Annotated in this window: 54 protein-coding genes (2 of these 54 running past the window's edge); 16 read left to right on the plus strand and 38 right to left on the minus strand. The window is 65.8% G+C overall.

What is annotated here, in order from left to right:
- The 11 genes from A9976_RS13845 to A9976_RS13895 form a co-directional block, all read right to left on the minus strand.
- Positions 1-403: the 5' end (the start) of a glycosyltransferase family 1 protein gene (locus A9976_RS13845; RefSeq protein ID WP_183019479.1), read on the minus strand. 773 nt of this gene lie to the left of the window's left edge; the window shows 403 of its 1176 coding nt (coding positions 1-403); its start codon is at positions 401-403; the stop codon falls past the left edge of the window.
- An 87-nt stretch (positions 404-490) separates the two neighbouring features.
- Positions 491-1747: a glycosyltransferase gene (locus A9976_RS13850; protein WP_183019480.1), complete on the minus strand. Its 1257-nt coding sequence runs from the start codon at positions 1745-1747 to the stop codon at positions 491-493.
- Positions 1744-2793, minus strand: a complete 1050-nt coding sequence (gene wecB, locus A9976_RS13855; RefSeq protein ID WP_310889393.1) for a non-hydrolyzing UDP-N-acetylglucosamine 2-epimerase — start codon at positions 2791-2793, stop codon at positions 1744-1746. The genes A9976_RS13850 and wecB overlap by 4 nt, the downstream gene beginning before the upstream one ends.
- Complete coding sequence (locus tag A9976_RS13860; protein ID WP_183019482.1) at positions 2762-3694, minus strand: methyltransferase domain-containing protein; 933 nt, start codon at positions 3692-3694, stop codon at positions 2762-2764. Before A9976_RS13860 ends, wecB begins: the two co-directional genes overlap by 32 nt.
- A 38-nt stretch (positions 3695-3732) precedes the next feature.
- Positions 3733-4818 carry a hypothetical protein gene (locus tag A9976_RS13865; RefSeq protein WP_183019483.1) on the minus strand — a complete coding sequence of 362 codons (1086 nt, stop codon included), beginning with the start codon at positions 4816-4818 and terminating at the stop codon, positions 3733-3735.
- The gene (locus A9976_RS13870; RefSeq protein ID WP_183019484.1) at positions 4805-7540 is read right to left on the minus strand and encodes a glycosyltransferase; all 2736 of its coding nucleotides are present in this window, start codon (positions 7538-7540) and stop codon (positions 4805-4807) included. Before A9976_RS13870 ends, A9976_RS13865 begins: the two co-directional genes overlap by 14 nt.
- A complete protein-coding gene (locus A9976_RS13875) occupies positions 7461-8387 on the minus strand; it encodes a class I SAM-dependent methyltransferase (RefSeq protein WP_183019485.1) in 927 nt (308 codons plus the stop codon). Before A9976_RS13875 ends, A9976_RS13870 begins: the two co-directional genes overlap by 80 nt.
- Positions 8371-9642, minus strand: a complete 1272-nt coding sequence (locus A9976_RS31740; protein WP_310889394.1) for an ABC transporter ATP-binding protein — start codon at positions 9640-9642, stop codon at positions 8371-8373. Before A9976_RS31740 ends, A9976_RS13875 begins: the two co-directional genes overlap by 17 nt.
- A 128-nt stretch (positions 9643-9770) precedes the next feature.
- Positions 9771-10598 (minus strand): ABC transporter permease, encoded by an 828-nt coding sequence (locus tag A9976_RS13885; protein ID WP_183019486.1) that lies wholly within the window; start codon positions 10596-10598, stop codon positions 9771-9773.
- 55 nt (positions 10599-10653) lie between these two features.
- Complete coding sequence (locus tag A9976_RS13890; protein WP_183019487.1) at positions 10654-12099, minus strand: mannose-1-phosphate guanylyltransferase/mannose-6-phosphate isomerase; 1446 nt, start codon at positions 12097-12099, stop codon at positions 10654-10656.
- Complete coding sequence (locus A9976_RS13895) at positions 12096-12461, minus strand: DUF2304 domain-containing protein (RefSeq protein WP_183019488.1); 366 nt, start codon at positions 12459-12461, stop codon at positions 12096-12098. Before A9976_RS13895 ends, A9976_RS13890 begins: the two co-directional genes overlap by 4 nt.
- A gap of 295 nt (positions 12462-12756) precedes the next feature.
- On the opposite strand from A9976_RS13895, the gene A9976_RS13900 reads away from it, so the two are divergent.
- The 5 genes from A9976_RS13900 to A9976_RS13920 all read left to right on the plus strand — a co-directional run bounded on the left by A9976_RS13900 (position 12757) and on the right by A9976_RS13920 (position 18306).
- Positions 12757-13581 carry a cysteine hydrolase gene (locus tag A9976_RS13900; protein WP_183019489.1) on the plus strand — a complete coding sequence of 275 codons (825 nt, stop codon included), beginning with the start codon at positions 12757-12759 and terminating at the stop codon, positions 13579-13581.
- Between the two features lie 56 nt (positions 13582-13637).
- Positions 13638-14837 carry a nicotinate phosphoribosyltransferase gene (gene pncB, locus A9976_RS13905; RefSeq protein ID WP_183019490.1) on the plus strand — a complete coding sequence of 400 codons (1200 nt, stop codon included), beginning with the start codon at positions 13638-13640 and terminating at the stop codon, positions 14835-14837.
- 39 nt (positions 14838-14876) lie between these two features.
- Complete coding sequence (locus A9976_RS13910) at positions 14877-16577, plus strand: NAD+ synthase (RefSeq protein ID WP_183019491.1); 1701 nt, start codon at positions 14877-14879, stop codon at positions 16575-16577.
- 46 nt (positions 16578-16623) lie between these two features.
- Complete coding sequence (locus A9976_RS13915) at positions 16624-17742, plus strand: bifunctional nicotinamide-nucleotide adenylyltransferase/Nudix hydroxylase (protein WP_183019492.1); 1119 nt, start codon at positions 16624-16626, stop codon at positions 17740-17742.
- Positions 17743-17814: 72 nt separating this feature from the next.
- On the plus strand, positions 17815-18306 hold the full coding sequence (locus A9976_RS13920; RefSeq protein WP_183019493.1) for a GNAT family N-acetyltransferase: 492 nt from the start codon (positions 17815-17817) through the stop codon (positions 18304-18306).
- A gap of 20 nt (positions 18307-18326) precedes the next feature.
- Here A9976_RS13920 and A9976_RS13925 read toward each other — a convergent pair whose 3' ends face one another.
- From A9976_RS13925 to A9976_RS13955, 7 genes are all read right to left on the minus strand, one after another.
- Positions 18327-19265, minus strand: a complete 939-nt coding sequence (locus tag A9976_RS13925) for a CysB family HTH-type transcriptional regulator (protein WP_013800726.1) — start codon at positions 19263-19265, stop codon at positions 18327-18329.
- Between the two features lie 88 nt (positions 19266-19353).
- A complete protein-coding gene (locus tag A9976_RS13930) occupies positions 19354-19842 on the minus strand; it encodes a VOC family protein (RefSeq protein ID WP_012207409.1) in 489 nt (162 codons plus the stop codon).
- Positions 19843-19953: 111 nt separating this feature from the next.
- Positions 19954-20619, minus strand: a complete 666-nt coding sequence (locus A9976_RS13935) for a methionine ABC transporter permease (protein WP_013800725.1) — start codon at positions 20617-20619, stop codon at positions 19954-19956.
- Positions 20597-21745 carry a methionine ABC transporter ATP-binding protein gene (locus A9976_RS13940; RefSeq protein WP_183019494.1) on the minus strand — a complete coding sequence of 383 codons (1149 nt, stop codon included), beginning with the start codon at positions 21743-21745 and terminating at the stop codon, positions 20597-20599. The genes A9976_RS13935 and A9976_RS13940 overlap by 23 nt, the downstream gene beginning before the upstream one ends.
- 13 nt (positions 21746-21758) lie before the next feature.
- A complete protein-coding gene (locus A9976_RS13945; RefSeq protein ID WP_183019495.1) occupies positions 21759-22571 on the minus strand; it encodes a MetQ/NlpA family ABC transporter substrate-binding protein in 813 nt (270 codons plus the stop codon).
- A gap of 47 nt (positions 22572-22618) precedes the next feature.
- The gene (locus tag A9976_RS13950) at positions 22619-23722 is read right to left on the minus strand and encodes an isopenicillin N synthase family oxygenase (RefSeq protein ID WP_183019496.1); all 1104 of its coding nucleotides are present in this window, start codon (positions 23720-23722) and stop codon (positions 22619-22621) included.
- Between the two features lie 36 nt (positions 23723-23758).
- A complete protein-coding gene (locus A9976_RS13955) occupies positions 23759-25162 on the minus strand; it encodes an O-acetylhomoserine aminocarboxypropyltransferase/cysteine synthase family protein (protein WP_183019497.1) in 1404 nt (467 codons plus the stop codon).
- A gap of 218 nt (positions 25163-25380) precedes the next feature.
- On the opposite strand from A9976_RS13955, the gene A9976_RS13960 reads away from it, so the two are divergent.
- From A9976_RS13960 to A9976_RS13975, 4 genes are read left to right on the plus strand one after another with little or no spacing between them, the layout of a single operon-like run.
- Positions 25381-26487: an ABC transporter substrate-binding protein gene (locus tag A9976_RS13960; RefSeq protein WP_183019498.1), complete on the plus strand. Its 1107-nt coding sequence runs from the start codon at positions 25381-25383 to the stop codon at positions 26485-26487.
- Positions 26484-27539, plus strand: a complete 1056-nt coding sequence (locus A9976_RS13965) for an ABC transporter permease (RefSeq protein WP_183019499.1) — start codon at positions 26484-26486, stop codon at positions 27537-27539. The genes A9976_RS13960 and A9976_RS13965 overlap by 4 nt, the downstream gene beginning before the upstream one ends.
- Entirely contained in the window at positions 27533-28354 is an 822-nt protein-coding gene (locus A9976_RS13970; protein ID WP_183019500.1) for an ABC transporter ATP-binding protein, read from the plus strand. Before A9976_RS13965 ends, A9976_RS13970 begins: the two co-directional genes overlap by 7 nt.
- Positions 28355-28366: 12 nt before the next feature.
- On the plus strand, positions 28367-29602 hold the full coding sequence (locus A9976_RS13975; protein ID WP_183019501.1) for a cytochrome c: 1236 nt from the start codon (positions 28367-28369) through the stop codon (positions 29600-29602).
- Between the two features lie 4 nt (positions 29603-29606).
- Here the strand turns inward: A9976_RS13975 and A9976_RS13980 are convergent, their stop codons facing one another.
- From A9976_RS13980 to A9976_RS14020, 9 genes are all read right to left on the minus strand, one after another.
- Positions 29607-31328: an ABC transporter ATP-binding protein gene (locus tag A9976_RS13980; protein WP_183019502.1), complete on the minus strand. Its 1722-nt coding sequence runs from the start codon at positions 31326-31328 to the stop codon at positions 29607-29609.
- Complete coding sequence (locus tag A9976_RS13985) at positions 31325-33067, minus strand: ABC transporter ATP-binding protein (protein WP_183019503.1); 1743 nt, start codon at positions 33065-33067, stop codon at positions 31325-31327. Before A9976_RS13985 ends, A9976_RS13980 begins: the two co-directional genes overlap by 4 nt.
- Entirely contained in the window at positions 33064-33891 is an 828-nt protein-coding gene (locus tag A9976_RS13990; RefSeq protein WP_183019504.1) for an ABC transporter ATP-binding protein, read from the minus strand. Before A9976_RS13990 ends, A9976_RS13985 begins: the two co-directional genes overlap by 4 nt.
- Positions 33892-33893: 2 nt before the next feature.
- Positions 33894-34985, minus strand: a complete 1092-nt coding sequence (locus tag A9976_RS13995) for an iron ABC transporter permease (RefSeq protein WP_081816194.1) — start codon at positions 34983-34985, stop codon at positions 33894-33896.
- Positions 34982-36124, minus strand: a complete 1143-nt coding sequence (locus A9976_RS14000) for an ABC transporter substrate-binding protein (protein ID WP_183019505.1) — start codon at positions 36122-36124, stop codon at positions 34982-34984. The genes A9976_RS13995 and A9976_RS14000 overlap by 4 nt, the downstream gene beginning before the upstream one ends.
- A 151-nt stretch (positions 36125-36275) precedes the next feature.
- Complete coding sequence (locus tag A9976_RS14005) at positions 36276-38477, minus strand: TonB-dependent siderophore receptor (protein WP_183019506.1); 2202 nt, start codon at positions 38475-38477, stop codon at positions 36276-36278.
- Positions 38478-38596: 119 nt separating this feature from the next.
- Complete coding sequence (locus A9976_RS31745; protein ID WP_183019507.1) at positions 38597-39445, minus strand: AraC family transcriptional regulator; 849 nt, start codon at positions 39443-39445, stop codon at positions 38597-38599.
- A 69-nt stretch (positions 39446-39514) separates the two neighbouring features.
- Positions 39515-39799 (minus strand): type II toxin-antitoxin system RelE/ParE family toxin, encoded by a 285-nt coding sequence (locus A9976_RS14015; RefSeq protein ID WP_183019508.1) that lies wholly within the window; start codon positions 39797-39799, stop codon positions 39515-39517.
- On the minus strand, positions 39796-40077 hold the full coding sequence (locus A9976_RS14020) for a CopG family ribbon-helix-helix protein (RefSeq protein ID WP_183019509.1): 282 nt from the start codon (positions 40075-40077) through the stop codon (positions 39796-39798). The genes A9976_RS14015 and A9976_RS14020 overlap by 4 nt, the downstream gene beginning before the upstream one ends.
- 252 nt (positions 40078-40329) lie before the next feature.
- Here A9976_RS14020 and A9976_RS14025 point away from each other — a divergent pair, with 252 nt between their 5' ends.
- Both A9976_RS14025 and A9976_RS14030 read left to right on the plus strand, forming a co-directional pair.
- Complete coding sequence (locus tag A9976_RS14025; protein WP_183019510.1) at positions 40330-40803, plus strand: (2Fe-2S)-binding protein; 474 nt, start codon at positions 40330-40332, stop codon at positions 40801-40803.
- Positions 40804-40817: 14 nt separating this feature from the next.
- Positions 40818-43085 carry a xanthine dehydrogenase family protein molybdopterin-binding subunit gene (locus A9976_RS14030; protein ID WP_183019511.1) on the plus strand — a complete coding sequence of 756 codons (2268 nt, stop codon included), beginning with the start codon at positions 40818-40820 and terminating at the stop codon, positions 43083-43085.
- 6 nt (positions 43086-43091) lie between these two features.
- On the opposite strand, the gene A9976_RS14035 is transcribed toward A9976_RS14030, so the two are convergent.
- The 6 genes from A9976_RS14035 to A9976_RS14060 all read right to left on the minus strand — a co-directional run bounded on the left by A9976_RS14035 (position 43092) and on the right by A9976_RS14060 (position 48062).
- Positions 43092-44066 carry a LysR family transcriptional regulator gene (locus tag A9976_RS14035; protein WP_183019512.1) on the minus strand — a complete coding sequence of 325 codons (975 nt, stop codon included), beginning with the start codon at positions 44064-44066 and terminating at the stop codon, positions 43092-43094.
- A gap of 83 nt (positions 44067-44149) precedes the next feature.
- The gene (locus A9976_RS14040; RefSeq protein ID WP_183019513.1) at positions 44150-45040 is read right to left on the minus strand and encodes a DMT family transporter; all 891 of its coding nucleotides are present in this window, start codon (positions 45038-45040) and stop codon (positions 44150-44152) included.
- A complete protein-coding gene (locus A9976_RS14045; protein ID WP_183019514.1) occupies positions 45037-46044 on the minus strand; it encodes a LysR family transcriptional regulator in 1008 nt (335 codons plus the stop codon). Before A9976_RS14045 ends, A9976_RS14040 begins: the two co-directional genes overlap by 4 nt.
- Complete coding sequence (locus tag A9976_RS14050; RefSeq protein WP_183019515.1) at positions 46041-47021, minus strand: quinone oxidoreductase; 981 nt, start codon at positions 47019-47021, stop codon at positions 46041-46043. Before A9976_RS14050 ends, A9976_RS14045 begins: the two co-directional genes overlap by 4 nt.
- 98 nt (positions 47022-47119) lie before the next feature.
- On the minus strand, positions 47120-47665 hold the full coding sequence (locus A9976_RS14055; protein ID WP_259649204.1) for a hypothetical protein: 546 nt from the start codon (positions 47663-47665) through the stop codon (positions 47120-47122).
- 1 nt (position 47666) lies between these two features.
- Positions 47667-48062 carry a RidA family protein gene (locus A9976_RS14060; protein ID WP_016445482.1) on the minus strand — a complete coding sequence of 132 codons (396 nt, stop codon included), beginning with the start codon at positions 48060-48062 and terminating at the stop codon, positions 47667-47669.
- Positions 48063-48218: 156 nt separating this feature from the next.
- On the opposite strand from A9976_RS14060, the gene A9976_RS14065 reads away from it, so the two are divergent.
- Entirely contained in the window at positions 48219-49109 is an 891-nt protein-coding gene (locus A9976_RS14065; RefSeq protein ID WP_183019517.1) for a LysR substrate-binding domain-containing protein, read from the plus strand.
- 127 nt (positions 49110-49236) lie between these two features.
- Here the strand turns inward: A9976_RS14065 and A9976_RS14070 are convergent, their stop codons facing one another.
- A complete protein-coding gene (locus A9976_RS14070; protein ID WP_183019518.1) occupies positions 49237-50208 on the minus strand; it encodes a glyoxylate/hydroxypyruvate reductase A in 972 nt (323 codons plus the stop codon).
- Positions 50205-50618, minus strand: a complete 414-nt coding sequence (locus tag A9976_RS14075) for a VOC family protein (RefSeq protein ID WP_012207434.1) — start codon at positions 50616-50618, stop codon at positions 50205-50207. The genes A9976_RS14070 and A9976_RS14075 overlap by 4 nt, the downstream gene beginning before the upstream one ends.
- A 131-nt stretch (positions 50619-50749) precedes the next feature.
- Between A9976_RS14075 and A9976_RS14080 the strand changes: the two genes are divergently transcribed.
- Positions 50750-51604, plus strand: coding sequence for a LysR substrate-binding domain-containing protein (locus tag A9976_RS14080; RefSeq protein ID WP_183019519.1), 855 nt, complete (start codon positions 50750-50752; stop codon positions 51602-51604).
- A gap of 16 nt (positions 51605-51620) precedes the next feature.
- Here the strand turns inward: A9976_RS14080 and A9976_RS14085 are convergent, their stop codons facing one another.
- Positions 51621-51899, minus strand: a complete 279-nt coding sequence (locus A9976_RS14085; protein WP_409049544.1) for a hypothetical protein — start codon at positions 51897-51899, stop codon at positions 51621-51623.
- A gap of 185 nt (positions 51900-52084) precedes the next feature.
- Between A9976_RS14085 and A9976_RS31890 the strand changes: the two genes are divergently transcribed.
- Positions 52085-52300: an RtcB family protein gene (locus tag A9976_RS31890; protein ID WP_232245720.1), complete on the plus strand. Its 216-nt coding sequence runs from the start codon at positions 52085-52087 to the stop codon at positions 52298-52300.
- 15 nt (positions 52301-52315) lie between these two features.
- On the opposite strand, the gene A9976_RS14095 is transcribed toward A9976_RS31890, so the two are convergent.
- Positions 52316-54277, minus strand: a complete 1962-nt coding sequence (locus A9976_RS14095; RefSeq protein WP_183019520.1) for a sigma-54-dependent Fis family transcriptional regulator — start codon at positions 54275-54277, stop codon at positions 52316-52318.
- Positions 54278-54599: 322 nt separating this feature from the next.
- On the opposite strand from A9976_RS14095, the gene A9976_RS14100 reads away from it, so the two are divergent.
- Positions 54600-56123 carry an aldehyde dehydrogenase family protein gene (locus A9976_RS14100; RefSeq protein WP_183019521.1) on the plus strand — a complete coding sequence of 508 codons (1524 nt, stop codon included), beginning with the start codon at positions 54600-54602 and terminating at the stop codon, positions 56121-56123.
- Positions 56124-56190: 67 nt separating this feature from the next.
- Positions 56191-56565 carry a DUF779 domain-containing protein gene (locus tag A9976_RS14105; RefSeq protein WP_183019522.1) on the plus strand — a complete coding sequence of 125 codons (375 nt, stop codon included), beginning with the start codon at positions 56191-56193 and terminating at the stop codon, positions 56563-56565.
- Positions 56566-56583: 18 nt separating this feature from the next.
- Here the strand turns inward: A9976_RS14105 and A9976_RS14110 are convergent, their stop codons facing one another.
- Positions 56584-56849, minus strand: the 3' end of a protein-coding gene (locus A9976_RS14110) for a peroxiredoxin (protein WP_183019523.1). Its footprint extends 322 nt past the window's final position; only the last 266 of its 588 coding nucleotides appear in the window; its start codon lies beyond the right edge, outside the window; its stop codon occupies positions 56584-56586.

Raw genomic sequence — 56849 nt, forward strand, 5'->3', positions numbered from 1 at the left:
ACTGTGGGCATATGATGTGAGAAAGATCATGAACGGTACTCACCGTCCTTCCCTTGAAGGGAGGAACGATATAGTTGGGAGAATGATAAACAGATTTTTCGTTACCACGCAGTCGCCATTCAAAAACCGCAGGTGCCAATCTCTCATAGACACGCACGGCTATCCGGCTTCCTGCAAGCCTGTCGCGCAAAGCCGCCTTCTTCCTGTTGAGAGAGATGGACACATGGTCCGATGTCTCCATCGCTCCCAAGGGGTCACTGACCCAACGCCCAGAGGAAAAATAGCGCAACCTCTCGATATCCTCATGGCATCTCACCCGCCTTGCCAGCTCGTAGGTATACCGACCGATACCAGTCAACGGAGGGCGGAGGGCATCAGCCGCAAATATAACGTCGAGCTTCATGCACATATCCCATTGAGCAAAGCCGCTGCTCCTGGGAGATAAACAGCGGCATCATCGGGCCCCATTTCCATGGCATCCAGCATCTTTCTACAAAATTTTCTGCAACAGTCTTTTGCATTCAACAGCCCGATGACTCCAGGAATGGTCCTTAATGAGAGACTCCTTTCTACACTCCATCAGCTTTCCCGGGTCATTCATCCATTGCAGGCACATATGGCGCAGCACCCTTTCTATTTCCTGATGGCTGTTCTTCACAACAATCCCCGCACCCGTGCTCTCGATCAATTCCGCACCGGGATCGGAACCTTCTCCAGTCTGGATATGCAGTATTGGTCTTTTTGAACCAAGATACTCATAGACCTTCCCTGGGATCTGATAACTCTGCACATTACCAATATTCACAAGCACATCTGCCTGTCGCTGCAATTCAAGGCATTCAAAATGACTTCTTTGGCCCAGGAATTTCACACCGTCCACACCATGAAACAGGTCTTCAAATGCAGAATTATTGCCAGCAACAATAAAAGATATATCCAGATCCTTCATCAGTGAAAGCGCCTTTGCCAGCTCGACCGGGTTTCTGAAATCTCTGTAAAAATTACCCGTGAACACAAGAAGGAACCGGCGACCACCTGGACGCTCAATGACATCCGTCTGCCCGGATGGAAAACCCTGCGGTAGCACGGATATTTTTTCCCCAATGCCCTCACCATGTCTCTGCTTCAGCAGATTCGAAACGCTGTCGGCTGTTACCCAAATGGAAGTGGCGCAAGAGACCACTTTTCTCTCGGCCATCGAGTCCACTGCACGCCTCCAGCGCGGCGAATAGGGAGTCAGCAGGGGATCACCCAAGTCCACGACCCAAGGAATATTGAAGCGACGAGCATGAGATCCGACAAATATATCAACTGCCGGTTCATGGGAGCTTATCACCACATCAAAATTTTCCGTCCTTAGCAAATTCCTCATTTTTCGAAGGGCGAACGGATACCACTCAGATCTGACATCAGGGTACAGGACGGCATCCAGAACCGATCGCACCAACCGATAGGCACGAAAAGCCCATGAAGTATGAGATGATTTTATCCCAGTGACATCTTCAGGCCTTCCAGGCTTTTTCCTCGCAAGCCTTTGACTCAACCCAATGAATGGCCCAGGCCAAACGCGATGAATGGTTATCCGCCCATCAAGATCCATTGGAAATGCATGCTCAGCAGATATGTCCGGGCATATGACATGAACATTCAGCCCCAACTTGGCCAGCTCATTGGATAGATAAAACCATCTCAGAGCCTGGGCAGCCAATATTGGCGGAAATTCATATGCAACAAGCAGAATCTTCACAGAATCTGCTCTCTTAAAACGGAAACTATTCTTGCAGCGGCCTTCCCATCACCATACGGAGAAACACCTCTCGCCATCTCCTTATATGCCATTCCATCCTGCAGCAGTCGTTGCGTCTGTTGCACGATGAATTCAGTATCTGCCCCCACCAACTTCACGACACCTTCAGAAATTGCCTCAGGACGCTCTGTTTCCTCACGCAGCACGAGCACCGGCTTTCCCAATGCAGGCGCTTCTTCCTGGACGCCTCCTGAATCGGTCAGAATCAGATAGGATCTCTTCATTGCCGCGACAAAAGGCGCATAATCCAATGGCTCACAAAGCATGAAATTTGACTCATCCTTCAGGAACTCATGGGCTACACCCTTGACATTGGGGTTTGGATGCACCGGGTAAAGAAACTGAACATCTGGATTCTGGCGTGCAAGGGTTTTCAATGCCTGGCAGATGCGACGCAATGGCTCCCCAAAATTCTCCCTGCGATGCGAGGTAACCAGGACCAGGCGCTTTTCCGGATCCATGGGCACGCCAATTTCCAGATCCTTTGCAGCGGCCATCAGCAAAGCATCGATGACGGTGTTGCCTGTCACAGTGATACTGCTGTCTGCCATTCCATCCCTGAGGAGATTCTGGCGTGAACCTTGCGTAGGCGCAAAATGCCAGCGCGCAAGCTTTCCCGCAATCACACGATTTGCCTCTTCCGGAAATGGATTCTGTACATCCCATGTCCGCAGCCCTGCCTCGACGTGGCCTATTGGTATTCTGCGATAGAAACAGGCAAGGGAAACTGCCATCACAGTCGTAGTATCTCCTTGCACCAGTACGGCATCAGGATCTTCAGACTCCAGCACCTCATCCATCTGAAGGAGCAGACGCCCTGTCAATTCCGCCAATGTCTGATTCGGTCTCATGATATTCATATCGATATCTGGCTTGATATCGAAAAAATCAAGAACCTGATCCAGCATCTGGCGATGCTGGGCGGTGGCTAGCACTCGCACCTCGACCCAAGGCTCATTTCTTAGTGCGCGGATCACCGGCGCCATCTTGATTGCCTCTGGACGAGTACCAACGACGCAGCATATTTTTTTTCGACTCGAGCGCATGCAGCAATCCCCTTTTGGGAGTAATAGTGTCTCGCGACAATGAATAAAAATCCTTGACGGACTCCCAACTGGTGCACTCTCGACCCGCGCGAAGAACGACAACGAACTCACCAAACTGGTGGCTCATCCTGGCCTCCAGAACATCGAAATCAATCAATCCCATCGCGCACAGCGGGGCAAACACCTTGGTTATCACATCTTCGAACTGGAAAACATGGGAATGAACACCTGGATGCCATCCATCAAGTGCTTTCCTCAAAGAATCAATACTCAATCTCTCTTCAGCAACATTCTCCGCATTGATATAACCCTTGTCGTACAACATCGCCGATTCCAAGGCATGAAATGCCTTCGCAGGAAATTCCGGCTGCAAGTGCTGAAATATCAGATAAGCCAGACTTGTGTCACTACGGAATTTGTCGAAACTATAGCGCTTGTCCGGCAGGACAATCATGCAGTGACCACCATGCTTTAGGAGTTTTCGCAATGTCTGAAAATAACCGACAAAACCGACTACATGTTCAGCCACATGGGCTGCGATGATCATGTCGAACTCGTCAGTGACCACATTGCAATAATTCTCATCCTTGCAGACATAGTCCACATGGATCACTGAATCCGGATTTTCCCCAATGCGGATTGCATGCTGTCTCAGCTCGTCGGTATCGTAGCAATCAAGTGTTTTCAAATCAGCCTCTGCTTTTCCGAGCGTTGGCCTGATAAATGGTCCTATTTCCAGAGCGGAGATGGGATGATTCAGATAAGGGAGAATAACCTCTCGCCTGAACTCCTCAAGGCTCCCATACCCCCCATCCATCCTTCCGGTGCCTTGCATGTGCATTCCATTTACTCCTGCCAGATAAAAGTATTCAGCCTGACCTAGGCATCCAATCGGGAGCGAAGATCGGATGCACCGGCCAGGAACATCTCCCTCATTGCCCGCACCACTTGTTTGTTCTTTTTTTGCATCATTCCCCGGGAGACTCTATCGGGAAAAAATCCCGCCTCGAACTCATTCTCTGTCACATACGCATACCCCAATTCGAGAAAATCCCCCAGCATAGGAGAGCGAACGATGGGGATCAAGCCAATCTCCATATACTCGTAGAGTTTGGTTGGGCAGGCCACCCTATTCACAGCGGAGTCATCACGAAGCACCAGGCCAAAGTCATGATTCATATACTCCTGAACCAAATTTTCCTTTGGGCAAAATTTGAATTTCGGTTTCCTTGGCAGCGGCTTCTTTTTTGCGTCTTTCTCGATTGCCTTCCAATCCTGTGAAAGAAATTGAAAATCAGCCACGCCATGAGCCACGGCAGCAAGCTCCAGCATGGCGTCTACATTCTGCCAAACCTGTATACCTCCCGCATATACGACCCGGACGGGGAGTTCACTTTCGCCCTTGGGATCACCCACGTTGGCTGGAAAATGCATTTCCTCAACAATCGGCAGGACAATCACCTTTGGATTGATCAGCGGATACTTCTCCCGATAGTGCTTTTGCATGGCACGTGTCACCATCACGCAGGCTTTTGCCTTTCGGAGAACCTCCTGCTCAATGGCTTCGTATTTTCCTACCAGTTCAGGACGCCCAAGCATCACCTCCTCTTCCGGAACGATTCCATGAAAATCAACAATGCACTTCCCGGAGTCCAACCACGGCACAATGAACTCGGCAAGGTGAATGGTATGTATATATACAGTATTCACCGATTCATAAATACTGTCCAAGACCCCCTTGTAGTCGGGACTGCCTGGTGAAATGCAGATCTCCCACGCGTTCTCTTCCACCTTGGAAAAACTGGCTTCCGGGGAATTGTTTTGCGATATATGTATATAGAGTCGTGCACGCTGCTTGATAATTTCGTCCACAGTGCCAATCCGGCTCATCCAGCCCTCTTTCACCCTCTTTCTCGATGGAAATGGAGCGACTATTGCGATCTCTATATCTTCAAACATATTCACGAGATTTTCTCATCGATTGCAGCAGGCCAATGTACTTCCCAACCGTGCTGTCGATCGAGTATTCGGAAAATTGTTCGGCCGCATTCAGAGCCTTCCCCAGATACTCAGGGTATTCATCCAATACCTTCAATGTGGCTTCAGCAAGCGAATCAACCACAGAGTCGGGCATCGTTGTCAGGAATCCGTCCACATTCCTGATATCAAGCTCCTTCTGGGAAAGCGCACAGCCCTGTGCGATATGAACATGCCCATAAGCCTTCTGCAACTCCTGCGCGGCACCTGTCGCGGACAGAATTGCGGGAAGGCCAAAGAAGGACAATTCAAGCGTGGCGATGCTAAAGCCTTCCAAGACGGAAGGAAGAATGCCAACATGGGCTGATGCCATCAGCTTGGACAGGTCACGCCTGGACAGTGCGCCAGCAAGCGTGACAGACCCGGAGATCCCCAATCGTTCGACGTCTTCATTAAATTTTGAAAAAATATCCGGATAACCATCCATGGATCCCGCCATCACAAGTCGTGCATCTGGATATTTTTGCTTTATCCGGGCAAACGATTTCACAATCAGCCTATGGTTCTTCTGCGGGTGAAGATTTGCAATATGCAGCAACACAGGAGCACTTCTTGTCTCCAGCCTGTTCTTTCGCAGCAAATCCAAAGGAGGCCGAATCAGATCCAGATTATTCAGTCCATTGTTTATCAGCGACACCCTTGCAGCATCGATGCCCAACTCCTCCGTGGAGAATTTTTCAACAAATCCGGATACTGCAATGAAATGATCAATATCATTTCTCCGCATATCCGCGATAGCGCTGCTTCCTCTTTGCCAATAATATGCATTGTGAATCACTTCAAGCACGGGAATGCCAGCTGCCCGGAATGAATCCAGAGAAAAGTAGCAATGATGGGTAATAGCTACCGTATTGACGGACTTGGCTATGGCTGATCTCAGAGCTTCTGTGTTCTGGTGCAGTTCCATGACGTCGATGCCGTGCGATCTCGCTTCTGCAGCACTTCGCCCGCCATCCTTTGCCACCAGAATCTTGCATTGAATTCCGGCTTGACGAAAATTCAGACACAGGTCAATCACGACTCGCTCGACACCACCATCATGAAATGCATCGACAAGCATTATCACCTGCTGCGTCGAGCCGGCTGAACGCGCCTTGTCCGAATCAAGATTCACGAATCCAATCGATGCCTCAGACGGAGCCTTCCCCTCCGGAGGCTTGACATGTGGCTCGGGCCTACTTTCCTGGGAAATAGACAGCTTATCCCGCAAAAACCCAAATGTATGCCGAATGGCCCCTCCCAGGCCCAGCTCAGACCTGACTTCAGCAAACTGGCTATAGCGCCATAGTACATTTTTAACGACCCGCTCCAACCCTCCTTCCTTGCCCCCTTCCGCCGTTCGCAGGTTGAATACACCAGCCATTCTCTCGACCTCGAACTTCCTGCGGTCATTCAAAAGTCGATTTGAATATTCATAGTATTCATTACCCCAATTCTTGTAATGAATGATCTGTCGCTCAAAAAAACCAGTTGATTCCCTGAAGAGCAAGTGTGGCGACAGATCTGCCTTGTCCAACGCAGACAGGAGATATGCAGCTCGGGCTGCCTTGTCAAAAAGTTGAGACATCTCTGCCAGACCGAATGGCAAAGGCCCCGACTGTTCGCCTGTGATGTTTACCCATGATCCGGACGAGAGGCGCTGGCACTCGTCGATCGAGCGCAACAGATACTGTTTTGCAGCAGGCAGATCACGTTTTTGGAGAGAAAATCTTGCCAGATAGAACAATGCATCCAATGTCTTGTTTCCAAGTATCGGGCTGTAAAGCAATACATCTATCTTGGCGCATTCCGAGTAAAAGAAAGATGCATCGCCAGTTCGACCCTGCTTTCGGGCCAACTCCCCTGCGGCGAACAGCAAAGATACTTGCCAACGAATCTGATGGGCCGTTGGCAGCGAAATTGAGGCATATCTGCGAACGTCCTCCTCAAGGTCCTTGACCGTGGTTTCCAGCATCTCTGGCTGCTCGATATGAAAATATATTCGACCACACAGCGCCGCACCATAATCCACCGACTCAGGATCGTAAGAGGCCAGGACACGTTCTTGCATGTCTGCAAGTCGCTCCTTGGAGCCCATGCGCATGCCGATCGTTACCATCCCCTTCAACAGCCAGGGATTCTGATAGTCACGCGCAAAGGCTGCCACATTGAAACCTGGGTCTTCTGGCAATCTCCATGCTGTTTCTTCGTATGGAATGCCTTTACCCTCAAGAGGATCAGCCATCCCCAGCAAAAGCACCCACTCAGACTCTTGCTCAGGTGTTGCATCGGCCGGAACATTGACCCACTTGCGGCTTCCATTTGGACATTTGAGCGCACCTCCTGCTGTTTGCAGGAACCCTTGCTCCAGCAGAAAGAACTGCCCTACCTCAACAACCAGGCGGTCCCAGGTATAGACATGAAAATGATGCGGATTGGGGTCCTTGCCCGTTTCATCAACCCAGTTGTTTGGAGCACAGACCATGACCCTTCCTGAAGGTTTGAGCACGCGCTTCAATTCCCGAAGGTATGCCATCGGTTCTGGAACATGCTCGATCGTCTCGAAAGCAGCAATAAAGTCAATGCTATTGTCAGGAATGGAGCTCAGCGCCTGGGCATCGCCGCACCTGAAATCCACCCCCCCCCAGCTGCCCATAGTTGGCTTGCGCATAGGCAATTCCGAAATCACTGAGGTCCACGCCAATGACTGATCTGGCTTTGGATACGTTATAGAGAATATGGCTCCCATAACCCAATCCACATGCCACATCAAGGACCTGGTCTCCAGGGCGGATGAAATCGCATGCCTTGTAATAGCGAATGCAGTGGGCATCGGACCTTCTTCCAGTCACCCGCAGCATGTCATTGTGAAGCATTTTTTCTTCTTCAAGCACGGAGAGATCGAACTCCACTAGTGCCTTGGCCGGTATTTTTTCCAGAGTGACAAATACCTGCCACCCATCCTTATTAAGCGCTTCGTAATCGTTGATGCAATAGTAAAGAGGATGCTTCCGGAACCCAGCCTCGAAACACCGATCCTCCCACCAGGCGCGCCCCTCGATTGTCAGATGCCAATGGCCATCACGGTCTGGTGTGGTTGCTATCTGCAGGAAAACATAACGCGAAGAAACACGATACATCTCACGCAGCGCTGCCGGAACATCTTCCGGAGCCAGGTGTTCAAGACAATCTGTCGAAACAACAGCATTGAAATGTTCATCAGGAAATGGAATCGACAGGACCGAACCTTCGAAAAATCGATTCTTCCATCGTGCATTTGCACGCTCCACCACGACAGATGAAATATCCATGCCTACCGCATCGATATCCAGCGAAAGAAGCTCTTCAATCAGATATCCCTCTCCACAGCCGATATCAATGGCAGATCCATATCCACAGGTTTCTGCAATCAATCGGGCTGTTTTTTTCAGATCACTGCTGCGCTCGCCGACTCGATCAGAACGCTGCCAATAGCCATCATAGAGAGTCTTGTAGTCAAGTTCATTCTTGCTCTGCATCATCCCACCTCGCCGTCATGCACAAATCTGTCAGTCCACCAAAGAAATACTCATTCTTACGCATCAACACCTGGAAGAAAGCAGCCTCGTCTTTCCAATGGAGAATCCGCTGCGCCCCATAGTCCGGACTCTCTTCATGAGATATCGCCGCCTGGATTTCATAAAGATTCGTCCCTAATCGGCAATCAAACTCCAGCCATACGACAAACCTTTCATCAGCGTTGAATCGTCTATTCCAAAACATCAGCTCATCCGAGCCGCTTGCCATGATTCGCATATCTTGATTCAATGTCCCCCAGGAATATATCTTTATCCCCTCACGATTGCGAACCCTTACGGCAACATTCAGATTCGTTACTTCAATCCTGGAAAGGCACTCCATTCGAACACGAATAAGATCTCCCGGATAGAACACGCTCCCCGGATTTCCATCGCTATCAAACAGCGTCGTTGTCAATATCTCGACGCCACCATCTCCAAACGACAGATCATCTGTTGGCTCAGACGGGGACCCCTGCTCGACTCCATTTCCCGACAGAAACGCACCAGATGATGAATCAATGGAATCCGCCCCCACCCTGGAAGTCTTCAACTGAATATCTTTCATCGCCTGGATGAAGTAGGCAGACTCTTCCTCATGCATCAGCCTTCTGTAATCCAGCAGCACCTGGGATGAAGCGCCAGAAGAGACACATGTTCCTCTTTTGAGCAGGATTGCCCGCTCCGTCAGCGTTCGCACTGCCTCCTGATCATGTGAGACAAAGAGCAAGGTAACGCCATCTGCGCGCAGTTTTTCGATACGACGAAAGCAGCGCTTTTGGAAAAGTGCGTCCCCTACAGCAAGCGCCTCATCGACAATCAGAATATCTGGCTCAAGCTGCACTTGAACGGCGAAAGCCAGGCGCACCAGCATCCCGCTGGAGTAGGTTTTGACCTGCTGGTCCAGAAATCCGCCTATATCCGCAAATGCCGCAATACTATCGAACCGTGCATTGACCTCGTCGCGGCTCATCCCCAGCATCAGGGCATTCAAATACACATTTTCTCGGCCCGTGAACTCCGGGTTGAACCCTGATCCAAGCTCAAGCAGTGCCGCAACCCGCCCGAATGTTTCAACAGTTCCCCGCGTCGGATCAAGCGTTCCTGTAATAATTTGAAGCAGTGTGCTTTTTTCCACCGCCATTGCGCCCCACAATACCGAACGCCTCGCCCTTCCTGACTTCAAAATCAATGTCCCTGAGAGCCCAGAATTCACGATAGTAATTCCTCTGCGGCATGCCTGCAATTTTCTGCAGCCTGGGGAGGACTATTTGCTTCAACCTGTCACGAGGCTGGTCATAGATTTGATAGCACTTGCTCAGCCCATCAACCTTGATCGCAATATCAGATGACATCGGCAAAGCCTTTCCGCATCTTCTGAAACCAGGCAAATCCGGCCCAGGCGATCGCGGCTGCGACACACATCTGCAATGTCCAATTCAACCAATCAATCCCACGACCCCAGATCATTGCACCCCGAGCCTGCTCCAGAATATCTGCAAGTGGATTCAAACGGACGATGGCCTGATATTTTTCAGGCAGCGTGGAAACCGGGTAGAAAACAGGAGACAGGAACATTATCACCGTGGTGATCACCCCCACGACATGCACGATATCACGCAGATAGACACTCAACGATGCCAGTATCCACGAAAAACCCATAATCAGAAGAATCAAAGGAAGAAGAATGATTGGCAGATACAGCATGCTCAGCGGAGGAATTCCAAAAAATATGAGATAAAAAGCCATCCAGACAGATACACTGATAATAAAATGAAAAAGAGCAGTACCCAGTGCAACGAGAGGCAGCACTTCCAGCGGAAATATTATTTTCTTGACATAATTGACGTTATTGACGACCAACAATGGCGCACGCCCTATGCATTCGGAAAATATATTGAAAACCATCAAGCCAGAAAACAGAATCATTGCAAATTCCGTTTTCGAGTCAGTCCCTCCAGACCAGCGCGCCTTGAAGACCACGCTGAACACGAACGTATAGACAATCAACATCAGCAGCGGGTTGAAGAAAGACCACAACAAGCCCAGCGTTGCACCTCGATAGCGGCCAAATATATCCCTCTCTATCAAGCTGAATATCAAGCTGCGATTGACGGCAATAGATTTAATTAGCTCCAGCGGCGACACCGATCGAGCAGCATGAGGATTCATCCGATATCCTTTGTATTATTCTTCATCAATCTCCGGCCATCCATTTCGATGGCCGTCAGCCCCGGCCGTAGAAATCATCGAAACGCACGATGTCATCCTCGCCCAGATAATCGCCGGACTGCACTTCAATGATTTCCAATGGCTCCAGACCTGGATTTCTCAATCGATGGAGATGCCGTACGGGGATATAGGTAGATTCGTTTTCACGCAGTTGAAAGCTGCGCTCGCCATGCGTGACCTCGGCCATGCCCTTGACCACGACCCAGTGCTCTGCCCGATGCTGGTGCATCTGCAGACTCAGGCTGGCGCCGGGGTTGACGACGATGCGCTTCACCTGGAATCGCTCACCACCATCGATGCGGTCGTACCAGCCCCAAGGGCGGTGCACCTTGCGATGCGATGAAGCCATCTGGCGGTTTTGCGCCTTCAATTCGGCAACGACTTTCTTGACATCCTGTGTTCGGCGTTTGTCCGCCACCAAGACGGCATCGGCTGTTTCAACCACGATAATGTTGTCCAGGCCCACCGTGGCGACAAGGCAGGTCTCCGAGAACAACAAGCTGTTTTGGGTATCGATCGCCAGGGTCTGACCGGCATGGGCATTGCCTCGGGCATCGTGAGGCAGCACCTCCCACAAGGCGTCCCAGGCGCCGAGGTCGGACCAGTCTGCATCCAGGGGCACCACATGGGCTGGGATTCCCAAGTCCAGGCGGCCCGGCAGATGCTCCATGACTGCATAGTCGATCGAGTCGGAAGGGCAATCGCTGAAAGCATCGCCTTGAGGTCGGATGAAGTCCAGATCGCGGCTGCTGTGCTCGACGGCAGTCTGGCATGCCCGCAGCATCTGCGGCTGCAACGCGGCCATGGCCTTGAGCCATTGTCCTGCCCGGACCATGAACAACCCGCTGTTCCACAGGTAATTGCCACTTTCCAGATAGGCCCGGGCCACATCCAGACTGGGCTTCTCTTCAAAGCGCCGGATGGCAAAAGCGTCGAAGCCTTCCACTGCCAGGGACTTCTGGATATAGCCATACCCTGTCTCCGGTCGATCCGCCACGACACCGAAAGTCACCATGGACCCCTGCCGAGCCAGTTGCCAGGCAGTGTTCAGGGCGTGGTGAAGCCGCTCCAGGTCACGGATGACATGGTCGGCCGGCATGGCAAGCAGAACATCGTCTGCATCGGCCACCAGGGCGGCGAGTGTCAGTGCGGGCGCCGTATTGCGCCCCACGGGCTCCAGCACGACCCTGGCCCCATGCAAGCCAGCCTCCTGCAATTGCTGGGCCGCCAAGAATCGATGCTCGCTATTGCACACCACGATCGGCGAGGCCCTTGGAATGTGGGGCGCCAGACCGTCGAGCCGCCTGACGGTGTCCTGCAACAGAGAAATGCCCGCCCCTGTCACTGCAAGAAACTGCTTGGGATAGGCTTCGCGCGAAAGAGGCCACAGGCGGGTACCGGAGCCGCCGCACAAGATGACGGGAAGCAGGGCGGATGTCATGGGGTCGGGGGTTCGGTCGGGGCCTGGATGAGGTCCGCAGCATCCGCCTCGAGCATTGCGAGCCGCTGATTGAGCCGCCGCACATCGCGCTCGATGCGGGTGTTGACCATATCGGCATGCAAGGCCTTGATCAACAAGACGATGCAGGCCAGCAGCAGCATGGCGGGCGGATAGCTGATGCCAAGCGCCGTTGCCAGACGGTTGATCATCCCCGGCCAGACCCCCAGCACGACGGCTGCCGCGGCAACCAGCACCCAGAAAAGGCCATGCATGAGATACAGATGATCGCGGCGAATAAGGTACAGGATCAGCGCAGCCAATCCCACACCCATGAAAGTCGTTGTTATCTGAAGGGATGCCATGGTGATAATCAAAACCTACCGAAAGTAGCCAATCGCGCCGCAAGACTGGGCAAATGACGGCCTGAAACGCTCCAATCCGCCCACGGAATACGTAAATGTAGGTTCCGCATCATGTGCTGCTGGCTGCCAGCCCCTGCTGCACCATCCCTTTCCTTGACAGGGTCGCGCCCCTTTGTTTTCGCCAGCGCAAGCCTGACCACACCGGGCAGAGGGTAACGGCCTGGACTGTTGCCGCACTACACTGAAGCCTTGATTCTCGGCACGCTCCAAAGCGCTTGCTTGCGAGTAACCACTCATGCCATCTCCCACCCTCCACCTCCTGCTCATAGACCCCCAGAACGATTTCTGCGATCTGCCTGACGACTGGTGCCCCGGCCGCCAACGCCCCAGCCTGCCCGTGGCTGGCGCCCATGCCGACATGCAGCGGCTGGGCGGATGGATTCGGCGCGAGGCAGCGAAGGTGGACGCCATCACGGTGACGCTGGACTCGCACCAGCGCTACGACATCGCCCACCCCGCCTTCTGGCAGCAGGGCGATGGCGGCGATGTGGCACCGTTCACCGCGATCACGGCGGCACAGGTGCGGGCGGGCGTGTTCCGGCCGCGCAACGCCCAGGCCCTGCAGCGCAGCCTGGACTATCTGGATGCACTCGAAGCGAGCAGCCGCTACACGCTGATGGTCTGGCCCGTGCACTGCGAAGTGGGCAGTTGGGGCCACGGTATCCATGCCGATGTGCTGGCGGCCTGTGGCGACTGGCAGCAGCAGCGCCAGCGCGCCGTATGCAACGTTTTCAAGGGGCTCAATCCCTGGACCGAGCATTACAGCGCCCTGCAGGCCGAGGTGCCGGACCCTGCCGATCCGGCGACCCTGCTGAACACCGGTTTGCTGGAGCGGCTGGACCGTGCCGGACTGCTGGTGGTCGCGGGCGAGGCGAGCAGCCACTGCGTGCGCTCCACGGTCGAGCATCTGGTCGAGCACCTTCCCCATCCCGAGCGCATTGTGCTGATGCACGACGCCATGAGCCCGGTGCCGGGCTTCGAGTCCGCGCACCATGATTTCCTGGCAGCCATGCAGGCCCGCGGATTGCGGCTGGCCTCCAGCCAGGAACTCCACCTGTAGGGGCCGGACCGCCTTCACGCGCGCAGCCTCCTTTCCTGTTTCCCCAGCATCGCACCATGGCTCCCATCATCACCAGCCTGCTAGACACCGATCTCTACAAATTCACGATGTGGCAGGCCATGCTGCACCGCAATCCCCAGACCGAGGCCGAGTACGAATTCGTCTGCCGCACCAAGACAGCCTTCCCGCTGGCCGAGCTGCTGCCCGAGGTGGAGCGCGAGCTGGACGCCCTGTGCGCGCTACGCTTCACGCCCGAAGACCTGGCCTACCTGGGCGGGCTGCGCTTCATGAAGAGCGACTTCATCGACTTTCTGCGCATCTTCCAGTTCCAGCGCGCCTTCATCCGTGCCTGGGCCGATGGCGGCGCCCTGCACATCGAGGCCAAGGGCCCCCAGGTCCATGTGATGGGCTTCGAGATCTATGTGCTGGCCATCGTCAACGAGCTGTATTTCCGGCGTTTCGACGCCGAGGCGGCGCTGGCCGAAGGCCGCAGGCGCCTGGCCGGCAAGATCGAGCGCCTGCGCCACCTGGCCTGCGAGGCCAGGCTGCGCAACCCCTTCGAGCTGTTCGACTTCGGCGTGCGCCGGCGCTTCTCGGGCGCCTGGCAGCGCGAGGTGGTCCAGGCCTTTGCCACGCAGACGGCGCAGTGGTTCAAGGGCACCTCCAACGTGCTGCTGGCGCGCGACTTCGGCATCGTGCCCATAGGCACCATGGCCCATGAGTACCTGCAGAGCTACCAGGCCCAGGGCGTGCGCCTGCGCGACTTCCAGATCGCCGCGCTGGAGGACTGGGTGCAGGAGTACCGGGGCGACCTGGGCGTGGCCCTGACCGACACCGTGGGCATGGATGCCTTCCTGGCCGATTTCGACATGTATTTCGCCAAGCTCTTCGACGGGCTGCGGCACGACTCGGGCGACCCGTATGCCTGGGGCGAGAAGGCCATCGCCCACTACCAGAAGCTGCGCATAGACCCGCAGGCCAAGCGCCTGGTGTTCTCCGACGGGCTGGACCTGGACACGGCCCTGGCCCTGTACCAGCGCTTTGCCGACCGCATACAGCTGGGCTTCGGCATCGGCACGCGGCTGACCAACGACATGGGGCTGGAGACCATCAACATCGTGATGAAGCTCACCCACGCCAACGGCCAGCCCGTGGCCAAGATCTCGGACTCGCCGGGCAAGACGCTGTGCAACGACGAAACCTATCTGGCCTATCTGCGCCAGGTCTTCGGCCTGGCCCAGCCTGTCGCCGTCTGACACTGCCTGACACCGCCTGACACCGCCAAGGCTCCATTCATGCTGCGCATCACCATTGCCCAACTCAACCCCACCGTCGGCGACATCACCGGCAACGTGGCCCGCATGGCCGAGGCAGCTGCCCGCGCCGCGCACGAGCAGGCCGACCTGCTGGTCTTTCCCGAGCTGTCGCTGTGCGGCTACTACCCTGGCGACCTGCTGGACGAGCCCGCCTTTCGCGAGCGCCTGGAGCAAGGCTTGCAGCAGCTGCTGCAGGCCACGCGCCAGTGGCCGCAATTGCACTGGGTCATCGGCGCGCCCACGCGCGCCAGCGGGCCCGGCAAGCCGCTGCACAACAGCCTGCTGGTGCTCAAGGACGGCGCCGTGCGCCTGCGCTACGACAAGCAGCTGCTGCCCACCTACAACATCTTCGACGAGCGCCGCCACTTCGAGCCCGGCCCCGACGCGGCCAAGGTGCTGCGCATAGGCCAGGCCCAGGTGGGCTTTCTGGTGTGCGAGGACGGCTGGAACGACGCCGGTGCCGACTACGCCACCAACCCCTTCGCGCGCATGGCCGACGCCGCCCCTGACCTGGTGGTCAGCATCAACGCCAGCCCCAGCCACCTGGGCAAGCGCGAGCAGCGCCACGAGATCTTCGGCCAGGCGGCCACGCGCCACGGCCTGCCCATCCTCTATGTGAACCAGATCGGCGGCCAGGACCAGATCGTGTTCGACGGCGCCTCCTTCGCGGTGGAGCCCGGGCGCGGCGTGGTCTTCGAGGCCGAGCGCTTTGTCGAAGACCTGCGCACGCTGCAGTTCGACGACGGGCGCTTCCTCGACGCGGCCGGCCAGCCCTGCGTGGGCGTGACGGCCGCAGGCCTGCCCACCATGGAGTTCTACCGCCGCCAGATCGTGCTGGGCCTGCGCGACTATGCGCGCCGCTGCGGCTTCACGCGCGCCGTCGTCGGCAGCTCGGGCGGCATAGACAGCGCGCTGACACTGGCCCTGGCGGCCGAGGCCCTGGGCGCGGACAACGTGGTGGCCGTCACCATGCCCTCGCGCTTTTCGTCGAGCGGCTCGGTCGATGACTCGGTGATCCTGTGCCGCAACCTGGGCATCACGCTGCACGAGCACCCGATACGCGAACTGGTCGACGGCTATGCGCGCCAGTTCGAGGCCAGCTTCGGCCAGCCGCTGCAGGGCCTGCCGCTGGAGAACCTGCAGGCACGCATCCGCGGCACCACGCTGATGGAGTACTCCAACGCCTTCGGCCACCTGCTGCTGACCACGGGCAACAAGTCCGAGATCTCGGTGGGCTACTGCACGCTGTATGGCGACACCAACGGCGGCCTGGGCCTGCTGGGCGATCTGTACAAGACCGAGGTCTTCGAGCTGTCGCGCCACATCAACCACAGTGCGGGCCGAGAGCTGATTCCCCAGGCCATCATCGACAAGCCGCCCTCGGCCGAGCTGGCGCCCGACCAGAAGGACGAGGACAGCCTGCCGCCCTATGCGGTGCTGGACGAAATCCTCAAATACGCCATCGAGGGCCGCCACCTGTCCACCGCCGAGTACGGAACGGCCGAGCGCTTTGTGTCCCAGCTGCTGGGCCAACCCGGCGGCGCCGAGCTGGTTGACCGCGTCAAGCGCATGATCTTCCGCAGCGAGTACAAGCGCCGCCAGGCCCCGCCCATACTGCGCGTGCGCCCGCGCGCCTTCGGCACGGGCCGCCAGATGCCCATTGCCGCCCACTACGAATGAAGCCAGAGTGAAGCCACCGAGCCTGTTTATGCAAGAGACTGCCGCCATGGACGCCCCCACCGAAACCCCGGCCACCAGCGAGCGCGTGCACACCGCCGTGCTGATCGGGCGCTTGCAGCCGCTGCACAACGGCCACATGGCACTGCTGCGCGCGGCGCTGGAGCGCGCCGAGCAGGTCGTCGTCGTGCTGGGCAGCGCCTGGCAGGCGCCCAACCCCAAGAACCCCTTCAGCTGGCAGGAGCGCGCGCAGATGCTGCGCGAGGCGCTGCCGCCGGCCGATGCGGCCCGCCTGCACTGCGTGCCCGTGCGCGACTACTACAACGAGCCGCTGTGGGTACAGGCCGTGCAGCAGGCCGTGCAGTCCTGCGTGCCCGAAGGCGCCAGCGTGGCCCTGGTCGGCCATTTCAAGGACGCGACCAGCGGCTACCTGGCGCGCTTTCCGCGCTGGCAGCTGATCAGCCTGCCGCGCCTGGGCCAGTTCGACGCCACGCCGCTGCGCGACATCTACTTCGGCGAATCCGGCGTGGACTTCGAAGCCCTGGCCGCCCAGGTTCCGCCCGCCACCCTGCAGTTCCTGCGCCAATGGGCCACCACGCCCGCCCATGCGCAGATGTGCGAGGAATGGCGCATGCTGGCCCGGTACCGCCAGGCCTGGGCTGCGGCGCCCTACCCGCCCGTCTTCGTGACCGTGGACGCACTGCTGCGCTGCCGCGTGCCGCACGAAGACGCGCAACAGGACCACATCCTGCTGATACGCCGCGGCCATGCCCCGGGCCTGGGCCTGTGGGCGCTGCCGGGCGGCTTCCTGGAGCCGCGCGACACCCTGTGGCAGTCCTGCCTGCGCGAGTTGCGCGAGGAGACCTGCTCCACGCTCAGCGAGGCCGACCTGCAGGCCGCCCTGCAGTCCGTGCAGGTCTTCGACCACCCCGACCGCAGCCTGCGCGGGCGCACCATCACCCATGTGCATTACCTGGACCTGGGCGTGCTGCCCTCGCTGCCGCCCGTGCAGGGCGGCGACGATGCGGCACTGGCGCGCTGGGTGGCCGTCTGCGACCTGCCCGCCATGGAGAGCGCGTTCTTCGAGGACCACTTCCAGATCCTGCGCCAGTTCCTGCCCCTTCCGGTGCAACAGCCCCTGGCGGACACGGGCGCGAAAATCGGCTAAAACCGGAGATTGCGGCGCCATCTTGCGCCGCAATACCGTTTTTCCGGGCTTCCCGTGTTCCCCCGCGCTTGAATGACTACCACCCTACAGATCCGACCCGCCACCCCCGATGACGCCGAGCTCATCGTCCGCTTCGTGCGCGAACTCGCCGTCTATGAGAAAGCCGAGCATGAAGTCCTGGCCACGCCAGAGCATGTGAAGCGCACCCTGTTCAGCGACAACCCCGCCGTCTTCGGCCTGATCTGCCTGCATGGCGACCAGCCCGTGGGCTTTGCGGTCTACTTCTTCAATTACTCGACCTGGCAGGGCCGCCACGGCCTGTACCTCGAAGACCTCTACGTCACGCCCGAGGCGCGCGGCCTGGGCGCGGGCACGGCGCTGCTGCGCCGCCTGGCGCAGATCGCCGTCGAGAAGGACTGCGGCCGATTCGAGTGGAGCGTGCTCGACTGGAACCTGCCCTCCATCGAGTTCTACGACCGCCTGGGCGCCCTGCCCCAGACCGAGTGGATCCGCTACCGCGTGACGGGCGACACCCTGCTGGAGATGGCGCGCGAGCCGGCCTGAGGCCGGCCCCCTTTGTCTGCCTACTCGGGCTCCACGCCCTGGCGCACGGCCTGCTCGACCACCTCGCGCGTCAGCGTGGGCACGAAGGTCTCGATGAAGGCATAGGCATAGCCGCGCAGCCAGGCGCCCTTGCGCAGGCCCAGCCGCGTGGTGTTGACCTCGAACAGGTGGCCGGCGTCCAGGGTACGCAGGCCCTGGTCGCGCTCGGCATCCAGCGCCACCGAGGCGACGATGCCCACGCCCATGTCCAGCTCCACATAGGTCTTGATCACGTCGGCGTCCATGGCCGTGAGCACCACGTCGGGCTCCAGGCCCTCGCGCGCAAAGGCCTCGTCGATGTGGGCGCGGCCCGTATAGCCCTGCTCGTAGGTGATGATGGGAAAGCGCGAAAGCGCCTCCAGCGTCAGCGCCTGCTGCGACTGCAGCAGCGGGTGGCCGGGCGGCACGACCACGCCGTGCGTCCAGCGGTAGCAGGGCAGCGCGACCAGGCCTTCATAGCCGGCCAGCGCCTCGGTGGCCACGCCGATGTCGGCCTCGCCGCTGCGCAGCATCTGCGCCACCTGCTCGGGCGAGCCCTGGTGCAGGTGCAGGCGCACCTGCGGATAGCGCTGGCGGAAGTCGCGCACCACATGGGGCAGCGCATAGCGGGCCTGGGAGTGGGTGGCGGCAATCGACAGCCGGCCCTGCTCGCTGGCGCTGAAGTCGGCGCCCACGCGGCGCAGGTTGTCGGCCTCCAGCATCAGGCGCTCGACGATGGGCAGCAGCGCCTCGCCGGGCGGCGTCAGCCCGGTCAGCCGCTTGCCCGCGCGGATGAAGATCTCCACGCCCAGCTCCTCCTCCAGTTCGCGGATCTGCCGGCTCACGCCGGGCTGGGAGGTGTGCAGCGTGTGGGCCACCTCGGTCAGGCTGTAGCCGCGGCGCACGGTTTCGCGCACATAGCGCAGTTGCTGGAAGTTCATGGGCAAGGCTCCGCCCGGAGCCGGTGCGGCCCGGGCCTGTGGAAGGCAAAAGCAGAAAGGAAAGAGAGAGGGGGACGGCCAGAGGCTTTCAGGCCGAACAGGCCACGGCCGGCTCGTCCGGGGCATCGGCCGCTGCCTCGCGGGGCAGCTCCAGCAGCTCGATCAGATTGCCTGCGGGGTCGCGCGCATAGCAGCGCCGGCCCTCGCTCACGGGCGCCACCTCCAGCGCCAGGCCGCCGTGCACCAGCAACTGCTGGCGCAGCGCATCCACGTCGCTGACCGTCAGCGCCAGGTGCACCAGGTTGCCCGCCGCGCGCTCGGTGCCGCCGGACTGCCCCTTGTAGGGCACCAGATCGATGCGCTGCCCGCCGGCCAGAAAGCTCAGGCCCGGGCGCCCGGCAACGGTCAGGGCAGACAGGCCCAGCACTTCGCCATAAAAGCGCTCCATGGCCGCCTGGGCGCGCGCCGGGAAGGACAGCTGGACATGGTGGACGCCACAGACGATGGCCACGCCCGGCTTCATGGCAGTGCGGCCGGCAAGAGGGGAAGGCCAGGCGGGGCGTGTGGTGTGGGTCATCGAAGCGTCTCGGAAAAGAATCAGCAGCCCGAATGCTGCTGCAGGCCATTGTCGAGACAAGTCGAAAAAACCAAAAATAATAAAAATTCAGTCTGTTATTTCCAAATCATCTCAAGAGATCGAACGCCGGTGGTCGGCACGGCGCGCCAGCCATTCGCCGCCGAACTGCAGCACCGACACCAGGGCCACCAGGATGACGATGACCTCGAACATCACGCGCGTCTCATAGCGCTCGTAGCCGTAGCGGATGGCCAGGTCGCCCAGGCCCCCCGCCCCCACGGCGCCCGCCATGGCCGAGGCATTGACCATGGCGATCACGCTCACGGTCATGCCGCCGATCAGGCCCGGCAGCGCCTCGGGCAGCAGCACCTGGCGCACGATCTGCGGGCGGCGCAGGCCCATGGCGCGCGCCGCCTCCACCAGGCCGCCGTCCACCTCGCCCAGGCTGACCTGGGCGATGCGCGCAAAGAACGGGATCAGGTTGGCCGACAGTGGCACCACCGCCGCCCAGGTGCCCAGCGTGGTGCCCACGATGGCGCGCGTCACCGGCAGCAGGGCCACCAGCAGGATGATGAAGGGAATGGCCCGGCCGATGTTCACCGCCGCCGACAGCCCCCGGTACAGCCGCGGCCTGGCGTAGAGCCCGCCCGGCGCCGTGGTGTGCAGCACGATGGCCAGCGCCAGCCCGGCAACGATGGCGATCAGCGAGGACGCGCCCGCCATCAGCAGGGTTTCCAGAAAGGCCTGCAGGTATTTATCGAGCGGGGGCAGGGACATGGCCAAGCAGTTGCAGTGAATCGGCGCCCAGCGCCTGTTGAAGGGAAGACAGCGCGTCCGGCGAGAGCGGGGAGAGTGGCGACGGCAGATCCTGCACCGGCACGCCCACCAGCAGGCGGCCCTGCGAACGCCCGCGCATGCAGTCCAGCCCCCCCTGCAGCAAGCGGACACGCGGGCCCAGCACCTGGAGCTGCGCCAGCGGCAGGCCCTGCTGGCTGCCGCCGTCGGCCCATCCGATGGCCAGCACGGCGACGGCCTCCGGGCCATCGGCCGCCGCCACCAGTTCCAGGTCGGCCGCCAAGGCCTGCCGCAGCGGCCGCAGCAGCGCACGCGCTGCTTCCGAGCGCGGTGCCGCAAACACCCGCCAGACCTCGCCGATCTCCTGCTGCCGGCCCTGGTCCAGCACCAGCACGCGGTCGCAGACCTCGCGGATCACGGCCATGTCGTGCGTGATGAGCACGATGGTCAGCCGCAGCTTGCGGTTGATCTCGCGCAGCAGCTCCAGGATGGACTGCGTGGTCTCGGGGTCCAGGGCCGAGGTGGCCTCGTCGCACAGCAGGATTTCGGGTTCGTGCACCAGGGCGCGCGCAATGCCCACGCGCTGCTTTTGCCCGCCCGAGAGCTGGGCCGGATAGGCGCCGCTCTTGTCCGCCAGCCCCACCAGGGCCAGCAGCTCGTCCACCCGCGCGCGCACGAGCGCGGGCCGCCAGCCTGCGGCCTGCAGCGGCAGGGCCACGTTCTCGTACACCGTGCGCGAGGACATCAGGTTGAAGTGCTGGAAGATCATGCCGATGCGCCGGCGCAGCGCCACCAGCGCGTCCTCGTCCAGCGTGGCGACATCGGTGCCGTCCACCAGCACGCGGCCGCTGCTGGGTTTCTCCAGCGCATTGATGGTGCGCAGCAGCGTGGACTTGCCCGCGCCGCTGCGGCCGATGATGCCGAAGACCTCGCCACGCCCGACCTCGAAGCCCAGCGCCTGCAGCGCGTGCACGGGCTCGCCCGCGCTCCTTCCCGTGCCCGTGCCCGCGCCCGGGTAGTGCTTGCGCACGCCCTCGAAGACGATGTGCGGCCGCTGCAGCGCATCGATTGCATGGGGCTCGCCGGCCGCCGCCTGTTCCACCTTCATTGCCTTACACGCCTCAGAACGCCGGCAGCACCGAGCCCTGGTACCTGCTCACTATGAACTGGCGCACGGGCTCGGACTGGTAGGCGCGCAGCAGGGCCGCGACCCAGGGTGCAGCGCGGTCGCGCTCGTGCACGGCGATGATGTTCACATAGGGGTTGCGCTCGCGCCTTTCGACGGCGATGCCGTCGCGCGTGGCGATCAGCCCGGCCTGGTAGGCAAAGCTGTTGACGATGGCCGAGGCATCGAGATCGTCCAGCGAGCGTGCCAGCACCACCGACGCCGCCTCCACCAGCTGCACCTTCTTCTGGTAGCTGACGATATCGGCCAGGCCCGCCGTGCCCTTGAAGGGGTCGAAGCCTTCGCGCAGCTTCAGGATGCCCTGGTCCTGCAGCACCACCAGCGCGCGCGTCTGGTTGCTGGGATCGTTGGGAATGCCCAGGCGCGCGCCAGCGGGCAGGTCGCCCAGGCGTTTGTGCTTTTTCGAATAGAAGGCGATGGGCGAGATGTAGGTATCGCCGGCTGCCACCAGCCGGTAGCCGCGCTGCTGGTTCTGGTCGCGCAGGAACGGCACATGCTGGAAGGAGTTGGCCTCGATGTCGCCGTTGTTCAGCGCCTCGTTGGGGCTGGCCGCTCCGCTGATGACCACGGGCTTGACCTGCAGCCCCTGCTCGCGTGCCACGCGGGTCACCACCTCCCAGATTTCCTCGTCCACGCCGCCGCGCACGCCCACGCGCAGCGGGTCGGCCTGCGCGGCCCGGATGGCGCCTGACATCGCCGCCGCCGAGGCCCCCGCCGCCAGACCCCGCAGAAATACTCGCTTGTCCATCGCACAGTCCTTTCAAGAATCAACAGGCACCGATCAACAGGAACCGATCAATAGGCGCCGGGGTGCAACTCACGGCCGGCCGCGCGGGCCTGGGCCTGCAGGCGGGCGAAATGCTCGGGATAGAAGCGCTGGGCCACATCCAGGTGGGAGCGCACGCGGCCCTTGAGCGCGTTCTCGCCCACATGGCTGAACAGCGGGTTGTCCGGGTCGCTCTGCGGCCCCGTGGCCAGCACGGCCAGCTCGGGCGGCAGGGTCAGCAGCGGGACCTGGCCCAGGTCCAGGCGCGGCGCCAGGAAGTAGGCGATGGAGTAGCGCTGCACGCCCGCGCGCGGCACCAGCACGCGATGCACGTTGGCGCGCAGATAGCCGTTGGTGGCCAGCTCCAGCATCTCGCCGATGTTGATGACGAAGGCCCCGTCGCGCGGCGGCACGTCGACCCAGCCGGCCGGCGTCTCCACCTGCAGCCCGCCCACCTCGTCCTGCAGCAGCAGGGTCAGCAGGCCGCCGTCCTTGTGCGCGCCCACGCCCTGGCCGGCCGCGCCCAGCTCGCTGCCCGGGTAGTGGATGATCTTGATGCGGTGCGCAGGCAGGCCGCTGACCAGGGCGTCCAGCGCGCCCTCGGGCAGCTGCAGCGCGGCCACGAAGTGGCGCAGCAGCTCCAGCGCCACGCCATGCGCTGCCGCCTGCCAGGCCAGCACCTCCTCGCGGAAGCCGGGCAGGGCCTGCGGCCACTGGTTGGGGCCTTGCAGCCCCTTCCAGTCCGGCACGCCGGGGCCTGCGGGAATCTCGGGCGACTCCTCGCCCAGGTCGATCTGCTCGCGCTGGTCGGGCCGCTGGCGCGTGATCTCCATGCCCACGGCCGTATAGCCCCGGAAGTGCCGCGTGTTGGCAATGGCCAGCGCCTGCTTGTCGGCCAGCGGCTGCGCGAAGAATTCACGCGCGCGCCGCTGTATGCCCTGCCATGCGTCCCGGCCTATGCCGTGCCCTTCCAGGTAGAAGAAGCCGGTGTCGCGCGCCGTGCGCGCCAGCCGGCGCAGCGCCTGGGCCTGCGTGGCCGGGTCGCGCAGGGCCTGCAGGTCGATGACGGGCAGGGTCGGGGTTGCCGCTGTGGCGGCCGGCGCTTCGAGGGTGGATGCTGTCAAGGTGCTCATGCTGTGCTGCCAGGGAAGGGGGGAAGGAAGGGGCGCTCAGGCCGCCAGGCGCTGATCACGGTCTTGCTCGCGGTCTTGTTCGCGTTCGGCAGCCAACACCGCATGGCCCTGCACCTGCTCCAGCGCCTGCGCCAGATCGGCCAGCAGGTCCTGCGGATGCTCTATGCCGATGGACAGGCGCACCAGCCCGGGCGCAATGCCCACGCGCGCCAGCTCCTCGTCGCTGAGCAGGCTGTGCGTGGTCTCGGCAGGAATGGCGGCCAGCGACTTGCTGTCGCCGATGTTGACCAGGCGCAGGAACAGGCGCAGCGCGTCATAGAAGGCGCGCGCCGCCTGCCGGCCTCCGCGCAGCTCGAAGCCCAGCAGCGCCGGCACATGCCCGCCGCGCAGCTGGCGCAGCGCCAGCGCGTGGTCGGCGTGGCCGCTCTGGCTGGCGTGGTGTATGCGCTCCACCAGCGGATGAGCCTGCAGGAAATCGATCACGGCCAGCGTGTTGCGGCTGGCGCGCTCCTGGCGCAGGCCCAGCGTCTCCAGGCCCTGCAGCAGCAGGAAGGCGCTGTGCGGCGCCAGCGCCGCGCCGCAGTTGCGCAGCAGCACGGCACGGGCCCGCGCGATGAAGGCCCGGTCGGGAAATTTCTCGGTGAAGACAAAGCCCTGGTAGGCCGGCTCGGGCGCGCTGAACTGCGGATAGCGCCCTGCATGCGCCACCCAGTCGAAGCGGCCGCTGTCCACGATCAGTCCACCGAGCACATTGCCGTGTCCGCCAATGGCCTTGGTGGCCGAATGCACGACGATGTCGGCGCCCCAGTCGAAGGGCCGCAGCAGCAGCGGCGAGGCCACGGTGTTGTCCACCACCAGGGCCACGCCGGCCGCGTGGCTGATGTCGGCCAGCTGGCGCAGGTCGGCAATGCCGCCCGACGGGTTGCCCACGGACTCCACGAACACGGCCTTGGTGCGCGGCCCTATCGCCCGGCGCAACGCCTGGAAATCATCCTTGGCCACGGCCGTGCTCTGCACGCCGCGCGAGGCCAGCACATGGGCGATGAAGTTGTGCGTGCCGCCATACAGCTGCGAGGCCACGACCACATGGTCGCCCGCACTGGCCAGCGTGGCCAGCGCCACGTCAATGGCGGCCATGCCCGAGGCCAGGGCCAGCGCGGCCACGCCGCCTTCGAGAGCCGCAATGCGCTGCTCCAGCACCGCCAGCGTGGGGTTGGCCGTGCGCGAGTACACATCGCCCTCCTCCACCAGGCCGAACAGGTTGGCCCCGTGCTGGGCGCTGTCGAATACGAAGGAGGTGCTCTGGTAGATGGGCACGGCCGCGCTGCGCTGCTGTTCTCGCCCCCGATAGCCGGCGTGCAGTGCCTGGGTGTCCTGCTGCCACAGCGCATCGCTGGCTGCGTCGTGCGGGGCGGACTCGGTGCCGGTGGCTGAGGTCATGCATGGACTCCGTATGAGTGGTCGATGCAGCCCATTATTCGAAGCCCGCGCCCTGCGCACTACGAAGAAAAACGCGTTCGCTTATTCGGTTTGCGCATGTCGCCGAGCCGCTGCCTTCCTAGTTGCCACGCACATATGGATGCGCGTTTTGCGTCGTTGGAAACACGGCACTCAGCGGCCAGCATCGGCAGTCCCGAAACTGCTTTGGAGGGAGTTCCATGACCCGCAAGACCCAGACCGAGATCGACAGGACCCAGGACAGCCGCTGCGCCCATGGCGCCGATTGCGGTGCATTCGGGGCGCTCGATGCTCCCGAGGCGACCGAGCCCTCGCTCTCGCGCCGCACCCTGATCCGCGCCGGCGCCGCAGCCGGCGCGCTGGGCTCGGCCGCCTGGTTCAGCGGCCGCGCCGGGGCGCAGCCGCGCCAGAAGATCACCTTTGCCTGGAGCCAGGCCAGCTTCTGCCATTCACCCATTCCCGTGGCGCTGGAGCGCGGCTTTTTCGAGCGCAACGGCCTGGACGTGGAACTGCTGAACTGGGGCGGTTCGGCCGACCAGTTGCTGGAGGCGCTGGCCACGGGCAAGGCCGATGCGGGCGCGGGCCTGATCCACCGCTGGATCAAGCCGCTGGAGGCGGGGCTGGATGTCAAGCTCATCGGCAGCGTGCACGGCGGCTGCCTGCGCCTGGTCGGCCTGAAGTCGGCCGGCGTCACGCTGGACCCCAGGACGCTCAAGGGCAAGACCATCGGCGTGGCCGATCTCAACAGCCCGGCCAAGCAGTTCTATTCCATCCACCTGGCCAAGCGCGGCCTGGACGTGGACAAGGACATCGAATGGCGCGTCTACCCGGCCGACCTGCTGGACGTCGCCGCGAAAAAAGGCGAGATCCAGGCCATTGCCGACGGCGACCCGAATCTCTACCTGATCGAGAAACGCAACCCCGGCACCTTCCTCGAACTGGGCAACAGCGCCAAGAACGAGTACGCCGAAAGCATTTGCTGCGTGATCGGCGCAGGCGCAAAGTTCGCCCGGGCCAACAAGCCCGCAGCGGCCAGCGTGGTGCGCGCGCTGACCCAGGCTTCGGACTACATCGCCGAGAACCCCAACGAAACGGCGAAGATCTTTGCCAGGTACTCACCCAAGGTGCCCGTCGAGGACCTGCAGCGCCTGCTGGCCGAGCTGACCTTCAAGCACCATCCGCACGGCAAGCCGCTGCGCGACGAGGTCCAGGCCTTTGCGGCCGACTTCCGCACGGCCGGCGTGCTCAAGAAGCAGACCGACCCTGGCCGCTTTGCCAGCCACATCACGCTGGACGTCCTCGCATGAGCACCGCAAGACCACGCTGGCGCCTGGGCGCCACGGATGCCCCACCCGGCCTGGAGCGGGAACAGGCGCAGGGCTCGCGCAAGGCCGGCCCCTGGCGCACCGGCCTGCTGGCCGCCGCCGCCTGGGCCGGCCTGGGCATGCTGACCCTGCTGTGGCCCAACAAGGAGATCGGCTTCAGCGAATGGGCATTCACGCAGGAATTCGGCATTGCCGCCCTGGTCGTGGCCCTTTTGCTGCTGGCATCGGCCGCGCTGCCTGTGCGACCCGTACGGGCAGCACGGCGCATCGACCGCTGGCTGCGCCCGGCCGGTGCCTGGCTGGTGGCGGCGCCGCTGCTGCTGGCGCTGTGGGAGACGCTGACGGCCAAGCTCGGCGCGCTGCCGCCGCCGTTCTTCGCTCCACCGCAAAGCCTGATCGACGTGGTCCATGAGGACTGGCAGCGCCTGGGCCTGTCCACGCTGTATTCGCTGCGGCTGCTGCTCAACGGCATCGTGTTCGGCGCCGTGATCGGGTTTCTGACGGGCGTGTGGATAGGCTGGTCGCGCATCGCGGGCTACTGGGTGCATCCGCTGCTGCGCTTCCTGGGGCCGGTGCCGGCCTCGGCCCTGCTGCCGCTGGCCTTTTTCTTCGCGCCGTCGAGCTACTCGGCAGCCGTGTTCCTGGTGGCGCTGGCCACGTTCTTTCCGGTGGCCGTGCTGACCTGGTCGGGCGTGGCATCGGTCAGCAAGAGCTACTACGACGTGGCGCGCACGCTGGGCGCATCGCCCTGGTTCCTGGTGCTGCGCGTGGCCATCCCGGCCGCCCTGCCCCAGGTCTTCGTGGGCCTGTTCATGGGGCTGGGCGCCTCGTTCTCGGTGCTGATCACGGCCGAGATGATGGGCGTGAAGGCCGGCCTGGGCTGGTATCTGCAGTGGGCCCAGGGCTGGGCAGCCTACGCCAACATGTACACGGCGCTGCTGGTCATGGCCGTGCTGTGCTCGGGCCTGATCACGCTGCTGTTCACCGTGCGCGACCGCACGCTGTCGTGGCAGAAGGGAACCGTCAAATGGTGATTGCCGCAGAACACGCCGCCAACGCCGCAGCCACGCCCGCCATCGCCGGGGCGGCCCTAGCCGGCGCGGCCATCGATGTGCAGGCCGTCAGCCACTGGTTCGGCCAGGGGCAGGGCGCGCTGCAGGTGCTCGACGAGGTCAGCCTGCAGGTGCGGCCCGGCGAGTTCGTCGCCCTGCTGGGCCCCAGCGGCTGCGGCAAGTCCACGCTGCTGCGCCTGGTGGCCGGGCTGGACGCGCCCACGGCCGGCGCCGTGGCGCAGGACGGCACGGCCATCACCGAGCCCGATCCCTCGCGCATCGTCGTCTTCCAGGACCCCACGCTGTTTCCCTGGCGCACGGTGCGCGGCAACGTGGCCCTGGGCCTGCAGGCACGCGGCCTGCTGGACAGCCAGGCCCACCGCATCGACGAGGCCCTGCGCCTGGTGGGACTGGAGGATTTCGCGGACAGCCATCCCCACCAGCTGTCGGGCGGCATGGCCCAGCGCGCGGCCCTGGCGCGCGCCCTGGTCAACGACCCGCGCCTGCTGATCCTGGACGAGCCGCTGGGCAAGCTCGACTCGCTGACGCGGCTGGCCATGCAAAGCGAGATCCTCAAGATCTGGCAGCGCGCGGGCTTTTCCGTGCTGCTGGTCACGCACGATGTGGAGGAGGCCCTCTTTCTTGCCAACCGCGTGCTGGTCTTCAGCCAGCGGCCTGCCCGCATCGTGGCCGAGATCGATGTGGACCTGCCCTACCCGCGCCAGCGCGGCCACGCCCGCCTGTCCGAGCTGCGCCACGAGGCCCTGCGCCACCTGGGCCTGGACCAGACCTGGTAGCGCCCGCCTCCGATGCAACGCAGCGACTCCCCCGACTGGCTCAACCCCTTGATCGGCGCCATGCAGCAGGCCCAGGTCGGCCTGCTGCAGCTGCTGCACGGCCTGGGCCTGGCCGGCACGGTGGACGGCCAGCCTGCCTGGCCCTGGGCCCTGCGCCTGTCTGGCGAAAACCTGCTGATCGACCTGGGCCAGGCCCGGGGGCTGCTGTGGTCGCTGGCGGCCGTGGCCACCGCCATCGTTTTGCTGGTGCTGGCCCTGGCGCTGGCCCTGGTTCTGCGCCGCATCCGCCTGCCGGCCCTGGTGCTGACCGCGCTGGCCGCGCTCGCCCTGCTGCTGGCCCCCTGGCCGCGTGCCGACCTGATCCTGGTGCCCGCGCATGCCACCAGCTTCCACGCCTCGCCCACGGGCTTCAGCGTGGAGAGCATTGCGCGCGGCAGCGCGGTCTATGCCCGGCACTGCACAGCCTGCCACGGTGCCGATGGCCGGGGCCACGGCCCGCTGGCCGCCAGCCAGGCGGTCTGGCCCCCCAACTTCACCAGCCCGCTGCTGTGGCGCCGCGCCGATGGGGAATTGCTCTGGGCCATTCTTCATGACCGCCGTGCCGTGGAGTCTGGCGACGGCGCACGGGCACACGGCCAAGCCGACCGGCTGTCCAGCGACGACGCCTGGGCCCTGATCGACTTCATGAAGGCCCGCGCCGCAGGCCAGATGCTGCAGATCGCCGGCAGCTGGCCCTATCCCGTGGGCCTGCCCGACATGGCCGTGCAGTGCGCAGGCCAGCCCGCGCGCCGCCTGAGCACCTGGCAAAGCCGCCAGCAGCGGCTGAGGGTGGTGGCTGGCAGCGGCCCGGTGCAGGAAGACCCGCGCCTGGTCAGCCTGCAGCTGTCGCCCGATGGCGGCAACCGCACCGCCAGCGCACTGGACTGCACCGTCACCGACCCGCGCGCCTGGCAGGCCATGGCCCTGCTCAGCGGCTCGGAGCAGCTGCAGGGCATGCAATGGCTGGGCGACCGCAGCGGCTGGCTGCGCGCGCTATCGCGTCCGGGCGCACAGGGCTGGTCGGAGGACGACCTGGTCTGCCGCACGGACGCGCCCGCGAGGACGACGGTCGAGGCGACGACGGCCGCTGCGGCAACCGCCGGCCCGTCCGATGGCTCATCCGACGGCTCATCCGACGGCCTCGGGGCCCTGATCGCTCGCATGGATGCCGAGCCCGTGCGGTTCATCAAGGGTGGGTTTGTGCACTGAGGAATCAGGCATCCGCCGCCATGAGGCTGGCATAGGCGCCCTGGAGCGCGAGCAACTCCCGGTGGGTGCCCTGCTCCACGATGCGGCCGCCCTCCAGCAGGACCACGCGGTCGGCGCAGGCCAGCATGGCGGGCCGGTGGGCGATGAGCAGCACGGTACGGTGCTCGCGCAAGGCGTCCAGCGCGCGCAGCAGGGCTTGCTCGCTTTCGCTGTCGAGATGGGAGGAAGCCTCGTCCAGCACCAGCACGGGAGCACCGGTCAGCAGAGCGCGCGCCAGGGCGATGCGCTGGCGCTGGCCACCCGACAGGCGCATGCCTTGTTCGCCACAGCGCGTGGCATGGCCTTGCGGCAGCCCGCTGATGAAGCCATGGGCCTGCGCCAGCATGGCGGCCTGCCGTACCTCGTCATCGCTGGCGTCAGGCCGGCCCAGGCGGATGTTGTCGGCGATGGAGATGTCGAACAAATGCACCTCCTGGCGGACCACGGCAAGTTGCTGGCGCAACACGGCCAGCGGCAATTCACGGATGTCCATGCCGCCCATGCGCAGGCTGCCGGCGTCGGGCTCGCCCAGGCGTTGCAACAGCTGCACGCAGCTGCTTTTGCCGGCGCCGGACGCGCCGGCCAGGGCCACCATTTCGCCAGGCCGCAGGGACAGGTCCAGTCCGCGCAGCACGGGTATGCCGCCACGCTGCCAATGCACACCGCAGAAGTCCAGCGACGCCGTGGCCGGCGCCTCACGGGTTCCGCTGTCCACAATGCGCCGGGGCTGGCGCAGCAGTTGCACGATGCGGTCGCCACCAGCCTTCACATCGCCCAGCCTGCGCGCGGCCTGCGCCACTTCGGCCAGCGGCGCCAGCGCCATGCCGGCCAGTACCACCACGACCGGCAGCCAAGCGGCATCGATGTGCCCCTGGTCCAGCAGCCAGGCGGCCACGGCAGCCATGGCCAGGGCCGACACGGCCGGCAACGGGTCCGCAGTGGCCAGTTGGCCCGCAGCAAGCGACGCATGCCTGCGCACCTGCGGGGACAGGGCGGCAGCCTTGGCACGCATGCGTGCCAGCCAGCGCGGGCCGGCCTCCAGCAGCGCCAGTTCACGCAGCCCGCGCAGGCCTTCCACCACATCGGCATTGAGTTCGCCCTGGGCCGCTGCCAGCGCCCTGGCCTGCCGCTGTGCCTTGCCGGCCAGCCACCAGGACACCAGCACCGGCAAGGCAACAAAGGGCAGCCAGGCCAGGGCGAGCAGCGGATGCAGCCAGGCCAGCAGGCCCAGCGCCGCCAGCGGCACGCACAGGGCGCCGGACAGCTCGCCCAGCATGTGGGCGTAGAAGTGCTCCATCAGCTCGGCATCGGCCGTGGCGGTGGCGGCGATGTCACCGCTGCGCTGCGGGCCGGCCGCATTGCCTGCGCCACGCTCCAGCCCGTCGTAGATGCCCAGCTGCAGTGTTTCTATCAACGCAAATGCCAGCGCATGGGAGGCATGGGTCTGCCACCATTGGCTGAGCGCGGCCACCAGCGCCGTCAAGGCCAATGCGCCCAGTGCCGGTTGCAGCGCAGTCCACGGCGCGCCCATGGCGGCCTGTCCGGCAATCCAGGCAGCCAGCACCCAGGCGCCGACCACGGTAGCCTGCGCCAGCGCGGCGGCCAGCAACGCCGCTGCCAGCAGGCGCTTGTGCGACGCCACCGGCGCCAGCAGGCCGGCCCAACTGCGGGATTCATCGCGGATCATGCGACCTCCTCCGTCGTCCTCTTGGCCCGAGACGCCTCCCAGAGCCGTGCATAGCGGCCGCCACGGCGCAGCAGATCATCGTGCGTGCCCTGTTCGGCCACCCGGCCGTTTTCCAGTACCACGATGCGGTCCGCCTCGCGCGCCGTCTCCAGGCGGTGCGCGGCCATGACAAGAGTGCGGCGGCCCCGCAATGGCCGCAACACCTGCAGCAAGGCCTGCTCCGTGCGTGGATCTGCGCTGGATGTGGGCTCGTCCAGCAGCAGCACGGGCGCACGCCTGAGCAAGGCACGCGCCAGGGCCAGCCGCTGGCGCTGCCCGCCCGACAGGTGCGCGCCGAATTCGCCCACCTCGGTCTGCAGGCCTCGGGGCAGGCTGTCCACCAGATCGGCCAGTTGCACATCATGCAGGACAGCCTCGATGTCGCTGAGGCAGGCCTGGGGGCTGGCCATGCGCAGGTTGTCCTCCAGGCTGCCGCTGAACAGCAGCGTGTCCTGGGCGACCAGGGCGACCCTGGAGCGCAACTGCGCCAGGCTCAGCTCCCGCAGGTCCCGGCCGCCCAGGCAGACCATGCCGCGCCGGGGATCGGCGGCGCGCCACAGCAGCGACAGCAGCGTGGACTTGCCGACGCCCGAGGGCCCCACCAGCGCCACCCATTCACCATCGGCGATATCCAGGTCCAGTCCGTGCAGCACCTCGGGCCGCCCCGGCTCCTGCCCCTGGTCATGGGCAAAGCACACCCCGCGCAGCGAGATGCGGCCGTCTGCAGGAGCAGGTCCGGGCCGCTGCGGCTCAGGCACGGGCAGCGGCGCGTGCAGCAGCGCGTCGATGGCATGCAGGCCGTCGCGCGCGGCCCAGGCCGCATGAAAGGCTTTCTCCAGCCGCTCCAGCGGCCTGAAGGCCTCGCGCGACAGCAGCAGCACGGCCAGCAGCGATGCCGCATCCAGCCGGCCCTGGCCCAGCTGCCAGCTGCCCCACCCCAGGACACTGGCCATGCCGGCCAGGCCAACGAAACGCGTCAGGCCGGTGCGCAGCAAGGTGGCGCGCAGCGTGTGCATGGACTCGGCACGCAGGCGGGCGGCCTGTTCGGCCAGACGCATGCGCCAGCGCGCCGAGGCGCCAAAGGCCCATAGCGTCTCCATGCCGCGCAGGCTGTCCAGCAGCTGCGCCCCAAAGGCAGCCAGGGCCGCCATGACGCCGCTGGCCCCGGGCATGTGCCGGCGCAGCCACAGCCGGTCCAGCAGCGGCTGCCCCAGCACGAACACGGCCAGCAGCAGCGCGCAGCCCGCGTCCACCCATGCCAGGGCGCCCAGCGCCAGCGCGCAGCCGAGCACGGCTCCCAGCAGGCTGGGAACATGGCGGCTGGCATGGACCTGCACGGCATCGACAGCTGCAACCAGCGTGGCCTGCAGCTCGCCCGTGGGGCGGGCCGCCGCCCAGGCCGGCCCCAGGCGCATCAACCGGGTAAGCAGGCGTTCGCGCAGCACGGCGCGCGTGCGCATGCCCACCTGCTGCGCCCACCACTCTTCCAGCCACACCAGGACGCCGCGCAGCACCAGGGCCGCCAGACCGATCGCCAGCCAGGGATGCAGCGACGCCCCCTCCATGGCCTGGTCCAGCAGTCGAGCAAGGCACAGCGCGTGCACCACCAGCATGGCCTGGGCCAGCAGCCCGCAGGCCACCGTGGCCGCCAGCTGCGCGCGCGAGCGCGACACCATCCAACGTTCGAGCGAGGTGCTCATGACGGCTCCTGCCCACGGCCGCCCAGCGCGTGCCTCACGGCGACCAGACGCCGGCCGTTGACCGTTTCCACGACGGCCTGCACGCGGTAGACCTCGTGCAGCAGGGCGCTGTCCACCACCTCGACAGGGCTGCCGGCACGCACCACGCGGCCCTGGTCCAGCACCATGATCCGGTCTGCCCAGCCCATGGCCAGGTTGATGTCGTGCAGCACGGCCAGCACCACCAGTTGCCGCTCGTGCGCGATCTCGGTCACCACGTCCAGCACGCGGTGCTGGTGGTAGAGGTCCAGGGCGCTGGTCGGCTCGTCGAGCAGCAGCAGGCGCGGACGGCGCACCAGGGCCTGGGCCAGACCCACCATCTGGCGCTGGCCACCCGACAGCCCAGCCAGCGGCCGGTCGGCCAGGGCCGTCAGCTCCAGGCGCTGCAGCACCTGCTCCACGGCGGTCTCGGCCTCATGCGTGCCGGCCAACGGCCAGCCACGGGCCGCCTGTGCGGGCTCGCCGGCCATGGCCGCGCTGAGCACGGACTCGAACACCGCCAGTCGCGAGCGCTCGGGCAGGCTTTGCGGTACATAGACCACCTGGCGCGCGCGCTGCAGCGGCGGCTGGGAAGACAGCAGCGCCGTGCCCAGGCGCACCTCGCCGCGCATGCGCTGCAAGCCTGCAATGCCGCGCAGCAGCGTGGATTTGCCTGCGCCATTGGGTCCCACCAGCGCATTGACCGAACCCGCAGCCAAGGGCCCCAGAGTGGCACCGCGCAGCACGGGTGCTGCGCCATAGCCCATGTGAACATCGCTGACATGCAGCGCGTTGCGGAATGGCATGCTCAGCGCTCCTGCCGGCCCGTGCGGGCAACGATGGCCATGAAAAAGGGAATGCCCACCAGCGAGGTCACGATGCCCACGGGCACCAGCACGCCCTCGATCAGCGTCTTGCTGGCCACCGAGGCCATGGACAGGATCAGTGCCCCCGCCAGCGCCGAGGCCGGCAGCAGCACGCGGTGGTCGTCGCCCACCAGCATGCGCGCGATGTGCGGTGCGATCAGCCCCACGAATCCTATGGTGCCCACGAAGGAGACGGCCACGCCCGACAGCAGGCTGATGCGCAGCAGCGCCCAGCCTCTCAGCGCCGTGACCGGCACGCCCAGGCTGCGCGCGCGGTCCTCGCCCAGCGTGAGCGCGGTCAGCGACCAGCTCTGGCTCCAGGACCAGGGCAGGCACAGCGCCAGCACGGCGGCCATGACGGCAATCCGGTCCCAGGAGGCGCGTGCCAGGCTGCCCAGGGTCCAGAAGACCAGCTGCTGCAAGGTGTTCTGGTCGGCCACGAACTGCAGCAGTGCCACCAGGGCGTTGAAGCTGAACACCAGGGCGATGCCGAACAGCACCAGGCTTTGCACGCCAAATCCGCGCCACATGGCCAGCCCGTACAGCAGGCCCACCGACAGCAGCGCGAAGAGGAAGGCGTTGAGAGACACCACGTACTGCGCCGGCACGCCCGGCACGCCCAGTCCCAGCACGATGGCCAGGGCCGCGCCAAAGGCGGCGGCCGCCGACACGCCCAGCGTGAACGGGCTGGCCAGCGCATTGGCCAGCACGGTCTGCATTTCCGCGCCAGCCAGCGCCAGCGCCGCACCCACCAGCACGGCCATCAGCGCATAGGGCAGGCGCACGTTCCAGACGATGACGGCCTCCACGCGCGACACGCTGCCCGGATCGCCCAGCACCTGCCACAGCCGTGCCAGCCCCATGCCCGACGGGCCGGTGGCCACGTCCAGTGCCAGGCTGGCCAGCAGCGCCAGGGCCAGCAGCGCCAGCACCAGCCCGTGGCGGGCATGGCGGCGGCGGTAGCGCTGCGCGGCACCGGCCGCTGCAGCGCCCGTCTCTGCCGCCACGGCACTGGCCTCCATGGCCGCGCTCATCGGCCGGCCCCGGAAGGCAGGTCGGTCAGCAGCACGCCGGTCATCGGAATCGGCATGAAGCGCTCGTACAGCTCACGCCGCGTGCGCAGCGGGTCGATGTCGGCAAAGAGTTCGGGATGCAGCCACTTGGCCAGCGCCTCGACGGCAATCACATGCTCGGGCGAGTCGTAGAAGATGTGCCACAGGCCGTGCACGCGCCCCTTTCGGACGGCGGACAGCTCGCGCGTTTGGGCACGCTGCGCCACCGTCGCCAGGCTGGCCTGCGCCTGGGCAGGCGTGGCCTGGTAGCCCAGCGTCACGCCGCCCTGGCCGCTGGCGAAGACGCCCGTGGCCACATAGACGGCAGGATCGCGCGACAGCACATATTCGAGGTTCAGCGTACCGATGGGACCGGGAATGCGGCCGGCGCCGATGTTGTCGCCACCGGCCAGCTCCACCATTTCCCCGAAATTGCCCTTGCCCGGCGAGCCACAGCAGTCGCGCAGGCCGGCCAGCATGTCGATGAAGATGGCGGGCCGCTGGAATCCGTCCTTCCTGCGCGCCGCCGCGACGCGCTGGCGCACGCGCTCGATGCGCTGCTCGTAGAAGGCGATGAAGTCCTCGGCGCGCTGCTGGCGGCCCAGCACCTGGCCCATCAGGCGCAGGCTGGGCACGGTATGGGTCAGCGGATGCTGGCTGAAATCCACAAAGACCACGGGCACGCCCGCCGCCTGCAGCTGGCGCACGGCCTGGCTGTCGGGCGCGGGCCCGTGACCACCCGAGACGGCCATGAAGGCCACGTCGGGACGCACGGCCAGGGCCTGTTCCACGTTGAAACTTTCGGGCGTGGCGCCGCCTACCAGCGGCAGTTTCTCCATGGCAGGAAAGGCCTTGGAGAAAGCCGCATAGCCCTGGGTATCGAGCAGGCGGAAATCCCCCTGCCAACCCGCCACGCGCTCCACCGCCTGCCGGCCTTCCAGCAGGGCCATGGTGTAGACCATGCGTCCCTCGCCCAGCAGCACGCGCTGCACGCGGTCCGGCACCTGCACGCTGCGCCCCGTCATGTCCGTCACGGTCAAGGCCTGGGCCAGCCCGCTCCAAAGCGCCAGCGCCGCCACCGCAGCGCGCAACCCGCGCCGCATTCCTGTCCGTATTTGCATCTGTTTTCTTCTCTCAGTCGTTACCGGCATACCCAATGCAACCGGCGCGCCCCAAAGCCAGGGACAGCAAGCAAGGGCCTGAGCCGGCCGCAACGCCCAGCAGCAAGGCTGCCGTCCCCCTCAGGGGGATGCCGCAAAGCGGCTCAGGGGGTCAAAACCGGCCGCGCAAACTCACCTGCACATTGCGCGGCTCGCCATAGACATTGCCGAAGTTGGCCGGCCCGAATCCGCCGCTGCCCAGGCGCGTGTAGTAGCTGCGGTCGAACAGATTGCTGACGTTCAGCGCCGCACTCCACTGCGGGCTGATGCGGTAGCCCACGCGCAGGCTGGCCTTGGCGTAGCCGCCCTGGGTGGCTCGAACCAGGGGCTTGCCGCCCTCGCTGTAGGTGCCGCTCTGGACGTTGATGCCGCCGCCCACATCCCAGGCGTTGAGCGCGCCCGGCAGCCGGTATGTGGTCCACAGCCGCAGCAGATGCCGGGGACTGAAGGTCCTGAAGGACTGGCCCTGATAGCTGGGGTCGCGCTTGTATTCGCTGGTGTTGTAGGTGTAGCCGGCCATGGCCTGCCAGCCCGGGGCGATCTGTCCCGCCAGCTCGGCGTCGAAGCCCTGGCTCTGCACCTTGCCCTGCGCGGCGTAGCAGCAGCTGTCCACGATGACGGGCGACACGGCCACGGCGCGGTTGCTCTCCACGATGCGGAAGGCCGCCAGCGCCACCTGCAGCCGGCCATCGTCGAGCGAGCCCTTGATGCCGGCCTCGTAGTTGGCGCCGACCACGGGCGGCAGTCCGCCGCCATCCTCGCCCCGGTAGTTGCTCTGCACGCGGAAGATGTCGGCATAGCTGGTGTAGAGCGACCAGCGGGAGTCCAGATCGAAGACCAGGCCTGCATAGGGCGTGAAGCGGCCGTCCTGCCGGTAGTCGGCCGTCTGCGCGCCCGTGCGCTGGTTGACGGAGTCGGTGCGCCACCAGCTCCAGCGACCGCCCAGCAGCAGGGTCAGCGGATCGGCCAGCTTCAGCCGCGCGGCGCCATAGATGCCGTACTGGCGCGTGCGCGATCGCGAGTCCGATGTCCACTGCACGGCGCCCGGATCGGCGTAGGCGGCCGGGTCGAAGTCGAACACATTGACGGGAATGCCGCCAAAGCCCGGGAAGCTGCCGCCTTGCGAGCGCGCGTCGCGGTCGTACCAGTTGGCGCCCAGCACCACCTCGTGGCGCCGGCCCCAGGCCTGCCAGGCCCCGCTGAGCATGGCGTCCAGCGACAGCTGTTCGTTGTCGTAGTCATTGGCGCCGCCCATCAGGCGGGGACCCAGGCCCGTGGCGCGGTCCACCGCGCCCGAGACATAGGCGTACTTGAGCGCGCTGGACTCGCGGTCGGAGACCGCCGCCAGCTTGAGCTGCCAGTCGGCATTGATGGAATGGCTGAGGTCGGCGAAGACCTGGGTGGTCTCGAAGTCCCAGTGCGTCCAGGGCGTGCTCAGGAAGGTGCTGCGTGCCAGCCCCAGGTCGCCGCCGTCGGCGTAGCGCGGCACGCCCATCATGGGCGGCACCCAGTCGCGCCTCTGGTGGCCGGCGCCCAAGGAGACGGTGGTGGCCGATCCCAGGTCGGCCTCGACGATGCCGTACAGCGAATCGCGCCGGCTGCTGGCATAGCGCACATGGGAGTCGCGCTGGTCGTGCGCGGCCGCCAGGCGGGCACGCACCGACCCATCGGCGTTCAGCGGGGTGCTGTAGTCGATCTCGGCACGGGCCGCATTCCAGGAGCCCAGGCCCAGCGAGCCCGTGAAGCGCCGGTCGCCCGTGGGGCGCTTGCGCACCAGATTGATCACGCCGCCGGGCTGGCCCGCGCCATTGAACAGGCCCGCAGCGCCGCGCAGCGTCTCCACATGGTCGAACATCACCATGTCAGGCTGGCTCCAGGAAGCGCCGCCTGTCTGCACGGGAAGGCCGTCGTACTGGAAGTACTCGATGGGATAGCCGCGCGCATAGAAGGCCGGAATGACGCCCGTGCCCGACAGGTCCACCGTCACGCCGGGGGTCTGCGCCATGATCTCGTCCAGCGTGTGCAGGTTCTGGTCCTCGATCTGCTGGCGCGTGATGACGGATACCGAATGCGGCGTCTCCCTGAGCGTGGCAGGCAGCTTGGTTCCCACCGAGACGCCCGGGGCCGCGTAGCCACCCGTCAGCTCGGTGGGCCGGTCCTTGACCGCCTGGCCCGTGACCTGCACCTCGGGCAGCTTGTCCTCGGCCGCCCGGGCCAGGGCGCACTGGCCCAGGACGCAGATGGCCAGCGCGATCGATGTGATGGAGAAACGGGGCGGGCCGGCATCCCGGTCCGCAGAATCTGGCTGCGACATTCAACCCTCTCGAAGCAAATGAAAATCAATTGCATTCGACTGTAGGCAAGAGGCAGGCTCGCCGCTTTCGCTGGCCGGAGTTTGGCTTTCGCCAGCCGGCAACGGCGAAGAGCGTCGGCTCAGCGCAGCAGCTCGCTGGGCGCGATGCCGAAGCGCCTGCGAAAGGCCGTCGAGAAATGCGCAATGCTGTAGCCCACCTCCAGCGCCACCTGCGTGACCGAGCAGCCGCCCGAAGTGAGCAGGCCGTAGGCCTGCTCCAGCCTGTGCTGCTGCAGGTGCTCGAACACGCTCATGCCGAACAGCTGGCGAAAGCCGGCCGTGAGCTTGCGCTCGTTGATGCCCACCGCGCGCGCCAGCTCGGCCAGCGATAGCGGATCCTGGAAATGTGCCGTGGCCACCTCGCGCGCATGCCAAAGCCGCTCCACATCGGCGCGCGACAGCGCGGCGCCAGCCCCCTGCGCGCCCGCCGCCGGCAGGCACTGCTGGAGCACGGCAGCCGACAGTTCCAGGCTCTTGGCATTGAGGAACAGATCACGCATGGGCCCCTGATAGGGGCAGACCAGAATCTGTGTGGCCAGCGCACGCGCCGTGGCCGACAGCCCCTGGCGCAATACCAGCAGATCGTTGTCGTTGAAGCAGTGGTGGCCGCTGCGCGCAATGAGATCCAGCCCGAAGCCCTGACGCTCCGCCGCCTCGGCATCGAAGCCTATGCGCACATAGCGCTGAAGGCTGTGGGATTCATAGCGGTCCAGTCCCTCATGCAGGCCCGTGGCCAGCACCAGGTAGACCCCGGCATCGGACACCTCCATCAGACGGCCGTTGACCCCGGCCTGCACCTTGCTGTTGAGGGCCACGATGATCTGCAGGCCCTGGAACACCGGCGCGCGGACCTCCACAGGCTCCTGCGTCATGCGGCAGCCGGCCGCCAGGCACAGCTGGTTGTCGAATCTGGAATTCCACTGGAACACGTTGCACATCTATGAATGAGAATTATTCTCAAATCATACGTTCAACAGCCAAGACCTTGTACCGCCTCGTCAATCCTCCAGCGGCGGCCACTGGCGCGCGGTGTGCACCAGGGCCAGCAACCAGATCGTCGTGCCATCGATCTCATAGACAAGGCGATAGCTTTCATGGGGGATCAGCTCGCGCGTGCCGGCAATCCTGCCCGCTTTGCCCATCTTGGGATACGCGGCCAACCGGGCGGCTGCGTCGCTGAAAAGCAGGTCCATGCGCAAGGCTGCGCGAGGATTGTCAGCTGCGATGTAGTCCCAGATATCGGCGCGATCCTGCTGCGCCTGCGGCGTCCAGATGACTTTCACGCACGGTCTGCCGCAACCTGACTGCGCCGGGCAGCGAACTCGGCCTCGACTTCCTCATTCGAGCGGCCAAGTCCAGCGCGCATGGAGGCGCGTCCCTCCTCGACCTTGCGCTGCAGATAGCCGTCATATTCACGGGCCTTGCGGCGCTGCTCAATGTAGTCGCGCATCAACTCCCGCATGACCTGGGATGCGGGCCGGTCCTCGCCTGCGGCTTCGGCCATGAAGTCTTTGCGCAGCTCGGCTTCCAGTTTCATGGTGAAAACAGCTTCCTTGGGCATGATTGACTCCTGCGAAGATACCAACAAAGTATATACATCGTCAGTACCAAGTACTCCAGAGACTCAACCGCTTCACCCCATTCGCAACTTGCACTTGCCAATGCATCAATCAAATCAGGACTAGTTGCAAGCAAGGCCTCTTTCTATATTCGCGCCTCGACGGCGCCCGGCTTCCATGGGCCGCAGCTGCGCACGACACTACCGCGGGGACCCCACCCCTGCCTGACTGACCCACAACAAGGAGAGACTGCGATGACCGATCTCACCATCAACGGCAAGACCGTTTCCATGGACCTGGACCCCGAGACGCCCATTCTGTGGGCCCTGCGCGACACGCTGGAGATGACCGGCACCAAGTTCGGCTGCGGCGCGGCGCTGTGCGGCGCCTGCACGGTGCACCTGAACGGCCAGGCCATACGTTCCTGCGTGACGCCGATCTCGGCGGCTGCGGGCCAGAAGATCACCACCATCGAGGCCATGACCTCGGGCTCCGACCGCGTGGGCACCGCCGTGCGCGATGCCTGGGTGCGCCACGACGTGGCCCAGTGCGGCTACTGCCAGAGCGGGCAGATCATGAGCGCCACGGCCTTCCTCAAGTCCCTGCCCAAGGGCAAGAAGCCCAGCGGCGAGGAGATAGACGCGGCCATGGCCGGCAACATCTGCCGCTGTGGAACCTATGCGCGCATCCGCACGGCCGTGGCCGATGCCGCGCGCACCCTGGGCTGAATGGAGAACGCCGCATGCTGACCACCTTCAACCCCGCCGAACTGCCGCGCGCCCTGCAGCACATCCTGGACCGTGACGAGGCCACTGCTGCCATCGCCGACGCGCCGGCCCTTGCACAGATCCCCCGCCGCAGCTTCCTCAAGATCGCCGGTGCCGGTTCGCTGGCCCTGGGCGTGTTTCCCGCCATGGCGCAGGCGCCGGGCAAGGGTGAGGCCGCCGGCCTCAAGCCCACCGAGCAGCCCGCCTCCTTCGTGGAGATCTCGCCCAGCGGCGAAGTCACCGTGGCCATCAACCGCCTGGAATTCGGCCAGGGCGTGCACACCGCCCTGCCCCTGGTGCTGGCCGAGGAGCTGGACGCCGACTGGAGCAAGGTCCGCGCCCGCCTGGGCGGCAACGATGCAGCCTACGCCGATCCGCGCTACGGCATCCAGATGACGGGCGGCTCCACCGCCCTCAAGCACAGCTACACCCAGTACCGCGAGCTGGGCGCCCGTGCGCGCGCCATGCTGGTGGCCGCCGCCGCCGCGCAGTGGAAGGTGGACGCCGCCACGCTGCGCACGCGCGAGGGCTTCGTGCTCGGCCCCAATGGCAAGAAGCTGTCGTATGGCGAGCTGGCCCAGGCCGCCATGGCCCAGCCCGTGCCGGCCACCGTCGTGCTGAAGAATCCCAAGGATTTCCGCCTGATCGGCAAGCCCACGGGCCGCATCGACGCCCGGGCCAAGAGCAGCGGCCAGCAGAGCTTCGGCATCGACATGCACCTGCCGGGCCAGCTGACGGCGGTGATTGCACACCCGCCCGTGTTCAAGGCACAGCTGGCCTCGCTGGACGACGCTGCGGCGCGTGCCGTGCCGGGCGTCAAGGCCGTGCTGCGCGTGCCCGTGGACGGTGGCGGCGAAGGCGTGGCCGTGATCGCCGCCGGCTACTGGCCAGCGCGCAAGGGCCGCGAGGCGCTCAAGGCGCAATGGAACACCGACGCCGTGGAGAAGGTGGACAGCGAACGCCAGCTGGCCCAGTACCGCGAACTGGCCGCGCAGCCCGGCGCGCGCCACTTCGACGCCGATATCTCGGCGCTGGACAAGGCGCCGCGCCATATCGAGGCCGAGTTCAGCTTCCCCTACCTGGCCCATGCGCCCATGGAGCCGCTCAACTGCACGGTGCAGATGGGAGAGACCGGCGAGGCGGGAGCCGACCTCTACCTGGGCACGCAGTTCGCGGGCGTGGACGGCATGGCCGCCGCGCGCGTGCTGGGCCTCAAGCCCGAGCAGGTGCGCGTGCACGTGCAGATGGCCGGCGGCGGCTTTGGCCGCCGGGGCGTGGGCACCAGCGACTATGTGGTCGAGGCCTGCCAGGTGGCGCTGGCCGCGCGCCGCGCCGGCCTGAGCGCCCCCGTGCGCATGGTCTGGAGCCGCGAGGACGACATCAAGGGCGGCTACTACCGCCCCATGCACCTGCACCGCGCCAGGATCGGCTTCGACGAACGCGGCAAGGTGCTGGCCTGGGACCACGCCATCGTGGGCCAGTCCATCACGGCGGGCACCATGTTCGAGGGCGGCATGATCAAGAACGGCATCGACGCCACGGCCGTGGAGGGCATGCGCGAGCCCTATCCGCTGCCCATGCGCCTGACCGTGCACCACCCCAAGGTCAACGTGCCCGTGCTGTGGTGGCGCAGCGTGGGATCGACCCACACGGCCTTCGTCATGGAAACGCTGATCGACGAGATCGCGCGCAGCAGCCGCCAGGACCCCGTGGCCTACCGCATGCAGATGTTCGGCGACAAGCACCCGCGCCATCGCCTGGCCCTGCAGCTGGCCGTGGACAAGAGCGGCTACGGCAAGCGCCAGCTGCGCGCGGGCCGCGCCTGGGGCGTGGCCGTGCACGAGTCCTTCGACACGGTGGTGGCCTATGTGGTGGAGGCCTCGGTCAAGGACGGCCGCCCGGTGCTGCACAAGGCCACGGCCGGCGTGCACTGCAACCTGGCCGTGAACCCGCGCACCATCGAGGCGCAGGTGCAGGGCGCGGCGCTGATGGGCCTGTCCATGTGCCTGCCCGGCGCGGCGATCACGCTCAAGGACGGCGTGGTGGAGCAGAGCAACTTCGGCGACTTCGCCGTGCCGCGCATCACCGACATGCCCGAGATCGCCGTCCACGTCGTGCCCAGCGCCGAGCCGCCCACGGGCATGGGCGAGCCCGGCCTGCCGCCGCTGGCCCCGGCCTTCGCCAACGCCGTGGCGCAGCTCACGGGCAAGCCCGTGCGCAAGCTGCCGTTCGATCTGGCCTGAGCACGGTCAGCGGCCGGCGACGGCGGCAGCGGCTCCCGCTGCGGCTGCCGTCGCCAGCTCCTCTGCGGACAGCAGATAGTCCGGGCAGTCCTGCAGCCGCTGCACGGCCAGGTCGATGAAGGCACGCACGCGCCGGGGCAGCGCGTCGCGGCTGCCGTAGTAGACATGCAGGCCGATGTGCTCGCTGACATGCGCCAGCAGCACGGGCACCAGGCGCCCCGCGCGGATATGCGCGGCCGCGCAGATGTTGGACAGCTGGCCCAGCACCTGGCCGGCCAGCACGGCATGCAGCTCCAGCTCGGCATCGTTGGTGGACAGGGCCGGCTGCAGGTAGCGGTGCGTGAGCTCGCCATCGACCGGCAGGTACCAGGGCATCACCGTGTCCGTGGCCGCATGGCGGAACATGCTGCAGCGGTGAGCAGCCAGTTCGTCCAGCGACCGGGGCACGCCATGGCGCTGCAGGTACTGCGGCGCCGCGCAGACGATGAGCTGCACGGGAAACAGCCGCCGCCCGATCACGCTTTCATCGGGCGAGGCGCCGATGCGAAACCCCGCATCGACACGGTCCAGCACCCAGTTGCCTATGCCGTCGTCCAGCCGCACATCGGGGACGATGCCCGGGTGCAGGCGGCAGAACTCATCGAGCAGCGGCATCAGCACGGGCGCAAAGCAGGACTTGGGGCCCACGATGCGCAACGGCCCCGCAATGCCCTCGCGGCTGTCGCGTGCCAGGTTCAGTGCGCGGTCCAGCGCGGCCAGCGCCGGCTGGGTGTCCTGCAGGAAACGCTGGCCCTCCTCGGTCAGCGCCAGGCTGCGCGTGGTCCGGTGCAGCAGGCGCACGCCCAGGTGCTGCTCCAGATGGGCCACGGCCTGGCTGGCGGCCTGGGGGCTCACGCCCTGGGACAGCGCCGCCTGGCGCAGGCTGCCCAGCTCGACCGCCTTGGCAAAGGTGGCGATGGCACGCAGTTCATTGATGGGCATGGTGCGGAAATCCGGTATTCGTGGGCTGACAGTGCCGGAGTATCGGGCCTTTGCGCATGCCCCGGATCGGCATGACGCAGGAGCTAGCGCCCCTGGCGCGCCAGCCACACGCCGCCCGCGGTCAAGGCCATGCCCGCCAGCGCCAGGCCGCCCAGCGTCTCGCCGAACATGGCCCAGGCGATCAGGGCCGTGGCCGGCGGCGTCAGGTAGAACAGGCTGGCCACGTGCACGGTGCCGCCGCGGCGTATCAGCAGGTTGAGCAGGCTGACCGCGCCCACGGACAGCACCAGCACCAGCCAGCCCAGCGCGAACAGGAATTCGCCGCTCCAGCGCACCTGCATGGTTTCCGTGGCCAGGGCCAGCGCCCCCGTCGCCACCAGGCAGGGCAGGTACTGGATCACCGAGCCCGTACGCAGATCAAACGAGGGGCAGAACCGCTTCTGGTACAGCGTGCCGGCCGTGATGCCGGCCAGCGCCACCACGGCCGGCACCAGCATGGCCAGCAGGGCATGGACCGGCACCGAGGCGATCTTGCCCGCCACCACCAGGGCCACGCCCGTGAAGCCCAGCGCCAGCCCGGCCCACTGCCGGGGCCGCACGGACTCGCCCAGCAACGTGCCGGCCACCAGCGCCGTGATCAGCGGCTGCAGCCCCACCACCAGGGCCGTCACGCCCGAAGGCAGGCCATGGGCGATGGCCGTGAACACGCCGGCCAGGTACACGCCATGCACGAAAAGCCCTGACACGCCAATGTGCAGCCACTGGCGCGCCGACCGTGGCCAGGGCGCGCGCAGCACCAGGGCCACCGCCGCCATCAGCACCAGGACGATGGCATAGCGCAGCGTCAGAAAGGTCAGCGGCTCCACATAGGGCAGGCCGAACTTGGCGCCGATGAAGCCCGTGCTCCACAGCAGCACGAACAGCCAGGGAAGCAAGGCGGCCGCCAAGGCGGGCGGCGAGGTTTTTTGGGTCATGGAGCGGATGCGGAAAAAGGCGGAGGCAGGGATGGGGGCGGCGCCAGTGTGTCATGCCCCGTGCGCCAGGGGCTGCGCGTGGCAAACCACCGCACCAGGCAGTCGCGCAGCGCCGTCATGGCCGCGCTGCTGAACGCCGCCGAGGGCCGCACGAAGTAGATGCCCGAGGCGCCATCCAGGCGCCATTGCGGCAGCACCCGCACCAGCCGGCCTGCGGCCATGTGCTCGCTCATCAGCCAGTCGCCGCCCGCCAGAATGCCCACGCCCATGACGGCGGCCGTGAGCAGGGCCTCGCTGTCATTGCTGACCATGGGGCCGCGCACCAGCACGGTGTGCCGGGCCTGGCCCTGCGGCACATCGCCCGATGCGCCACCGTGCACCAGCTCCCATTGCGGAAACGATTGCAGCCCCGTGAAGCCCAGGCAGCGGTGCGCCGCCAGGTCCTCGGGGTGCACCGGCGTGCCGTGGGCCTGCAGATAGGCGGGCGCGGCGCCCAGGATGCGCTGGTGCCCGCCCAGCCGCAGCGCCACCAGCCGGCTGTCCGCCAGCCGGCCTATGCGCACCGCCGCGTCGAAGCGTTCGCCCACGATGTCCACGAAGCGGTCCGCGTACTCCACCTCCAGCACGATCTGCGGATGCGCCAGCGCAAACTCCGCCAGCAGCGGGCTGAGCCAGCGCCGCCCCATGGCGCCCGGCAGCGACAGCCGCAGCCGGCCCCGCGCCTGCGAGGCGCCCTGGGCGGCCTCCTTCTGGGCATCGGCAATCAGGCCGGCCGCCTGGCGCACCTTGTCCACCAGGCGCAGGCCCTCGTCGGTCAGGTGCAGATGGCGTGTGCTGCGCTCCACCAGCCGCACGCCCAGCCGGGCCTCCAGCGCGTTCAGGCGTTTGGACAGCACGGACGGATGGCGCAGCAAGGCCCGCCCCGCCGCAGCGAAGGAGCCTTGTTCATGCAGCGCCACCAGGGCCGCCAGTTCATCGGCGTGCTGGCTGTCCAGAAGGTTCATGGGGTCAGGATGATCGCACCTTGGGAGCGTCCCTGCTCCAGATCGCCATGCGCCTGCGCCACCTCCGCCAGCGCATACCGGCGCCAGACACCTGGCACGATGATGCCGGCCGCCACGGCGGCCAGCACGTCCCGTGCGCGCTCCTGGTACTCGGCCGCCGTGGCCGTGTGCGCGGCCAGCGAAGGGCGCGTGAGGAACAGCGAGCCCTTGGCATTGAGCGTGGCCACCGAGATGGGATCGGGCAGGCCGGAGGTCGCCCCGAAGGACACCAGCAGGCCGCGCGGGCGCAGGCAGTCCAGCGAGGCGCCCAGCGTCGTGCGACCGATGGGGTCGTAGACCACGTCGGCCTTCAGGCCCCGGGTGGCCTGCAGCACCTGGCCCGGCAGCGTGGCCGCATCGAACACGAAGACCTCGTCGCAGCCGGCCGCCCGCGCGCGCTCCACGCTGGCGGCCTTGGACACCACGCCCATCACCAGGGCGCCCAGGTGCCTGGCCCAGGCGCACATCAGCTGGCCCAGCGCACCGGCGGCGCCATAGATCACGATGCGGCTGCCGGGGCCCACGGCATGGGTGGTCTTGAGCAGGTACTGCGCCGTGATGCCCTTGAACAGCACGGCCGCCGCCGCGTCGTCAGGCAGCGCATCGGGCAGCTTCACCAGGCGCTCGGCCGGATACAGGCGGGCGCTGGCATAGGCGCCCAGCGGCCCCGTGGCGTAGCCCACGCGCTCGCCCACGGCCACATTCGTCACGCCCTCGCCCACGGCGGCCACCCGCCCCGCGCCCTCCAGCCCCAGGCCCGAGGGAAAGGCGATGGCGACAGCGCCCTTGCGCTGGCTCACGTCCAGCGGATTCACGCCGATGGCGGTCTGCTCCAGCCAGACCTGGCCGGGGCCGGGCGCCTGCACCTCGACCGGCTCCAGGCGCATGGCGTCGGGGGTGCCTGCGGCGTCCATGCGGACCTTGATCAATGGCTTCATCTCGCTGCTCCGTGAAATGGGTGCAGCGTAGAAGATTCGATTGAAGGCAGCAATGCTGCGGCATGCAGTTCACTGCTGCACCAGGTGCAGCAATTGGCTCAGCAGACCGCGTCAGTTCTTGCCGCATGCCGCGCGGCATGCTCCAGATCCGCAATGGGCGCCAGCATGCCCGGATCGAAGGCGGCCAGCGGCAACCCGGCGCGCACGCGTAGCGGCCAGTCGGCATGCGTGAGTGCACCACGGCCCAGGGACACGAAATCGGCCTCGCCCCGCGCCAGCATGCCTGCTGCCTGCGCGTTCTCCTGCAGTGAGCCATTGGCGAGCACGGGTACCGCGCGTTGCGCCAGCTGCGCACGGGCCAGCGCGGCCAGGCTTGGGCCAGTGTCGTCAAAGGCCGGCTTCCATGCCATGAACTCCGTCGTGTGCAGGTAGTCGATGGGCTGGGCGCCCAGCGTGGCGAACAGCTCGGCTGCCTGCTGCGCACCGCCTGCCCATTTGTGGCCGAAGTCATTGACCTTGCCCTGGGAGATGCGCACGCCGAGCACGAAGTCCGCGCCCACCGCGCGCCGCACGGCCACGACGAGGCGGTTGGGCACGGTGATGGAGCCCAGGCGCAGGGACTCGAACAGAACGGCCGCAACCATGTCAGCGCGCCTGGCCATCACGCACGGCTGCAATGGCCTCGATCTCGATCATGGCCGCCGGGTCGTACAGCGCCTGGATCTGGGCAATCGTGTCGGCCGGATAGGGGGCTCCGAAGAACTCGCGGCGCAGGGCGACCACCTCGTCGAAGTGGCCCATGTCGGTGACGAAGATGGTGACCTTGATCACGTCCTTCAGGCTGGAGCCGCCCGCCTCCAGCGCGCGGCGCAGATTGGCAAACGCCTGCCGGCCCTGGGCCAGGAAGCCGCCCGGCACGATGCGGCCATCGTCTCCGGCGCCGGCCTGGCCGGAGATGAACAGCAGCTCGCCAAAGCGAATGCCTTGCGACAGCAAAAACGGCTCGTAGGGATCGGGTTGCGTGGTGACACGGTGCAGCATGGTTTCATTTCCTTCATCCATCCCCGGCAGGATCGCGCTTGGGGCATGGGTGGACGATAGGGAAGCCGGATGATTGCGACAAAGGTTCATTTGTCAGGCATAAGATGAGTTTTCCTCACCCCATTCCTCTCCCGACCCTTGCATCCTCCAGCCCTCATGCAACGCAACCAGCTGCCACTTTCCGCACTGCGCGCCTTCGAGGCCGCCGCCCGCCTGGGCAGCTTCAAGCAGGCCGCCGACGACCTGGCCGTGACACCCACGGCCATCAGCCACCAGATCCGCGCGCTGGAGGAACAGCTGGGCCTGGCGCTGTTCGATCGCCAGGTACGCAAGGTGGTGCTGACCGAGGCCGGCGCCCAGCTCTATCCGGTGCTGCGCGACGGTTTCGACGCCTTTGCCGCCACGCTGGAGCGCCTTCTGCAAAAGCGCCTGCGCGCCCAGGTCAGCATCTCGGCCACCAATGCGTTCACCGTGAAATGGCTGGTGCCGCGCATGGCCAGCTTCCGCGCGATGCACCCGGAGGTGGACCTGCAACTGCAGGCCTCGGACGATGTGGTGGACCTGCGCTCCCATGCCGTCGATATCGCCGTGCGCTACGGGCGCGGCCCCTATCCGGGCCTGGTGGCCGAGCCCCTGTTCAGCGACCGCTTTGCGCCCGTGGCCAATCCCCGTCTGGGCGTGCTGGGTCCGGCCGACCTGGCCCGCCTGCCGCTGATCCGCTTTGACTGGAAGACGGCGCACGCCAGCAATCCCACCTGGGAGCGCTGGTTTGACGAGGCAGGCCTGGCCTGGAATTCACCGGCGGGGCAACTGCGCTTTTCCGACGAGGGCCATGCCATCCAGGCGGCCATTGCCGGTCATGGCATTGCCCTGGTGAGCCTGGCCCTGGTGGCCGAGGACATTGCGGCCGGCCACCTGGTGCAACCCTTCGGCCCCTCGATCACCGGCCATACCTACCATCTGGCCGTGGGCGAGCAACGGGAGCCGGGCCCCCATGTGCGCGCCGTCATGGACTGGCTCAGAAGCCAGTCCATGGCCGTGCCATAGCCGTGCCATAGCCGTGCCATAGCCGTGCCATAGCCGTGCCATAGCCGTGCCATAGCCGTGCCATAGCCGTGCCATAGCCGTGCCATAGCCGTGCCATAGCCGTGCCATAGCCGTACCGTAGCCGCCCTCAGTAGCCCCGCGCCGCGTCCACCGCCTGCGGCAGCTCGCCGCCGGCGCGCCAGCGCCGGATGTTGCCCGCCACGATGGCCGATGCCGTCGCGCGGTCCGTGGGTGCCGAGATGTGGGGCAGCACGGTCACGGCGGAATGCGCCCACTGCCAGGACGCTTCGGGCAGGGGCTCCTGCTCGAACACGTCCAGCACGGCATGGGCCAGGCGGCCGCCGTCCAGGGCGGCGCGCAGCGCGGCATCGTCCACGATGGGGCCGCGCGCGAAGTTGATCAGCGAGGCATGGGCAGGCAGCGCGGCCAGCGCCTGCGCGCCGACGATGCCGCGCGTCTGCGGCGTGAGCGGCAGCAGGCATACGAGGATGTCGGTATGCGCCAGCATGGCGGGCAGCTCGGCATCACCCGCATGGCATTGCACGCCCTCGATGTGCCTGGGCGTGCGGCTCCAGCCGCGCACCTGGAATCCCGCCGACAGCAGCCGCTGCGCGGCGGCCTTGCCCAGTGCGCCCAGGCCCAGCAGCGATACCGTCCTGTCCTGCGCGCGCACGCCGTCATGCGCCAGCCATTGGCGCGCGGCCTGCTGGCGGGCATAGCACGGCATGTCGCGGTGCAGGTACAGGGTCCAGGCCAGCACGGCCTCGGCCATGGTGTCGGCCAGTTGCGGGTCCACCAGGCGGACGATGCGCAGGTCGGTATCGCCCAGGTCGGCCACCAGGCGCTCCACGCCGGCCCAGACGCTGTGCACCCATTGCAGGCGCGGCAGCGTGCGCAGGTCGGCAGGCTGGGGATTTGCGACGATGGCGACCTCGCAGGCCGCGCGCTGGTCCGCATCCAGCGCATCGAGCGCCACCACGCGCTCCTCTGGCAGGGCGGCCTGCAGGGCCTGCAGCCAGGCCTGGGCTGCCGGGTAGCCGGGTGCGCAGACGAAAGGGAGCGGGGGGAGCGAGGCGCGCGGAGACAGCGAACCGCTCATTTGGCGAAAACCTTGTCCAGGTCGGCGAAGCCCTTGACCTCGATGGGATTGCCGCTGGGGTCGCGGAAGAACATGGTGGCCTGCTCGCCGGGCTCGCCCTCGAAGCGGATGCCGGGCTGCAGCACGAAATCCACCACGCCGCCGGACAGCCGCGCGGCCAGGGCCTTCCAGTCGTCCATGGCCATCACCAGGCCCAGGTGGGGCATGGGCACCATGTGGTCGCCCACGCGGCCGGTGTTCGTGACCGGGAAGGGCTCGCCCAGGTGCAGCGAGATCTGGTGGCCGAAGAAGTCGAAGTCCACCCAGGTCTCGGTGCTGCGGCCTTCCTGGCAGCCGAGCAGCGTGCCGTAGAAGGCGCGCGCTTCGTCCAGATCGCGGACATGGTAGGCAAGGTGGAAGCTGGTGCGCATGGCTGATCCTTTGGTTGTGCTTGTGGTGCAGGCAGGTTCGCAGGCCGTGGCCTGCCGTGGGTGGCGCGAGCCTAGCAGAGGCTTTTCAAAAGTGATAGCGTCGATTTCTTTGCAATCCCCAAGGAAATCTTTTGGAGACCCGCTATCTCAAGAGCCTGATCGCCGTGGTGGACAGCGGCTCCATCGCCGATGCGGCGCGCGCCGAGCACCTGACCGCCGCCGCCGTGGGCCAGCGCGTGCAGGCGCTGGAGCGCGAACTGGGCTTTGCCCTGCTCTCGCGCAGCGGCCATGCGGCCCGCCCCACCCAGGCCTGCCTGGCCCTGCTGCCGCGCGCGCGGCGCCTGGTGCGCGAGGCCGCGCTGCTGGGCAGCGATGCCAGCGCCGATGGGCTGGCCGGCACGCTGCGCATCGGCGCCATCTCGACCGCGCTCACCGGCATGCTGCCGGCCGCGCTGCGCAAGCTCACGCAGGCGGCGCCACAGTGCCGGCCCGTCATCGTGCCGGGCACCTCGCGCGCGCTGTTCCAGATGCTGCAGGCCGGCGAGCTCGATGCCGCCGTCATCGTGGCGCCCCCTTTTGAACTGCCCAAGGCGCTGCGCAGCGTGCAGCTGCGCAGCGAGCCGCTGGTGCTGCTGGCCCCGCCCCAGGCACGCGGCCGGCCGGCCGCGCTGCTGCGCAGCCTGCCCTACATACGCTACGACCCCGATGCCTGGGGTGGCCGCCATGCGGCCGACTGGCTGGCCGACCAGGGGCTGGAGCCTGCGGTGCTGTGCGACCTGGACGCGCTGGAGGCCATTGCCATGCTGGCCGCCGACGGCATGGGCGTGGGCCTGGTGCCGCACTGGACGGGCCTGGAGCGCTTCATGGGCGACTGCCGCATGCTGCCCATCGCGGGCGCCGCCTATGAGCGCGCCATCTGGCTGGTGACCAGCGCCGAGCCCGACCTGCCGCGCATGGCCGAGCTGCTGAAGGGCGCACTCGCGTAGGTTGCGGCTTCCGTTCTCAATCCGCCTGCACGTAGCCCGTGACGCGGATCATTTCGCGGTACTTGGCGATCTCGCGCGCATAGGCGGCCGCCGCATCGTCCAGGCCCATGGGCTTGGCGGCATCACGGCCGTCGGCCTCCAGCCTGGCGATGACCTGCGGGTCCAGCAGGGCCTGGCCGATGGCCTGGTTCAGGCGCTGCTTGACATCCTGCGGCGTGCCGCGCTTGACGAAGTAGCCCGCCAGGCTGTCGTACTCGAAATCGCGCAGCGCCGGCACTTCGGTGATGCTGGGCAAGGCCGACAGCACGGCAGGCCGGCGGCGATTTTCAGGAGCGAGCGGCGTGTGGGCAAGGCAAGTGGATTCATGGAAGTGCCAGGCAGTGGCTTGAGGGGGAAGGCGGGAATCAGGCGCGCCCTACCACCGGGCGTTGGGCAGGCGCGCAATGGTGTGGAGCACCGCCAGGCCGCGCGGGGCGGCGCATGCGCCGCCAGGCCGTGCGCGCGCTGCGGCCCGAAGCCCGTGCGGGCCATGCGGGCGAACAGGGCTGGCAATGCGTGACGCTGCGCGAGGAGCGCCGCATCGAGGAGGCGCCCGAAGCCTACAAGCCCATCGGCCCGGTCATCGAGTCGCAGGAGGCCGCCGGCCTGATCCACGCCGCCGTGAAGCTCAGGCCCTGGATTACCTTCAAGGCCTGAGTACCGGCAGGCGCCTCACTGCAGCCGCAAGCCGTCCGCCGCACGGTCCTGGGCCAGCTTGCGGTACAGCGTCTGGCGGCTGATGCCCAGCATGCGCGCGGCCTGGGTGACATTGCCCCGGCAGTTCTCCAGCGCCTGCCGCACGGCCGAGCGCGAGAGTTCATCCAGGCTCTGCGGCGCAGCGTCGAGCCGGGGACTGCTGCGGGCGGTCTGCGCCAGCTCGGCCTGGAAGTCGTCGGGCAGATGCTGCCACTGCAGGCAGTCCTCATGGGGATCGAGCATGGCGCAGGCCGTTCTCAGCACGCTGGCGCACTGGCGCAGATTGCCGGGCCAGCCATGGCCGGCCAGCTGCGCCAGCAGGGCCGGTGCCATGCGCAGCGGGCGGGCGGGTTCGATGTCGGCCAGCATGCGCGCGGCCAGCGCCTCGAAGTCGCCGCGCTCGCGCAGCGGCGGCAGCTCCACGGCCAGGCCGTTGATGCGGTAGTACAGGTCGGCACGAAAACGCCCCTGGTCGGCCTCCTCGCGCAGCCTGCGGTTGGAGGCGCTGACCAGCGCGAAATCCACGGCAACGGGCTCGCCGCCGCCCAGCGGCACCACCTGCCGCTCCTGCAGCACGCGCAGCAGCCGGGTCTGCAGCGCCAGCGGCATGTCGCCGATCTCGTCCAGGAACAGGGTGCCGCCATGCGCCTGGCGCAGCAGGCCCGCCTGTCCTTCGCGCCGCCCGCCCGTGAAGGCGCCCTGGCGGTAGCCGAACAGCTCGGCCTCGATCAGCGACTCGGGCATGGCCGCGCAGTTGATGGCCACGAAGGGGCCGTCGCGGCGCGGCCCGCTGTCGTGGGCCGCGCGCGCAAACCATTCCTTGCCCACGCCGGACTCGCCCTGGATGAGCAGCGCAATCGGCTTGCCCAGCACGCGCCGCGCCTTGTCGGCCGCCGCGCGCCAGCGCGCATCGCCCGTGTCCAGCCGCGCCAGCGCATCGCGCGCCGGCTGCTGCGGTTCCTGTTGCTGTTGGTGTTGCTCTGCAGCCCGCTCCACGACCGAGGACCGTACCGTGCGCCGGTCCGGCACCAGCTGGCCGAACAGCGCCGTGCCGTCATGGCGCCGCAGCGGCTGGGCCGCATCGGGCTGGCGGTGCTGGCGTGACAGCAGCTCCTCCAGGCCGGCGTCCAGCACCTGCTCCAGCGACACGCTGCCCAGCTGCGCCCGCGACAGGCGCAGCAAGGCCAGCGCGGCGCGGTTGGCGCCCACCAGCCATCCGTCCGCGGAGATCAGCGCAATGCCTTCGGCCACCGTGCCAATGCCTTCGGGCCGCGCGTGCAGGTGCAGGCGGATGTGGCGCTGGCCATCGCAGGCCATGAGGCGGTTTTCGATCATGCGGGCCGCCGTGCCGACCAGCCCCAGCGTGTGCGGGCTGCCCCGGCCATGTTCGCTGGAGATGTCCAGGATGCCCAGCAGCTGGCCCGTGCCCGACAGGATGGGCGCGGCCGCGCAGGTGAGAAAGCCGTTGCGCTCCAGGAAATGCTCGCCGCCCTGGATTTCGATGGAGTCCATCTCGGCCAGTGCCGTGCCGATGGCATTGGTGCCGCGCTGCGCCTCATGCCAGGACGCACCGCTGGCCAGGGCCACGCGCTCTGCCTTGCCCAGAAAGAAGGGGTCGCCGCAGGTATCCACCAGGGTGCCGCAGGGGCCGGCCAGCACCACCACGCTCTGGCTGCCGCGCACCTGCTCGGACAGGTATTCCATGACGGGCCGTGAATGCGCCAGCAGCGCGTGGTGGCGGCTGCGCAGCACGCCCAGCGCGTGCTGCTCCAGGTTGTCGGCGGCGCCCAGGCGCCCGGTGGGACGCAGTCCCTGCTCGATGCAGCGCTGCCACGAGCGCGCCAGGCGCTCGTCCACCAGGCCGCTGGGGCACAGGCCTGACTCCATCAGGCTGTGACGGGCCTGGCGCAAGGCCACAAGGGAAGCTCTCGATTGCATGCTGTCTCCTGCTCGGGCGTCATTGCGCCGCGTTGCAGACCAGTATGCGGGGCCGGCGGGCACCGGGCAAGCCAAGTGGCAGGCCAGGCACCCGACTGTTCCATTTCTGGACAGTTGTCCTGTTGCGGAACGTCACGGCACAGGGCGAACGCGCACGGGAATACCCGCAGCAGCCACGTCCCGCATGCCTTTGCGGGCACCTGCCCTGCGGCCTGCAGGCTGGCACGGCTTTTGAATCATGTCTGCCGTCCGGCCATGGCCGGATATGCCGATCCACACCCGATCACGACAGACCCATAAGCATCCTCAGGAGACAAGCAGCATGACCGTCTACGCAGCACCCGGCGCCGCTGGCGCCAAGATCGCCTACAAGGCCCGCTACGACAACTTCATCGGCGGCAGGTTCGTACCTCCGGTCAAGGAGCAGTACTTCGACGTGGTCACCCCCATCAGCGGCAAGGTCTACACCCGCGCCGCACGCTCCACGGCCGAAGACATCGAACTGGCGCTGGACGCCGCCCATGCCGCCAGCGACGCCTGGGGCCGCACCAGCGCGGCCGAGCGTGCGAACGTCCTGCTGAAGATCGCCGACCGCATCGAAGCCAACCTGGAGCTGCTCGCCTATGCCGAGACCGTGGACAACGGCAAGGCCATCCGCGAGACGCTGAATGCCGACATCCCGCTGACCGTGGACCATTTCCGCTATTTCGCGGGCTGCGTGCGCGCCCAGGAAGGTGCGCTCAGCCATATCGACGAGACCACGGTGGCCTATCACATCCAGGAGCCGCTGGGCGTGGTGGGCCAGATCATTCCCTGGAACTTCCCCATCCTCATGGCGGCCTGGAAGCTGGCGCCCGCGCTGGGCGCAGGCAACTGCGTGGTGCTCAAGCCGGCCGAGTCCACGCCCATCAGCATCCTGATCCTGGCCGAGCTCATTGCCGACCTGCTGCCGCCCGGCGTGCTCAACATCGTCAACGGCTTCGGCCGCGAGGCCGGCATGCCGCTGGCCACCAGCAAGCGCATCGCCAAGATCGCCTTCACGGGCTCCACCTCCACGGGCCGCGTGATCGCCCAGGCCGCGGCCAACAACCTGATCCCGGCCACGCTGGAGCTGGGCGGCAAGTCGCCCAACATCTTCTTCGCCGATGTGATGGACAAGGACGATGCCTTCCTCGACAAGGCCGTCGAAGGACTGGTGCTGTTCGCCTTCAACCAGGGCGAGGTCTGCACCTGCCCCAGCCGCGCGCTGATCCAGGAAAGCATCTACGACCGCTTCATGGAGCGCGTGCTCCAGCGCGTGGCCGCCATCCGGCATGCCAACCCCCTGGACACCGACAGCATGATGGGCGCGCAGGCGTCCAAGGAGCAGCTCACCAAGATCCTGTCGTACCTGGACCTGGGCAAGCAGGAAGGCGCCGAGGTGCTGGCCGGCGGCGGCCAGGCCCATCTGGGCGGCGACCTGGAAGGCGGCTACTACGTGCAGCCCACGCTGTTCAAGGGCCACAACAAGATGCGCATCTTCCAGGAGGAAATCTTCGGCCCCGTGCTGGCCGTGACCACCTTCAAGGACGAGGCCGAGGCCCTGGCCATTGCCAACGACACGCTCTACGGCCTGGGCGCGGGCGTGTGGAGCCGCAACGGCAACGTGGCCTACCGCATGGGCCGCGCCATCAAGGCCGGGCGCGTGTGGACCAACTGCTACCACGCCTACCCGGCGCACGCGGCCTTCGGCGGCTACAAGGAATCGGGCATCGGCCGCGAGACCCACAAGATGATGCTGGACCACTACCAGCAGACCAAGAACCTGCTGGTCAGCTACAGCGAGAACAAGCTGGGCTTCTTCTGAAGTTCTTCCCAGGTGAATGCGGCCGGCGGCGCACAGCGCGGCCGGCCGCCCAGGAAAGGACCAACCCATGGTTGACAAAGTGACTGCCACCGACGCCGCCCTGGCGCTGATCGCCGACCTGCAGGCGCAGCACGGGCCGGTGTTCTTCCACCAGTCCGGGGGCTGCTGCGACAACAGTGCCGCCAACTGCTACCTGCCCGGCGAGCTGACGATAGGCGCCCAGGACGTGCTGCTGGGCCAGGTGGGCGGCGCGCCCTTCTACATCGGCAAGTCGCAGTATGAATACTGGAAGCACACCCAGCTCATCCTCGACGTGATCGATGGCCAGGGCGGCACCTTCTCGCTGGAGGGCAGCACGGGCAAGGCCTTCCACACACGCTCCAGGCTGTTCACGGACGAGGAATACGCCGAGATCCTGGCCAGCGAGGGCAACGGCCCCTGACAGGGGCCGCGCGGCGGGCTACTTTCCGGTCAGCCGCTTGACCGCGGCCTCGGTCTGGCGCACATGCTCGTCCGGGTCCGAGCCCATGTGCACGAAGCGGACCTTGCCGTCCTGCCCGATCACGTAGGAAATTCGGTCGGCGCGCTGGGGGTCGGCGGCGGCCGAGGCGTCGTAGGCGCGGATGGTCTGCGCCTGCGGGTCCGATGCCACGGCGAACTGGTCGCGGCAGGCCTCGGTGGAAAAGCGCTTGAGCGTATCGATGTCGTCATGCGACATGCCCACCA

Origin of the sequence: Delftia sp. UME58, assembly GCF_014170385.1 — a bacterium.
Classification (GTDB): Bacteria; Pseudomonadota; Gammaproteobacteria; order Burkholderiales; family Burkholderiaceae_C; genus Comamonas; species Comamonas acidovorans.

Bases quoted from the DNA above. Each gene is read 5' to 3' on its own strand.
- A9976_RS13960 (WP_183019498.1), top strand. From the start codon at position 25,381: ATGACCCGCAAGACCCAGACCGAGATCGACAGGACCCAGGACAGCCGC.
- A9976_RS14100 (WP_183019521.1), top strand. From the start codon at position 54,600: ATGACCGTCTACGCAGCACCCGGCGCCGCTGGCGCCAAGATCGCCTAC.
- wecB (WP_310889393.1), bottom strand. From the start codon at position 2,793: ATGGCGCCGGTGATCCGCGCACTAAGAAATGAGCCTTGGGTCGAGGTG.
- A9976_RS13985 (WP_183019503.1), bottom strand. From the start codon at position 33,067: ATGAGCACCTCGCTCGAACGTTGGATGGTGTCGCGCTCGCGCGCGCAG.
- A9976_RS13970 (WP_183019500.1), top strand. From the start codon at position 27,533: ATGGTGATTGCCGCAGAACACGCCGCCAACGCCGCAGCCACGCCCGCC.
- A9976_RS14020 (WP_183019509.1), bottom strand. From the start codon at position 40,077: ATGCCCAAGGAAGCTGTTTTCACCATGAAACTGGAAGCCGAGCTGCGC.
- A9976_RS13990 (WP_183019504.1), bottom strand. From the start codon at position 33,891: ATGCCATTCCGCAACGCGCTGCATGTCAGCGATGTTCACATGGGCTAT.
- A9976_RS13975 (WP_183019501.1), top strand. From the start codon at position 28,367: ATGCAACGCAGCGACTCCCCCGACTGGCTCAACCCCTTGATCGGCGCC.
- A9976_RS13935 (WP_013800725.1), bottom strand. From the start codon at position 20,619: ATGTCCCTGCCCCCGCTCGATAAATACCTGCAGGCCTTTCTGGAAACC.
- A9976_RS14070 (WP_183019518.1), bottom strand. From the start codon at position 50,208: ATGAGCGGTTCGCTGTCTCCGCGCGCCTCGCTCCCCCCGCTCCCTTTC.
- A9976_RS13950 (WP_183019496.1), bottom strand. From the start codon at position 23,722: ATGAGCACCTTGACAGCATCCACCCTCGAAGCGCCGGCCGCCACAGCG.
- A9976_RS13870 (WP_183019484.1), bottom strand. From the start codon at position 7,540: ATGCGCAAGCCAACTATGGGCAGCTGGGGGGGGGTGGATTTCAGGTGC.
- A9976_RS14030 (WP_183019511.1), top strand. From the start codon at position 40,818: ATGCTGACCACCTTCAACCCCGCCGAACTGCCGCGCGCCCTGCAGCAC.
- A9976_RS13910 (WP_183019491.1), top strand. From the start codon at position 14,877: ATGCTGCGCATCACCATTGCCCAACTCAACCCCACCGTCGGCGACATC.
- A9976_RS13930 (WP_012207409.1), bottom strand. From the start codon at position 19,842: ATGACCCACACCACACGCCCCGCCTGGCCTTCCCCTCTTGCCGGCCGC.
- A9976_RS13875 (WP_183019485.1), bottom strand. From the start codon at position 8,387: ATGCAGAGCAAGAATGAACTTGACTACAAGACTCTCTATGATGGCTAT.
- A9976_RS13900 (WP_183019489.1), top strand. From the start codon at position 12,757: ATGCCATCTCCCACCCTCCACCTCCTGCTCATAGACCCCCAGAACGAT.
- A9976_RS14045 (WP_183019514.1), bottom strand. From the start codon at position 46,044: ATGAACCTTCTGGACAGCCAGCACGCCGATGAACTGGCGGCCCTGGTG.
- A9976_RS13895 (WP_183019488.1), bottom strand. From the start codon at position 12,461: ATGGCATCCCTTCAGATAACAACGACTTTCATGGGTGTGGGATTGGCT.
- A9976_RS14095 (WP_183019520.1), bottom strand. From the start codon at position 54,277: ATGCAATCGAGAGCTTCCCTTGTGGCCTTGCGCCAGGCCCGTCACAGC.
- A9976_RS14005 (WP_183019506.1), bottom strand. From the start codon at position 38,477: ATGTCGCAGCCAGATTCTGCGGACCGGGATGCCGGCCCGCCCCGTTTC.
- A9976_RS14035 (WP_183019512.1), bottom strand. From the start codon at position 44,066: ATGCCCATCAATGAACTGCGTGCCATCGCCACCTTTGCCAAGGCGGTC.
- A9976_RS13995 (WP_081816194.1), bottom strand. From the start codon at position 34,985: ATGAGCGCGGCCATGGAGGCCAGTGCCGTGGCGGCAGAGACGGGCGCT.
- A9976_RS13940 (WP_183019494.1), bottom strand. From the start codon at position 21,745: ATGAAGGTGGAACAGGCGGCGGCCGGCGAGCCCCATGCAATCGATGCG.
- A9976_RS13915 (WP_183019492.1), top strand. From the start codon at position 16,624: ATGGACGCCCCCACCGAAACCCCGGCCACCAGCGAGCGCGTGCACACC.
- A9976_RS13860 (WP_183019482.1), bottom strand. From the start codon at position 3,694: ATGCACATGCAAGGCACCGGAAGGATGGATGGGGGGTATGGGAGCCTT.
- A9976_RS14060 (WP_016445482.1), bottom strand. From the start codon at position 48,062: ATGCTGCACCGTGTCACCACGCAACCCGATCCCTACGAGCCGTTTTTG.
- A9976_RS13980 (WP_183019502.1), bottom strand. From the start codon at position 31,328: ATGATCCGCGATGAATCCCGCAGTTGGGCCGGCCTGCTGGCGCCGGTG.
- A9976_RS14025 (WP_183019510.1), top strand. From the start codon at position 40,330: ATGACCGATCTCACCATCAACGGCAAGACCGTTTCCATGGACCTGGAC.
- A9976_RS13885 (WP_183019486.1), bottom strand. From the start codon at position 10,598: ATGAATCCTCATGCTGCTCGATCGGTGTCGCCGCTGGAGCTAATTAAA.
- A9976_RS14050 (WP_183019515.1), bottom strand. From the start codon at position 47,021: ATGAAGCCATTGATCAAGGTCCGCATGGACGCCGCAGGCACCCCCGAC.
- A9976_RS14075 (WP_012207434.1), bottom strand. From the start codon at position 50,618: ATGCGCACCAGCTTCCACCTTGCCTACCATGTCCGCGATCTGGACGAA.
- A9976_RS13965 (WP_183019499.1), top strand. From the start codon at position 26,484: ATGAGCACCGCAAGACCACGCTGGCGCCTGGGCGCCACGGATGCCCCA.
- A9976_RS31890 (WP_232245720.1), top strand. From the start codon at position 52,085: ATGCGCCGCCAGGCCGTGCGCGCGCTGCGGCCCGAAGCCCGTGCGGGC.
- A9976_RS13890 (WP_183019487.1), bottom strand. From the start codon at position 12,099: ATGACATCCGCCCTGCTTCCCGTCATCTTGTGCGGCGGCTCCGGTACC.
- A9976_RS13955 (WP_183019497.1), bottom strand. From the start codon at position 25,162: ATGACCTCAGCCACCGGCACCGAGTCCGCCCCGCACGACGCAGCCAGC.
- pncB (WP_183019490.1), top strand. From the start codon at position 13,638: ATGGCTCCCATCATCACCAGCCTGCTAGACACCGATCTCTACAAATTC.
- A9976_RS13925 (WP_013800726.1), bottom strand. From the start codon at position 19,265: ATGAACTTCCAGCAACTGCGCTATGTGCGCGAAACCGTGCGCCGCGGC.
- A9976_RS14055 (WP_259649204.1), bottom strand. From the start codon at position 47,665: ATGGTTGCGGCCGTTCTGTTCGAGTCCCTGCGCCTGGGCTCCATCACC.
- A9976_RS14065 (WP_183019517.1), top strand. From the start codon at position 48,219: ATGCAACGCAACCAGCTGCCACTTTCCGCACTGCGCGCCTTCGAGGCC.
- A9976_RS14105 (WP_183019522.1), top strand. From the start codon at position 56,191: ATGGTTGACAAAGTGACTGCCACCGACGCCGCCCTGGCGCTGATCGCC.
- A9976_RS13945 (WP_183019495.1), bottom strand. From the start codon at position 22,571: ATGGACAAGCGAGTATTTCTGCGGGGTCTGGCGGCGGGGGCCTCGGCG.
- A9976_RS14000 (WP_183019505.1), bottom strand. From the start codon at position 36,124: ATGCAAATACGGACAGGAATGCGGCGCGGGTTGCGCGCTGCGGTGGCG.
- A9976_RS14040 (WP_183019513.1), bottom strand. From the start codon at position 45,040: ATGACCCAAAAAACCTCGCCGCCCGCCTTGGCGGCCGCCTTGCTTCCC.
- A9976_RS13920 (WP_183019493.1), top strand. From the start codon at position 17,815: ATGACTACCACCCTACAGATCCGACCCGCCACCCCCGATGACGCCGAG.